The 57,533-nt window shown below is 74.0% G+C and carries 48 protein-coding genes and 1 riboswitch (1 of these 49 running past the window's edge); of the genes, 22 read left to right on the forward strand and 26 right to left on the reverse strand.

All coding sequences use genetic code 11. The annotated features are described in order from the left end of the window. From ACF07N_RS17875 to ACF07N_RS17900, 6 genes are all read right to left on the reverse strand, one after another. On the reverse strand, positions 1-6,500 hold a 6,500-nt coding region (locus tag ACF07N_RS17875), incomplete at its 3' end, for an amino acid adenylation domain-containing protein (RefSeq protein WP_392113686.1). A gap of 43 nt (positions 6,501-6,543) precedes the next feature. Beyond that, positions 6,544-7,731, reverse strand: coding sequence for an NAD(P)/FAD-dependent oxidoreductase (locus ACF07N_RS17880; RefSeq protein WP_383338613.1), 1,188 nt, complete (start codon positions 7,729-7,731; stop codon positions 6,544-6,546). Positions 7,732-7,744: 13 nt separating this feature from the next. After that, the gene (locus ACF07N_RS17885; RefSeq protein ID WP_392113688.1) at positions 7,745-7,960 is read right to left on the reverse strand and encodes a phosphopantetheine-binding protein; all 216 of its coding nucleotides are present in this window, start codon (positions 7,958-7,960) and stop codon (positions 7,745-7,747) included. Then, a complete protein-coding gene (locus ACF07N_RS17890) occupies positions 7,960-9,543 on the reverse strand; it encodes an amino acid adenylation domain-containing protein (protein WP_392113691.1) in 1,584 nt (527 codons plus the stop codon). The genes ACF07N_RS17885 and ACF07N_RS17890 overlap by 1 nt, the downstream gene beginning before the upstream one ends. Before the next feature lie 79 nt (positions 9,544-9,622). Further along, positions 9,623-10,312: an LmbU family transcriptional regulator gene (locus tag ACF07N_RS17895; RefSeq protein ID WP_392113694.1), complete on the reverse strand. Its 690-nt coding sequence runs from the start codon at positions 10,310-10,312 to the stop codon at positions 9,623-9,625. An 87-nt stretch (positions 10,313-10,399) separates the two neighbouring features. After that, positions 10,400-10,624 (reverse strand): MbtH family protein, encoded by a 225-nt coding sequence (locus ACF07N_RS17900; protein WP_383322162.1) that lies wholly within the window; start codon positions 10,622-10,624, stop codon positions 10,400-10,402. 410 nt (positions 10,625-11,034) lie between these two features. On the opposite strand from ACF07N_RS17900, the gene ccrA reads away from it, so the two are divergent. From ccrA to ACF07N_RS17925, 5 genes are all read left to right on the forward strand, one after another. Next, positions 11,035-12,417: a crotonyl-CoA carboxylase/reductase gene (ccrA, locus tag ACF07N_RS17905; protein ID WP_392113697.1), complete on the forward strand. Its 1,383-nt coding sequence runs from the start codon at positions 11,035-11,037 to the stop codon at positions 12,415-12,417. A gap of 160 nt (positions 12,418-12,577) precedes the next feature. After that, complete coding sequence (locus tag ACF07N_RS17910) at positions 12,578-13,459, forward strand: 3-hydroxybutyryl-CoA dehydrogenase (RefSeq protein WP_392113700.1); 882 nt, start codon at positions 12,578-12,580, stop codon at positions 13,457-13,459. A 192-nt stretch (positions 13,460-13,651) separates the two neighbouring features. Further along, entirely contained in the window at positions 13,652-14,419 is a 768-nt protein-coding gene (locus ACF07N_RS17915) for a thioesterase II family protein (protein WP_383322171.1), read from the forward strand. Then, a complete protein-coding gene (locus tag ACF07N_RS17920) occupies positions 14,406-15,230 on the forward strand; it encodes an SDR family oxidoreductase (protein WP_383338607.1) in 825 nt (274 codons plus the stop codon). The genes ACF07N_RS17915 and ACF07N_RS17920 overlap by 14 nt, the downstream gene beginning before the upstream one ends. 47 nt (positions 15,231-15,277) lie before the next feature. Next, positions 15,278-18,130 carry an amino acid adenylation domain-containing protein gene (locus tag ACF07N_RS17925; protein WP_392113704.1) on the forward strand — a complete coding sequence of 951 codons (2,853 nt, stop codon included), beginning with the start codon at positions 15,278-15,280 and terminating at the stop codon, positions 18,128-18,130. A 57-nt stretch (positions 18,131-18,187) separates the two neighbouring features. On the opposite strand, the gene ACF07N_RS17930 is transcribed toward ACF07N_RS17925, so the two are convergent. From ACF07N_RS17930 to ACF07N_RS17950, 5 genes are all read right to left on the reverse strand, one after another. After that, on the reverse strand, positions 18,188-20,161 hold the full coding sequence (locus ACF07N_RS17930; RefSeq protein WP_392114815.1) for an SWIM zinc finger family protein: 1,974 nt from the start codon (positions 20,159-20,161) through the stop codon (positions 18,188-18,190). Between the two features lie 529 nt (positions 20,162-20,690). Continuing rightward, positions 20,691-23,516, reverse strand: coding sequence for a DEAD/DEAH box helicase (locus ACF07N_RS17935; protein ID WP_392113707.1), 2,826 nt, complete (start codon positions 23,514-23,516; stop codon positions 20,691-20,693). 97 nt (positions 23,517-23,613) lie between these two features. After that, complete coding sequence (locus tag ACF07N_RS17940; protein WP_383338598.1) at positions 23,614-24,195, reverse strand: sugar kinase; 582 nt, start codon at positions 24,193-24,195, stop codon at positions 23,614-23,616. Next, positions 24,192-25,340: an ROK family glucokinase gene (locus ACF07N_RS17945; protein WP_309094958.1), complete on the reverse strand. Its 1,149-nt coding sequence runs from the start codon at positions 25,338-25,340 to the stop codon at positions 24,192-24,194. The genes ACF07N_RS17940 and ACF07N_RS17945 overlap by 4 nt, the downstream gene beginning before the upstream one ends. Positions 25,341-25,470: 130 nt before the next feature. After that, on the reverse strand, positions 25,471-26,208 hold the full coding sequence (locus ACF07N_RS17950) for a GntR family transcriptional regulator (protein ID WP_392114818.1): 738 nt from the start codon (positions 26,206-26,208) through the stop codon (positions 25,471-25,473). Between the two features lie 128 nt (positions 26,209-26,336). Here ACF07N_RS17950 and ACF07N_RS17955 point away from each other — a divergent pair, with 128 nt between their 5' ends. Continuing rightward, the gene (locus ACF07N_RS17955; protein ID WP_392114820.1) at positions 26,337-27,359 is read left to right on the forward strand and encodes a Gfo/Idh/MocA family oxidoreductase; all 1,023 of its coding nucleotides are present in this window, start codon (positions 26,337-26,339) and stop codon (positions 27,357-27,359) included. 105 nt (positions 27,360-27,464) lie between these two features. Here the strand turns inward: ACF07N_RS17955 and ACF07N_RS17960 are convergent, their stop codons facing one another. Both ACF07N_RS17960 and ACF07N_RS17965 read right to left on the reverse strand, forming a co-directional pair. Further along, positions 27,465-28,142: a response regulator gene (locus ACF07N_RS17960; RefSeq protein ID WP_383583429.1), complete on the reverse strand. Its 678-nt coding sequence runs from the start codon at positions 28,140-28,142 to the stop codon at positions 27,465-27,467. A 94-nt stretch (positions 28,143-28,236) separates the two neighbouring features. Then, on the reverse strand, positions 28,237-29,505 hold the full coding sequence (locus ACF07N_RS17965) for a histidine kinase (protein WP_392113711.1): 1,269 nt from the start codon (positions 29,503-29,505) through the stop codon (positions 28,237-28,239). Positions 29,506-29,685: 180 nt separating this feature from the next. Here ACF07N_RS17965 and ACF07N_RS17970 point away from each other — a divergent pair, with 180 nt between their 5' ends. Then, positions 29,686-29,886 carry a hypothetical protein gene (locus ACF07N_RS17970; protein ID WP_392113714.1) on the forward strand — a complete coding sequence of 67 codons (201 nt, stop codon included), beginning with the start codon at positions 29,686-29,688 and terminating at the stop codon, positions 29,884-29,886. A 66-nt stretch (positions 29,887-29,952) separates the two neighbouring features. Here ACF07N_RS17970 and ACF07N_RS17975 read toward each other — a convergent pair whose 3' ends face one another. Both ACF07N_RS17975 and ACF07N_RS17980 read right to left on the reverse strand, forming a co-directional pair. Next, on the reverse strand, positions 29,953-30,348 hold the full coding sequence (locus tag ACF07N_RS17975; protein WP_392113717.1) for a ribonuclease: 396 nt from the start codon (positions 30,346-30,348) through the stop codon (positions 29,953-29,955). Positions 30,349-30,473: 125 nt separating this feature from the next. Next, positions 30,474-31,100 (reverse strand): dihydrofolate reductase family protein, encoded by a 627-nt coding sequence (locus ACF07N_RS17980; RefSeq protein WP_392113720.1) that lies wholly within the window; start codon positions 31,098-31,100, stop codon positions 30,474-30,476. Between the two features lie 175 nt (positions 31,101-31,275). On the opposite strand from ACF07N_RS17980, the gene ACF07N_RS17985 reads away from it, so the two are divergent. Continuing rightward, positions 31,276-32,019, forward strand: coding sequence for an SDR family oxidoreductase (locus ACF07N_RS17985; RefSeq protein ID WP_392113723.1), 744 nt, complete (start codon positions 31,276-31,278; stop codon positions 32,017-32,019). 629 nt (positions 32,020-32,648) lie between these two features. On the opposite strand, the gene alc is transcribed toward ACF07N_RS17985, so the two are convergent. Further along, the gene (alc, locus tag ACF07N_RS17990) at positions 32,649-33,764 is read right to left on the reverse strand and encodes an allantoicase (protein WP_392113726.1); all 1,116 of its coding nucleotides are present in this window, start codon (positions 33,762-33,764) and stop codon (positions 32,649-32,651) included. Positions 33,765-33,802: 38 nt separating this feature from the next. Next, positions 33,803-35,143, reverse strand: a complete 1,341-nt coding sequence (allB, locus tag ACF07N_RS17995) for an allantoinase AllB (protein ID WP_392113729.1) — start codon at positions 35,141-35,143, stop codon at positions 33,803-33,805. 164 nt (positions 35,144-35,307) lie between these two features. Here allB and ACF07N_RS18000 point away from each other — a divergent pair, with 164 nt between their 5' ends. After that, positions 35,308-36,105: an IclR family transcriptional regulator gene (locus ACF07N_RS18000; protein WP_392113732.1), complete on the forward strand. Its 798-nt coding sequence runs from the start codon at positions 35,308-35,310 to the stop codon at positions 36,103-36,105. Next, the gene (locus ACF07N_RS18005) at positions 36,102-36,788 is read left to right on the forward strand and encodes a DUF6304 family protein (protein WP_392113735.1); all 687 of its coding nucleotides are present in this window, start codon (positions 36,102-36,104) and stop codon (positions 36,786-36,788) included. The genes ACF07N_RS18000 and ACF07N_RS18005 overlap by 4 nt, the downstream gene beginning before the upstream one ends. A gap of 15 nt (positions 36,789-36,803) precedes the next feature. Here the strand turns inward: ACF07N_RS18005 and ACF07N_RS18010 are convergent, their stop codons facing one another. Further along, positions 36,804-37,133, reverse strand: coding sequence for a DUF5955 family protein (locus ACF07N_RS18010; protein ID WP_392113738.1), 330 nt, complete (start codon positions 37,131-37,133; stop codon positions 36,804-36,806). Positions 37,134-37,328: 195 nt separating this feature from the next. Between ACF07N_RS18010 and ACF07N_RS18015 the strand changes: the two genes are divergently transcribed. Further along, complete coding sequence (locus ACF07N_RS18015; RefSeq protein ID WP_392113740.1) at positions 37,329-37,940, forward strand: NTP transferase domain-containing protein; 612 nt, start codon at positions 37,329-37,331, stop codon at positions 37,938-37,940. Positions 37,941-38,145: 205 nt separating this feature from the next. Next, positions 38,146-39,771, forward strand: coding sequence for a malate synthase A (gene aceB / locus ACF07N_RS18020; RefSeq protein WP_392113743.1), 1,626 nt, complete (start codon positions 38,146-38,148; stop codon positions 39,769-39,771). Between the two features lie 26 nt (positions 39,772-39,797). Here aceB and ACF07N_RS18025 read toward each other — a convergent pair whose 3' ends face one another. Next, a complete protein-coding gene (locus ACF07N_RS18025; RefSeq protein WP_383322226.1) occupies positions 39,798-40,067 on the reverse strand; it encodes a SelT/SelW/SelH family protein in 270 nt (89 codons plus the stop codon). Continuing rightward, positions 40,064-40,978 carry a HipA family kinase gene (locus ACF07N_RS18030; protein WP_392113746.1) on the reverse strand — a complete coding sequence of 305 codons (915 nt, stop codon included), beginning with the start codon at positions 40,976-40,978 and terminating at the stop codon, positions 40,064-40,066. Before ACF07N_RS18030 ends, ACF07N_RS18025 begins: the two co-directional genes overlap by 4 nt. 100 nt (positions 40,979-41,078) lie before the next feature. Between ACF07N_RS18030 and ACF07N_RS18035 the strand changes: the two genes are divergently transcribed. The 4 genes from ACF07N_RS18035 to ACF07N_RS18050 are packed head-to-tail and all read left to right on the forward strand — an operon-like array spanning position 41,079 to position 45,626. Then, the gene (locus ACF07N_RS18035; protein ID WP_392113749.1) at positions 41,079-41,645 is read left to right on the forward strand and encodes an MSMEG_1061 family FMN-dependent PPOX-type flavoprotein; all 567 of its coding nucleotides are present in this window, start codon (positions 41,079-41,081) and stop codon (positions 41,643-41,645) included. 50 nt (positions 41,646-41,695) lie between these two features. Then, positions 41,696-42,565, forward strand: coding sequence for an ABC transporter ATP-binding protein (locus ACF07N_RS18040; protein ID WP_392113752.1), 870 nt, complete (start codon positions 41,696-41,698; stop codon positions 42,563-42,565). Further along, on the forward strand, positions 42,562-43,545 hold the full coding sequence (locus ACF07N_RS18045; RefSeq protein WP_392113754.1) for an ABC transporter substrate-binding protein: 984 nt from the start codon (positions 42,562-42,564) through the stop codon (positions 43,543-43,545). The genes ACF07N_RS18040 and ACF07N_RS18045 overlap by 4 nt, the downstream gene beginning before the upstream one ends. An 8-nt stretch (positions 43,546-43,553) precedes the next feature. Beyond that, positions 43,554-45,626, forward strand: coding sequence for an iron ABC transporter permease (locus tag ACF07N_RS18050; protein WP_392113756.1), 2,073 nt, complete (start codon positions 43,554-43,556; stop codon positions 45,624-45,626). A gap of 7 nt (positions 45,627-45,633) precedes the next feature. Here the strand turns inward: ACF07N_RS18050 and ACF07N_RS18055 are convergent, their stop codons facing one another. Further along, positions 45,634-46,032 carry a (2Fe-2S) ferredoxin domain-containing protein gene (locus ACF07N_RS18055; RefSeq protein ID WP_383322244.1) on the reverse strand — a complete coding sequence of 133 codons (399 nt, stop codon included), beginning with the start codon at positions 46,030-46,032 and terminating at the stop codon, positions 45,634-45,636. Between the two features lie 62 nt (positions 46,033-46,094). Continuing rightward, a riboswitch (cobalamin riboswitch) is annotated at positions 46,095-46,220 on the reverse strand. A gap of 25 nt (positions 46,221-46,245) precedes the next feature. Beyond that, positions 46,246-47,802: an IucA/IucC family protein gene (locus ACF07N_RS18060; RefSeq protein ID WP_392113759.1), complete on the reverse strand. Its 1,557-nt coding sequence runs from the start codon at positions 47,800-47,802 to the stop codon at positions 46,246-46,248. Between the two features lie 101 nt (positions 47,803-47,903). Here ACF07N_RS18060 and ACF07N_RS18065 point away from each other — a divergent pair, with 101 nt between their 5' ends. Genes ACF07N_RS18065 through ACF07N_RS18075 form a run of 3 tightly spaced genes read left to right on the forward strand, consistent with a single transcriptional unit; the run spans position 47,904 to position 51,498 of the window. Further along, on the forward strand, positions 47,904-49,397 hold the full coding sequence (locus tag ACF07N_RS18065) for an IucA/IucC family protein (protein ID WP_392113762.1): 1,494 nt from the start codon (positions 47,904-47,906) through the stop codon (positions 49,395-49,397). Between the two features lie 44 nt (positions 49,398-49,441). Then, the gene (locus ACF07N_RS18070; protein ID WP_392113764.1) at positions 49,442-50,707 is read left to right on the forward strand and encodes a VWA domain-containing protein; all 1,266 of its coding nucleotides are present in this window, start codon (positions 49,442-49,444) and stop codon (positions 50,705-50,707) included. Continuing rightward, on the forward strand, positions 50,707-51,498 hold the full coding sequence (locus tag ACF07N_RS18075; protein ID WP_392113766.1) for a hypothetical protein: 792 nt from the start codon (positions 50,707-50,709) through the stop codon (positions 51,496-51,498). The genes ACF07N_RS18070 and ACF07N_RS18075 overlap by 1 nt, the downstream gene beginning before the upstream one ends. A gap of 49 nt (positions 51,499-51,547) precedes the next feature. On the opposite strand, the gene ACF07N_RS18080 is transcribed toward ACF07N_RS18075, so the two are convergent. Continuing rightward, the gene (locus ACF07N_RS18080) at positions 51,548-52,174 is read right to left on the reverse strand and encodes a winged helix-turn-helix transcriptional regulator (protein ID WP_392113769.1); all 627 of its coding nucleotides are present in this window, start codon (positions 52,172-52,174) and stop codon (positions 51,548-51,550) included. Between the two features lie 85 nt (positions 52,175-52,259). Between ACF07N_RS18080 and ACF07N_RS18085 the strand changes: the two genes are divergently transcribed. The 3 genes from ACF07N_RS18085 (at position 52,260) to ACF07N_RS18095 (ending at position 54,683) form a co-directional block, all read left to right on the forward strand. After that, positions 52,260-53,468 (forward strand): pyridoxal phosphate-dependent aminotransferase, encoded by a 1,209-nt coding sequence (locus tag ACF07N_RS18085; protein WP_392113772.1) that lies wholly within the window; start codon positions 52,260-52,262, stop codon positions 53,466-53,468. A gap of 75 nt (positions 53,469-53,543) precedes the next feature. Then, positions 53,544-54,179: a hypothetical protein gene (locus tag ACF07N_RS18090; RefSeq protein WP_392113775.1), complete on the forward strand. Its 636-nt coding sequence runs from the start codon at positions 53,544-53,546 to the stop codon at positions 54,177-54,179. A gap of 78 nt (positions 54,180-54,257) precedes the next feature. After that, positions 54,258-54,683 carry an acyl-CoA thioesterase gene (locus ACF07N_RS18095; protein ID WP_392113778.1) on the forward strand — a complete coding sequence of 142 codons (426 nt, stop codon included), beginning with the start codon at positions 54,258-54,260 and terminating at the stop codon, positions 54,681-54,683. A 53-nt stretch (positions 54,684-54,736) separates the two neighbouring features. Here the strand turns inward: ACF07N_RS18095 and ACF07N_RS18100 are convergent, their stop codons facing one another. The 3 genes from ACF07N_RS18100 to ACF07N_RS18110 form a co-directional block, all read right to left on the reverse strand. Beyond that, positions 54,737-55,282: a sigma-70 family RNA polymerase sigma factor gene (locus tag ACF07N_RS18100; RefSeq protein WP_392113781.1), complete on the reverse strand. Its 546-nt coding sequence runs from the start codon at positions 55,280-55,282 to the stop codon at positions 54,737-54,739. Positions 55,283-55,443: 161 nt separating this feature from the next. Continuing rightward, positions 55,444-56,802 carry a hypothetical protein gene (locus ACF07N_RS18105; RefSeq protein WP_392113784.1) on the reverse strand — a complete coding sequence of 453 codons (1,359 nt, stop codon included), beginning with the start codon at positions 56,800-56,802 and terminating at the stop codon, positions 55,444-55,446. A 21-nt stretch (positions 56,803-56,823) separates the two neighbouring features. Further along, positions 56,824-57,533 carry the 3' portion of a lytic transglycosylase domain-containing protein gene (locus ACF07N_RS18110; RefSeq protein ID WP_392113787.1) on the reverse strand. Its footprint extends 148 nt past the window's final position, so 710 of the gene's 858 nt are visible here — the last part of the coding sequence; its start codon lies off the right edge, out of view; its stop codon occupies positions 56,824-56,826.

Raw genomic sequence — 57,533 nt, forward strand, 5'->3', positions numbered from 1 at the left:
TCGAAGAACCCCAGACCCCACGCCAGCCGATTCATGATCGACCGGTGCGACACCTGCACACCCTTCGGACCACCCGTCGAACCCGACGTGTAGATGACGTAGGCGGCGTTGTCCGCAGACAGCTCACGCACCGGATCCGTCTCCGGGAATCCGGACACGTCCGGCAACACCCCGTCCAGCACCAACAACGGCCGCGCACTGTCCAGCACATGCCGCACCCGCTCCTGCGGCAACTCCGGATCGATCGGCACATACGCAGCACCCGACTTCACCACCGCATAGACCGCCACCAGCAGATCCACCGACCGCGGCACCCGCACCGCCACCAGCCGCTCCGGACCCGCACCCCGCTCCACCAGCCAATGCGCCAGCCGATTCGCCCGCCGGTTCAACTCCCCGTACGACAGCCGCTCATCCTCACCCACCACCGCCAACCGACCCGGATCACGCACCACCTGCGCCTCGAACGCACCCGGCAACGTCCCCACAGCCACCGCACGCGCCGTGTCATTGACCTGCTTCACCAGCCAGGCCCGCTCGTCCTCCGCGAGCACCTCGACGGCGGCGACCGGCGCCGCGGGGTCTTCGAGCACCTGGTCCAGGACCCGGACGAGCCGGGCGGCGATCTCCTCCGCCGCCTCGCGTTCGTAGAGGTTCTTGCGGTAGTCGAGGGAGAGGCGCAGATAGGGGTCCGAGGCGTTGAGCGTGAGGGCGTAGTGGGAGCCGGCGAACGGCCGGATGGCGTCGATGCTGAAGCCCGCTTCGAGGTTGGCGTCGACGATCCCCTCCCGGTCGACCGGGTAGTTCTCGAAGACGACGATCGTGTCGAACAGCGCGGGCAGTCCGACGCCGCGCTGGATGTCGGCCAGCCCGTAGTAGTGGTGGTCGAGCAGTGCGGTCTGCCGGTTCTGCAACTCGGTGATGACATGGGCGACGCGGTCGTCCGGCCGGCAGTGGGCCCGGGTCGGGAGGGTGTTGATGAACAGACCGACCATCTCCTCCGAGCCGAGGAGATCCGCCGGGCGCCCGTTGACGGCGGCGCCGAACACCACGTCCTGCTGCCCGGTCAGCTTGGAGAGCAGGATCGCCCACGCCCCCTGCAGCAGCGTGTTGAGCGTGACGCCGAGTTCCGCGGCGCGCCGGGCGAGTTCGCGGCCCTTGTCGACGGACAGGGGCACCTCCACGCGCCCGAGCGCGACGGCGTCCTCCTGGAGGGGGGCGTTGGGGACCACGAGCGTCGGCTGCTCGAACCCGGCGAGTTCGGCGGCCCACTTGGCGGCCGACTCCTCCCGGTTCCGTGTGGACAGCCAGGCCAGGTAGTCGCCGTAGCTGCGGACCGCTGGGAGGTCGCGGCCGGAGTAGAGCTGGACGAGGTTCTTGAACACCAGGGGCGAGGACCAGCCGTCGAACACGGTGTGGTGGGCGGTGATGAGGAGTTTCGCCCGCTGTGGTCCGCAGGTGAGCAGGGCCATGCGGAACAGGGGCGGCCGGGCCGGGTCGAGCCGGTCGGCCCGGTCGTCGGCGAGGGCCCGGTCGAGCGCCGCGTCCTGCTCGGCCTCGGCAAGGCCGGTCAGGTCGAGGTGCCGCCACGGCAGGGTCACGTGTTCCGCGACGACCTGCACGGGGTCGCCGCCGGCCGCGGTGAGGAACGCGGAGCGCAGATTGGGGTAGCGGTCCAGGAGCGCCTCGCCGGCGGCCCGCATCCGCTCCGGGTCCACGTGTCCGGTCAGGTGCAGGACGAACTGCATGTGGTAGACGTCGAAGGAACCGTCGGCCACCGCGGCCTGGAACTGGATCCCGGACTGGCCCGGCGCCTGGGGCCACACCTCGACCAGCCGGCCGTAGCGCTGCTCCCAGGTCTCGATCTCGTCCTGGCGCACCGAGACCAGCGGGGCGTCGGAGGGCGTCAGCCCGCCGATGTCCGGGCGGGCGGCGTGCGCGGCCATGCCGTGCAGCACCTCCACCCACAACTCGGCCAGTTCGGCGACTCGTTCGCGGGGCAGCACCCCGGTCGGGAACATGAAAGCGGTCTGCAGGCAGGTCCCGTCGGCGGTGTCCGTGGCGACCGAGTTGACCTCCAGCGCGGACAGGGCGGGCAGGTCCGGATCGGGTGCCGGGAGCAGTTCGGCCGACCAGGCCGCCGGTCCCCACCCGTGGGCGCGCAGGTGCTCGGGCACGTCGGTCCCGGAGATCCGGCCGAGGTAGTTGAAGCCGATCTGCGGCGCCGGGTACTCGGCGAGCAGCGGGGCGGTCTCCGGGTTCAGGTGGCGCAGCATGCCGTAGCCCACGCCCTTGTCGGGCACCCCGCGCAGCTGTTCCTTGACCCGTTTGATCGCCTCACCGGCCGCCGGGCCGCCGGTGAACACGTCGGCCAGGTCGATCCCGCTGACGTCGACCCGGGCCGGGTACATGCTGGTGAACCAGCCGATGGTGCGGGAGAGGTCGGCCCCGGGGGCGATGTCCTCCTCGCGGCCGTGTCCCTCCAGCCGGACGAGGGCCGGGCGGTCCGATCCGCGCCACCGGTTCACCGCCAGGGCGAGCGCGGTGAGCAGCACGTCGGTCCCGGTGCCGCGGAAGGCGGCGGGGAGCCTGGTCAGGACCGCCTCGGTGACCTCGGCGGGCAAGTGCACCCGCACGGTGTCGACCGTGGACATCGTGTCCACCGCGGGATCGAACGCCCGCGTGCCCAGCGGCGGGTTCGGCGCTTCGAGCAGATCGCGCCAGTAGGCCAGTTCCGCTTCCCGCTCCGGGGTGAGGGCATCGGCCGCCAGCGCCGCCGCCCAGCGGCGGGCCGAGGTTCCGACCGCGGGCAGCTCCGGGGTCCGGCCGGAGCGCACCTGCTGCCACGCCTCGGCGAGGTCCGACATCAGGATCCGCCAGGAGACGCCGTCGACCACCAGGTGGTGCAGGACGACGAGCAGCCGGCCGGCCCCCGATCCGGCGTCGAACCAGACGAAGTCCGCCATGATGCCGGCCTCGGGGGCGAGCCGCCCGGTCGCCTCGTCGAGTTCCCTCCTGGCCCGGTCGAGCAGGGGCGGATCCTCCCACCGGCCGTCGCAGGGGACGCGGTGGACGAGGTCCGCGGCCCGTACGGCGCCCGCCGGGCGCGCGACGAGGGTGGGCTCGTCCCCGGGGACGAGTTCCGCGCGCAGCAGGTCGTGCCGGTCGAGGACGGCGTCGAGCGTCGCGGCCAGTCCGTCCGCGTCGATGCCCGCGGGGAGTTCCAGGGCCATCGCCATGGCGAACCGGTCCGTGCCGCCGCCGTGCCCGAACACGTGCCGTGCGACCGGCGGCAACGGCATCGGGCCGACACCACCGCCCTCGTCCTCCGCGAGGGCGGGCACCCGGTCGCGGCGGGCGCCGGCCACCTCGGCCAGCCGGGCCGCGGTACGGCACTCGAAGACCTCCCGCGTGGTGAGTTCCAGGCCCTTGGCCCGGGCCCGGGCCACCACCTGCAGGGACCGCAGGCTGTCGCCGCCCACGGCGAAGAAGTCGTCGTCGGCACCGACCCGGTCGACACCGAGGACGTCCGCGTACGCCGCGGTGATGATCGCCTCGGCCTCGGTGCGCGGCTCGCGGTAGCTCTCCCCGGTGAACTCCGGTTCGGGCAGCGCCGAGCGGTCCAGCTTCCCGGTCGGCCCGAGCGGCAGTCCGCCGAGGGTGACGAAGGCCGCGGGCACCATGTAGTCGGGCAGCCGCGCGGCGACGAACCGGCGCAGGTCTCCGGCCGAGGCACCGGCCAGACCGGCCACGTCACCGATGCCGCCGGCGCCGTCGTCACCGACGGCTCCCCCGCCGGTGTGCACCACGTACGCGACGAGGCGCCGTCCGCCGGAGGGCACCTCCCGGCTGACCACGACCGCCTGGCTGATGCCGGGGTGCTGCAGGCACACCGCTTCGACCTCGGCCGTCTCGATGCGGAAGCCGCGCACCTTCACCTGGCCGTCGCTGCGGCCGAGGCATTCGAGGGCGCCGCGGTCGTTCCAGCGGGCCAGGTCGCCCGTGCGGTACATCCGCTCGCCGGCGGGGCCGAAGGGGTTCGCCACGAAGCGTTCGGAGGTCATGCCCGGCCGGCCGTGGTAGCCGCGGCCGAGGCAGGTCCCGGCCACGTACAGCTCGCCGATCACGCCCTGCGGCGCGGGAGCGAGTCCCGGGCCCAGGACGTAGGCGCGCATGTTGCCGAGCGGGGTGCCGATGGGGACGACGTCGCCGTCGGTCCACTCCTCGGACGGTGCGAGGGAGAAGGTGGTGGCGTAGAAGCTCTCGCTCTGCCCGTAGGAGTTCACGATGCGCACCCCGGGCAGGGCCTCGCGCACCTGCCGCACGAGCCGGGCGGGGAGGACGTCGCCCGCGAGGACGACCGTGCGCACGTCGGTGGCCTTGTCGAGGTGGCCGGCCAGCTCGGCGAGGACCGAGGGGACCGCGCTGATCACGTGGCCGTTCCAGGGGCCGCGTTCGGCCAGTGCCAGGGCGTTGGGCACCAGTTCGGCGGTGCCGCCGGTGGACAGGGCGGTCAGCAGCTCGAAGACCGAGACGTCGAAGTTCACCGAGGTGCCGGCCAGCATCCGCCACCCGGGCGGCGTGTCGAGGACACGCACCAGTTCCCGTATGCCGTTGACGACGGAGCGGTGGGTGATCGCCGCGCCCTTCGGCTTGCCCGTGGAGCCGGAGGTGTACATCACGTAGGCCAGGTTGTCCGGGTGCGGGGCCGGCCGCGGGGTTCCCGCGGGCGGTGTGGCCCACTGCGCGCGGTGGTCGAGGTCGACGACCGTGATCCCGTCCCGTGGCAGGTCCTGCCAGGTCCCGGTGTCGGTGACGGCGAACCGCGGGGCCGCTTCGGCGAGCACGGTCCGCGCGCGTCCGGCGAGGTACTGCGGGTCCATCGGCAGGTATCCGGCACCGGACTTGAGGATGCCGAGCAGGCCGGCCACCAGGTCCTCCGTGCGCGGCAGGGCCAGGACCACGAGGTCCTCCGGGCCGGCTCCGCGCCGGACCAGTTCCGCCGCGACGGCGTCCGCCCGCTCGTCGAGTTCCCGGTAGGTGAGGGTTTGGCCGGCGCACAGGAGAGCCGGGGCGTCCGGTGTCCTGGCCACCTGCCGCGTGAACAGCTCCGGCACCGTCAGCTCGGGCACCGGCGTGGCGGTGTCGTTGAACTCGGTGAGCAGCCGGTCCCGTTCGGCCGCGTCGAGGACGTCGATGCCGCCGATTCCCTGCCCGGGGCGGGCCGTGAGGCGGGCCAGCACGCGGACGAAGCGGTCCGCGACGCCCTGGATCGTCTCCCGGTCGAACAGGTCGGTGGCGTACTCCAGACGGCACCGCGCCCCGCCCGAGCCGTTGGGGATCAGGTCGAAGAAGAGGTCGAACTTGGCCGTCCTGGTCTCCAGCCTCTCGGCCCGTGCGTCGAGACCGGGGAACTGCATCTCCGGCACCGGCGGCTGCCAGGCGAGCATCACCTGGAAGAACGGGTTGTAGGCGGTGGACCGGTCGGGGTTCAGCAGCTCCACCAGCCGCTCGAACGGGATGTCCTGGTTGTCGTACGCGGCGAGGGCCCGGTCCCGTACCCGCTGCAGGACCTGGTGGAAGGTCGGGTTGCCGGACAGGTCGACGCGCAGCACCCAGGTGTTGACGAAGAACCCCACGAGGTCGCGCAGTTCCTCGTCGGTGCGGCCGGCGATCGGCGCGCCGATGGGCACGTCGTCACCGCAGCCGAGGTGGTGCAGAAGGACCGCAAGGGCGGAGTGCATGACCATCGACACCGTGGTGTCCGCCTGCGCGGCCAGCTTCTCCACGGACCGCAGCAGCTCGGGGTCGATCGAGAACGGGACCATGTCACCGCGGCGGCTCATGGTCTTCGGGCGCGGGCGGTCGGTGGGGAGCGCGAGCGGCTGCGGCAGGTCCGCCAGGGTGGTGCGCCAGTAGTCGAGTTGGCGGGCCGCCAGGCTGTGCGGGTCGGATTCGTCGCCGAGCACGTCCCGCTGCCACAGCGTGTAGTCCGCGTACTGCACGGGCAGCGGCTCCCAGGCCGGGGCCCGGCCCTCCCGGCGGGCCACGTAGGCCGTGATGAGGTCGCGGAACAGCGGCCCGAAGGACTCGCCGTCCACGGCGATGTGGTGCATCACCAGGACGAGGGTGTGCCGGAGCGGTCCGCACCGCACGAGCGTGGCCCGGATCGGTACGTCGACGGCCAGGTCGAAGGCCGCGGTGGCCACCTCGTCGACCGCCGCGCGCTCCTCCTCCTGGGCGGCCTCGACGACCGGCAGCTCGAAGGGCCGCTCGCCGGAGGGCAGCACCCGCTGGTGCGGGACGCCGTCGTCGTCCTCGCCGATCACCGTGCGGAGGATCTCGTGCCGGTCGATGACATCGCGGAGCGCGGACCGCAGCGCCTCCACGCTCAGTTCACCGGTCAGCCGCAGGGCGAAGGCGCCGTTGTAGGTCGCCGAAGGCCCTTCGAACCGGTCCACGAACCACAGCCGGCGCTGCGCAAACGACAACGGGATCATTGTTTCTCCAAATCGGCAGGACCACCGGGGAGTGAGCCGTCGCTCAGCTCTGGTCGAGCAGCGTCAAGAGTTCGGTGTTGTAGAAGTCGTCGATGGAGCAGGCGCCCGACAGCGTCGAGAAGTACCGGTCGATCAGGTCCTGGTGCCCGACCAGGTGGCGCAGCAGCTCGGCCCGTCCCCCGGGCTTGAGCTCGGCCACGTTCAGCGCGCCCTGGTAGACGTCGGAGAACGTCTCCTGCAGGTCGTCCTCGTAGCCGTTCAGCGCCGCGTCGAGTCGCGCGTCGTCGTGCAGCCCGGCCCCGATGTGCTCGGTCAGCGACTGGGCCTGGAGGAAGGCGTCGGTGATCCCGCGGGCGGTGATGGAGTCCTTGTGGTGGACCGCGTCGCCGAGGAGCACCCACCCGGGCCCGAAGGCCTGGCGGAAGTAGTTGTCCTGGTGCCCCGTGCCGTAGAGCTGCTCCACGCGGCTGCCCGCCGACATCCGCTCGTACAGCTCGGGCGCCGTCGTGCGGACCGCGTCGAGGTAGGAGGACTCCACCGAGGTGCGGACCGTGGCGAACTCGTCCTGCGGGAAGTACGTCATGATCAGCGTCAGGTCGTCGTTGGTGGGGATGACCCCGACCCAGCGCCCCTGCCGCTCGTACAGCTCGAAGTGGGCGGGCACGTCGGCCCAGTAGCTGTAGTACGTGCAGGTCATGCGGGGGTGCTCGATGACGTTGCGGGCACCGGTCCTGCGGGCCACCAGCGACCTCATGCCGTCGGCGCCGACCACCAGCCGCGCCCGGTCCGTCGCCTCGGTGCCGCCGGGTGTCGTGTACCGCACCCCGGCCACCCGGCCGTCCTCGAGGACCAGGTCGTTGACCGCGCAGCCCTCCCGGAACTCCACGCCCGCGGCCACGGCCCCGCCCGCCAGGATCGGGTCGAGCACGTACCGCCTCGGCGCGTACGTGGTGCGGTGGCCGTCGACGGGCAGGGAGAAGCCGTCCAGCCGGACACCGGGTGCCTCGTAGCTCTGGTGGTCGATCGGGCGGCAGCCCGCGCCGCGCAGTTCGTCGAGCAGCCCCCACCGGCCGAGCAGTGCCACACCCGGCTGGTGGATGTAGTGCGAGGACAGCGTGTCCTGCGGGAAGCGCGCTTTCTCAAGGAGCAGGACCCGATATCCCTGCTGGGCGAACAACATGGCCGCCGGCGAACCCGCGCAGCGGGCGCCTATGACAATGACGTCGTACATGACGCCTCTCTGGTCAGGTGGATTCGATGTATTCGGAAATCGACGCCACCGTGGGACGGAGGAACATCTGGTCCACCGGAACCTCGACGCCCATCTCCTCGATGTAGGCCATCTGAATTCTGGCCATGATGACGGACTGGCCACCCAGGGCGAAGAAATTGTCGTCGACCGAAATGTCGTCACGCTGGAGTTCCCGGCACCAGATGGCGCGCACCCTGTCGGCAATCATCACACAACCCCGCTGTCCGCGTATTGGCGTTTGTATTCGTCGACCAGGGCCGCGCGGTCCACTTTCCCGTGCGGGCTCAGCGGAAGTCGCGGAATGGTGAGGAACCTGGCGGGGATCATGTTCCGCGGCAGCGTTTCCAGGAGGCGGACGCGCACGTCGTTCTCGGCGAGTGCGTCTCCCGCCGGGACGATGAACGCGATCAGCTCGGCCTCGCCCGGGCCGGTGTACGCGACCACCACGGAAGCTTCCCGGACCCCGGCCAGCCTGCCGAGCGCGCGCTCGATGTCGGCGGGGTCGATGCGCATGCCCCGCACCTTCACCTGTGCGTCCAGCCGGCCGGCGACGACGAGTTCCCCGGCCTCGTTCACCCGGCCGCGGTCTCCCGTGCGGTACAGCGCGCGGGGCGCGCCGTCGACCTCGACCGTCGTGAACCGCTCGGACTCGGGCCCCGTGCCGCCCAGGTAGCCCGCGCCGACACCGGCCCCGGAGATGCAGATCTCGCCGTACTCCCCCGCCCCGGCCTCGCGCATCCGCTCGTCGAGGATGTGGATGTCGGTGTTGTAGGCGGGAGTTCCGACGGGTGCGATGTCGTGCACGCCGGGCCGGTAGCCGGCGAGGTCGTAGGAGGTCGCCACGTCCGTGCACTCGGCCACGCCGTACTGATGCAGCAGGGTGCAGGTGTTGCCCTCGCGCCGGGCCCAGTCCGCGATCCGCTCGACGCGCAGCGGCTCCCCGCCGAAGAGCACGTAGTCGAGCCGGGTGAGCGCGTCACCGCCGCGCGCGGTCTCCCAGTCGACCAGCAGGTACAGCGTGCTGGAAGCGCAGTGCACCACGCGTACGCCGTGCCGGTCCAGCAGGCGGTAGGCCATGGCGGTGTCGAAGTTCCGGCTGGCCAGCAGGTGCTGCGTGGCGCCGCAGAACAGCGGCGTCAGCAGGGCCCGCTGGGAGAGGTCGAACCCGAAGGCGCTGACGACCAGGTTGCTGGAGCGGCGGTCCAGGCCGTATTCGAGCACCAGCCAGTTCAGCAGGTTGAACCAGCCCTCGTGCCGCACCGCGGTGACCTTCGGCGTGCCGGTCGATCCGGAGGTGAAGACCGCGTAGCACAGGTCGTCCCCGGTGACGGTGATGCCGGGATCGGTCTCCGGGAGACCCGCCAACTGCGCGGAGAGCTGCTCCAGGCCGACGGTCTCGACGGCCCCGGGCCGTACCAGGCCGGCCGTCGCCGGGGAGGTCACCACGAGGGAGAGACCGGGGACCTGCCCGAGCAGCAGTTCCAGCCTCGCCGCCGGGTAGGACGGGTCGAACGGCACGTAGGCCGCGCCCGCCTTGAGCGTGCCGAGGAGGGCGACGAGCAGGTCGATCGAGTAGTCGAGGCAGATCCCGACGCGTGCGCCCCGGCCGAGTCCGCGCCCGGTCAGATAGTGCGCGAACCGGTTGGCGCGCGCGTTGAGTTCGCCGTAGGTCACCTCCTGCTCGGCGCAGCGGACGGCCACGGCGCCGGGAGTGGCCGCCGCGTGTGCCTCGAACTGCCGGTGGACGACGGGCGCCGAGGGCAGGGCGACCCGCTTTCCCTGAAGGATCATCAACTGTCTCCATCGCGGAGGTGTGTCCGGTCGGGCGGGCCGCCGGGCGCGCCACGGGGAACGGGGACTGGTGCGGCGCTCAGGCGGTACGGCGTTCGGCCGCTTCGAGCACCCGGGCCACCCACTTGTCGACGGGGAGGCCCTGTGCGGCGGCCACTTTGGAGTAGTGGTCCAGCTGGCCGGCGGACAGCTCGATGGTGAGCGTGGTGGCTTCCCGCCGGGGCTCGTCGCCGACCGCCGCCCCGGCGGGAGCGGCCACCTCGCGCCGCTCGCCGCCGCCGTCGGTCTGCTCGGCCAGGCCGGCGCGGACCGCCTTGCGCAGTTCGTTGCGCGACCACTTCCGCTGCTCGGCCTTGAGCAGCCAGAAGTCCTGCTCCGCCGGCGACAGGCGCGTCACCTCGGCGTGGTGGGCGAAGCTGAGGCTGTCCCGTCTGCGGTGGTGCTCGAACCGCCGGGCCACCCACGCGTAGTTGCGCAGGGTCTGGTAGTCGAGCCCCGTCCGCTCGATGGCCTCCCGGTACCGCCGCCACCCGTAGGCGGCCTCCCCGAAGATCAGCCAGTCACCGAGCCACCAGGCCGAGGAGTTGGTGAGTTCGCGCAGGTTGGTCCCGATGCGCTCCCAGGACCGTTCCGACAGATTCTGCGAGAAGACCATCCCGGTCTTGCGCACCTGCGCCTGTTTCCCGACGAAGGACAACACCACGTCGCGTTGCGCGAGTTCCCCGCCGGCGCCCACCGGCGCCGGTCGGTGACTGTTCGCGGTTCTCACTGGAGGCACCCCCACGGCCTTCCTCTCCCACCGATGTGTCGATCCGGACGCGCGCCGATCGCCCGGCGATCCGCCGCGCGCCGGGGCTCAGTCCGCCGCCATGGCCTCCCGCAGGCTCCTCGGGCGCAGGTCGGTCCAGTTGCTCTCGACGTACTCCAGGCACTCCGTCCTGGCCGCCTCGCCGAAGACCACCCGCCAGCCCGCGGGCACCTCGGCGAACACCGGCCACAGGGAGTGCTGGTCCTCGTCGTTGGCCAGGACAAAGAAGCGGCCGTCCTCGTCATCGAAAGGGTTAGTGCTCACTGCCACCATCCTCAGGCGTCGTGGGAGTGCTCGGAAAAGGGGAAATCACCAGGGCCGGGGCCCGGTTCACAGATCGGCGTCGTCCTGTCGACAGGACACCCGGCATCCGGAGCCGCCCTGGAATGCTGACGCCACGCTAGGACCCGACCGCCGACGCCCGCAAGGACGGCTGAATTACCGGCCGCCCGGCCCGCTGCCCGGGCCTGTATCCCACCGGGGTTCTGTGCCACGATGGCCGGGCAGCGGCCCGCGAACGGGCTTCCTCGTATTCCGGATTCGCCCCCCTTCCCCTCCCGGCCGGGGCGTTCGCGAGAGCGCGGCCGATCACCGCCCGCGCGGCCGAAAAGCCTCATTCCAGCGAAACTCCGTCGCGCGGCGGTGGACCGCGCCTGCCCCGCACCGAGGTCAAAGGATTCCTGATGGACGCATTAGCCGAAGCCGTGCTCGCGGGTGCTTCGCCTGACGAACTGATCCGGGAGGACGTGCCGGGCGAATACCGTGCCGCATATCTGCACGCGGAGGACGTCCGTTTGTTCGGCGACGTCCCGGACAAGGATGTACGCCGCTCCCTGCGGGTCGGCCGGGTGCCCATGCCGGAACTGGCGCCGGACGAGGCTCTGGTCGCGGTCATGGCCAGTTCCGTCAACTACAACACCGTCTGGTCGGCGACCTTCGAGCCGCTGCCCACTTTCGATTTCCTGCGCCGGTTCGCCCGTCAGGGCGGATACGCCGCCCGGCACGACCGGCCGCACCACGTGCTCGGATCGGACGGCGCCGGTGTCATCGTGCGTGTCGGCACGGGCGTACGGCACTGGCGCGTCGGCGACCACGTGGTCGTCTCGCCGTCCTACGTCGACGACCAGGAGCCCGCCACCCACTCCGACGGGATGCTCGGCGCGCAGCAGCGGGTGTGGGGCTTCGAGACGAACTTCGGCGGTCTGGCCCACTACGCGGTGGTGCGCGTCAACCAGCTCGTGCCCAAGCCCACGCACCTGACCTGGGAGGAGGCCGCGTCCGTGCCGCTGTGCGGCAGCACCGCCTACCGGATGCTGGTCAGTGACCGCGGGGCGCGCATCAAGCAGGGCGACATCGTGCTCGTCTGGGGGGCGACCGGCGGCCTGGGCGCCTACGCGGTGCAACTGGTGAAGGCGGGCGGCGGCATCCCGATCGGGGTGGTCGGCTCGGAGGACAAGGCCCGCGCGCTGCGCCGGCTGGGCTGCGACGTCGTCATCAACCGCCACGACATCGGCCTGGGCGACCGCGTCCCCGGCCCCGACGAGGCCATCGCGCTGGGCAAGCGGCTCGGCAGGCGGATCCGGGCCGAGGTGGGCGAGGACCCGCATGTGGTGTTCGACTACGTCGGCGCCGCCACGTTCGGTGTGTCGGTGTTCGTGGTGCGCAAGGGCGGCACCGTCATCACCTGCGGATCCAGCACCGGTTACCAGCACCAGTACGACAACCGCTACCTGTGGATGAACCTCAAGCGGATCATCGGCAGCCACGCGGCCAACTGGCAGGAGCTGCAGGAGTGCAACCGGCTGGTGCAGCGGGGGATGCTCATGCCCGCGCTGTCGGCGGCGTACCCGCTCGACGAGATCGGCGAGGCCACGCGGCTGGTGCAGCAGAACCGGCACACCGGCAAGGTCGGTGTGCTGTGCCTGGCCCCGGCCGCCGGGCTCGGGGTCACCGACCCCGAGCTGCGCGCCCGGATCGGCACGGACCGGCTCACCCCGCTGTGGGACCCGGCCCGGTCCGCCCCGGCCTCCCACCCGGCCCCGGTCGTCACCGGGCCCACCCGCTGACCAGGAAGGACCCGGCCGTGAGCCAGAAGACCTCCGATCCGGTGCCCCGTGGCCCGTCCGCGGCCGGTGCGGCACCCGCACCCGGCGTGCCCGCGCCCGCTCCGGCCGACCGGGGCGCCACGCCGTCCGGCGGCGGCCCGACGCGGCGGGGGGTGCCCGCATGACCGGGGCCCCCGGCTCGCCCGGGGAGATCCGCCGCGTGGGTGTCGTCGGCAGCGGCACGATGGGCACCGGCATCGCCGACCTGTGCGGCCGGGCCGGACTGGACGTCGTGGTCGTGGTGTCCGGGCCGGCCGCCCTGCCCGTCGCCCGCGAGCGGCTGGCCGCCTCGCTGGACCGGGCCGTGTCCCGCGGCAAGGTGTCCGCGGCCGACCGGGACGCCACACTGGCGCGCGTCACGTTCACCGCCGACCTCGACGACCTGGCCGACCGTGACCTCGTGGTGGAGTCGATCCGGGAGGACGAGGAGCAGAAGTCCGAGCTGTTCGTGGCGCTGGACAAGGTCGTGACGTCCCCACGGGCCGTCCTCGCGTCGAACACCTCCTCCATCCCGATCACCCGCCTGGCCTCGGTCACCGGCAGACCCCAGCAGGTCGTCGGCACGCACTTCTTCAACCCGGTGTCCGCGCTGCCGCTGGTGGAGCTGACCGGCTCGCTGCTCACCGAGGAAGACACCCTGCGCCGCATGGCGGAGTTCATCGAGGTCACCCTCGGCAAGACGCCGATCCGCACGCCGGACCGGTCCGGCTTCGTGGTCAACGCCCTGCTCATCCCCTACCTGTTGAGCGCCGTCAGGATGGTCGAGTCCGGCGTCGCCACGGCCGAGGTGATCGATCAGGGCATGACGCTGGGCTGTTCCCATCCCCTGGGGCCGCTGCGGCTGGCCGACCTGATCGGCCTGGACGTCGTGGCCGCGATAGCCGAGTCGCTGCACCGGGAGTTCCGCGAAGCGCAGTACGCCCCGCCCACCCGGCTGTTGCGCATGGTGGAGGCCGGACTGCTGGGCAGGAAGTCCGGCCACGGCTTCTACGCCTACTCCTGAGCGCGGTGCCGCCCGTCGGGTGGTGTCTCGCCGGCGGGACACCACCCGACGGGCGGCACCACGGGGGCGGCAGCCGGGGCACCCACCCCGCACCCCCGCCGTGGCTAGCATGCGGCCACGGCTCGACATCCCCATCCATCTGCCCCGGACGGCACATCCAGCCCTCCGGGAGTCCCGCCTGGAGGCAATGCCGTGACCAAGCCGACGACCTCGGACCGCGACGGGGTGCCGTTGCTGTGTCTTCCGTTCGCCGGGGGCGGAGCGAACTTCTTCCGCCCGTGGAACAGGATGGGCCTGCGCGGTGTGGTGGCCACGCCGCTCCAGCTTCCGGGCCGTGAACGCCTGCTGGACGAGGAGCCGTACCGGGACGTCCACGCCGCCGCGGACGGGCTGCTCCCGGCCGCCCTCGACGCGGCGGGCGAGGGCCCCGTCGCCCTGTTCGGCCACTGCTTCCTCGGCGCGGTCCTCGCCTACGAACTGACCCGCCGCCTCAGCGAGAGCGGACGCGTCGAGGTGGCGCACCTGTTCGTCAGCGCGGCACGCCCGCCGTCCGCCGGCCCGGTCAGCGAGGTGTCGGCGCTGACCGACGACGAGTTCTTCGAGCACGTCGAGAAGACCACCGGGCGGCGGTACGACGCCTTCGACGTACCGGAGATCCGCGAGCTGCTGGTACCGACACTGCGGGCCGACTACGCGATGGACGAGGGGTACCGGCCGAGCGGCACGGGCCCGCTCGACGTCCCGATGACCGGCGTGTACGCCACGGACGACACGTTCGTCTCCCGTGACGAGGTGGCGCAGTGGCAGACCGTGACCACCGCCCGCTTCACCCTGGCCGAGCTGCCGGGAGAGCACATGTATCCGGCGGACGACCCGGAGCCGTTGCTCGCACTCATCTCCGAGACCATCGCCGCCGGCCGCATCGGGGCCGGGAGGAGGCTCACTCATGGGACTGCGTGACAAGACCGTCCTGATCACCGGCGCCGCCAGGGGGATCGGCCGGGCCTGCGCCGTGCGGGCCGCCGAGGAGGGCGCCGACGTCGTGCTCACCGACATCGGTGAGGACCTGCCGGAGATCCCCTACGCCCTGGGCTCGGCGGACCAGTTGGAGGAGACGGCGCGGCTGTGCCGCAAGAACGGCGCGGCGGTGTTCGTCACCACGGCGGACGTGCGCTCGGGCTCCGCCGTGGCGGCGGCCGTCACGGCCGCGGTCGAGCGGTTCGGGCGGATCGACGTCCTGATCAACAACGCGGGGGTGGGGGCACCCTCGGGCAAGGCCACGCACGAGTTCACCGAGGAGGAGTGGCGGACCGTGCTGGACGTGAACCTCTCCGGGCCGTGGCACCTGATCAGCGCGGTCGCGCCGGTCATGGTCGCCCAGAGGTCGGGCAGCATCGTCAACGTCGCGTCGACGGCCGGCCTCGTCGGCTACCGCCACTTCGCCGGATACGTCGCCTCCAAGCACGGACTGGTCGGTCTGACGAAGGCCGCCGCACTGGACTACGCGCCGATGAACATCCGGGTCAACGCGCTGTGTCCGGGCCCGGTGCGGGACGATCCGGCGATGGACGGCCAGATGACCGCGGTCGTCGCCGACGCCCTCGGCATCAGCTACGAGGAACAGGAAGCCGTCTACCTGGAGTCGGTGGCGACCGACTCACTGGTCGACCCGGCCGACGTCGCCGGTGCCGCGATCTGGCTCGCCGGCGACGACTCCCGCAAGGTCACCGGTTCGGTGGTCCGCGTGGACGCCGGCTTCACCGCCCGCTGACCCCTCTCACGGCCTCACCTCTTACGGCCTCACCACAAGGAGTACGTGTGTCCGTCACCAGCGAAGCGGCCGCGGAGGTCCCCGCGGCCGGCCACCCGGGCGGCCGGCTCTTCGCCCGCGCCGAGTTCGGCGCCGACCCCTCCCGTGCCTGCCACAGCCTCGTCAGACGGCTGCCCGCCGGGACCGACGCGGTGACGGTGCGCGCGAACCTGGCCGTGCTGACGGAGCGTCACCCGGCCTTGCGGGACATGCAGATGTTCGACGAGACGCTGGACGTCACCGCCGGGGACACCGTCGCGCACCGGCGCCGCGCCCGGGAGGCCGGCCGCGCGGTCAACGGCGCCCCGGTCGTCGCGCGGGCCGTCGTACTGGACTACGCCGACGGCGCCGCCGACCTCGTGCTGGTGGCACACCGTCGCGCCGTGGACCGGTGTGCCCTGGACGCACTGGCGGCGGCGCTGGCCGACCCGGCGCTCCCCGTCGACCTGCCCGAACCGGCCGCCGACGCCGGTCCCCCGCAGGACGGCCCCCCGCCCGAGCTGCCGTGGGGCCTCGGCGACCCGGCCGCGGCGGGCCGGACCGGCACCGTCGTCCTGACCGCCACGACGGTCGCACGGGACGCGGCGGCGCTGCCGGTGGCGGCCACCGCGGCCGTGCTGGCCGGTTACGGCGGGACGGAGCACGCCGAGTTCGCGCTGATCACCGGAGGACCCCGGACGCCGGACACGCAGCGGCCGGTCTCGCTCCGGGCCGGGGCGGCGACGTCCGTGGGCGAACTGCTCGACGCCGCGGCACGCGCCGCTGCCCCGGGCGGTGAGCCGCTGTCCGGCGTACCGGCGGTCGGGGTGGTGCTGAGCGAGGACAGCACCGGTGACGTCTACCGTCCCGTGCTCGCACCGCTCTTCCCGGTGACCCTGGCATGGCAGTACGACACGGACGGCACCCTGAACGGGGTCCTGCACTACGACGAGGGCGTGCTCGACCCGGTGATCGCCAGGCAGTTCGCCGGGCACGTCGACCGCCTCGTGGGCGCGCTGGCCCAGGCACCGGCCGGGACCCCGGTCGGTGACATCGAGCTGGTGGACACCGGGGAGGCGGCGGCGATCGTCGATGCCGGCCGCACTCCCGCCCGCGGTGACACGGTGGCCGCGCCCGTCCACGAACTGTTCCGCCAGGTGGCCGCCGCCCGGCCGGACGCCCCCGCGCTGACCGACGAGAACCGCACACTGAGCTACGCCGAACTGGACGCCCGGTCCGACACGGTGGCCGGCGCACTGCGCGCGCACGGGGTGGCGCCGGGCGACCGGGTCGGCGTGTGCCTCGACCGTGACGCCGACCTGGTGGTCGCGCTCCTCGGGGTGCTCAAGGCCGGTGCCGCCTACGTCCCGATGGACGCCACGTATCCCGCGGAGCGGCTCGTCCACACGGTGACCGACTCCGGCGCCCGGACGGTGCTCTCCTCGGCACCCGGCTTCCCCGCGGTCGACGGGGTGACCGTGCTGCACCCGGGCGAGCTGTCCCGGACCGATGGTGAGCCGGTACCGGACCCGGGAGCCGGCCCGGACGACATCGCCTACGTCATCTACACCTCCGGCTCCACCGGCCGGCCCAAGGGCGTCGCGGTCCCCCACCGCAACGTCGGCGCGCTGCTCGCGGCGACCGCCAGGGACTTCCGGCTCGGCCCCGCGGACACCTGGACGCTGTTCCACTCCAGCGCGTTCGACTTCTCGGTGTGGGAGATCTGGGGCGCGCTGCTGACCGGCGGCCACCTGGTGGTGGTGCCGTACTTCGTCTCCCGCAGCCCCGAGGACTTCCACGACCTCCTGGTGCGGCACCGGGTCACCGTCCTGAACCAGACGCCGTCCGCGTTCGCCACACTCAAGGAGGTCGATCTGCGCGGCTCCGCCGAGCTCGCGGTGCGTCTGGTCATCTTCGGGGGTGAGCCGCTGGACGTGCGGATGCTGCAGGACTGGTTCGGCCGGCATCCGCACACCCGGTGCCGGGTGGTCAACATGTTCGGCATCACCGAGACCACCGTGCACGTCACCAGCCAGACGCTCACCCCGCAGAACACCGGTGCCGTGTCCCGTTCGGTGGGCCGGGCGCTGCCCGGCTGGTCGGTGTCCGTACGGGATGCCGCCGGCCGCGTCCAGCCGTTCGGCGTGCCCGGCGAGATCTGGGTCGGCGGCGCGGGTGTGGCCAGTCACTACCTCAACCAGGAGGAGCTGACCGCCGCCCGGTTCGTGTCCGACCCGGTCACCGGGGAGCGCCTCTACCGCAGCGGTGACCTGGGCCGGCTGCGTCCGGACGGGCGCCTGGACCACCTCGGCCGGATCGACGGCCAGGTCAAGGTGCGCGGTTTCCGCATCGAGCTCGGCGAGATCCGCTCGGTCCTGCTGGAGGACCCGAACGTCACCGCCGCGGCGGTCGTGCTGGGCGGCGACACCGATGACGCGGCCGACGTCCGTCTGGACGCGTACGTGGTGGCCAGGCACGACGCCGTGTCCGTGGCGGACCTCCGGCGCCGGGCGGCCCGCTATCTGCCGGACTACATGGTGCCGGCCACGTTCACGCTGCTGTCCGAACTGCCGCTCACCGTCAACGGCAAGGTGGACGTGAGCAGGCTGGAACCGGCCGCCGAGGTGGCCGCGGACACGCCGGGCACCGCGGCCGGAGAGCCGGCGGACGACCCGGTGCTGCGGGTGTGGCGCGAGGTCCTCGGCAAGCAGGTCGGCCCGGACGACGACTTCTTCGCCTTCGGCGGCAACTCGCTGCTCGCGGTGCGGCTGTCCGGTGCGCTGCGCAGGGCGGGGCTGCCCCCGGTGTCCCTGCGCGAGCTGTACGTGCACCCCACCGCGGCCGAGGTGAGCGCGCTCATCAGCGGCCGCGAGACCGCCTAGGCGCGTCGCGGCTTCTGCCCCGGCACCCGCCCCTGGCCCGTACGTCGCCGGGCGCCCTCAGAGGTCGTGCGAGAGACCGAGGCCGGTCAGCGCGCCGACCGGGTCCAGGTCGGGGGTGCCGCGCGGCCACCAGTCGTCGCGGCCCGGCTCGGACTCGTAGGCGTACCACAGCCCGTCGCGGCCGAGGCGGAGCTGGACATGGCCCTGAGGGTGCGTGAGGTGGTTGCGCCAGGGCCGGAAGGCGGGAAGGTCGGCGGCGAGGAGCAAGGGCCGGGCCCGGTCGAACCGGCCGGCCGGCGGGTCCCACGGCTCCTCCAGCACGGCGAGGCCCTCCAGCCCGCCCTGCCGCCAGGCGGCGACCGCGCGGGCGAGATCGGCGGGCGTGCGGCCGGCCGCGGCGGCGAGGGAGGAGTAGAGCGCCCGGGTGCCGGCGGTGAGACCCGAGCCGGGGCGGGCCGCGGCCAGGCGGACCGCGTCCTGCCAGAAGGTCAGCTGCCCGACCGGGTCACGGCCGGTGGTGAGCAGGGCGTGGGCGCGGGCGGCCGCGTCCGTGGCCAGCTGGTCCAGGGCGAAGGGGTCCGGGCCACCGGGCGAGGCCGGATACGCCGGGGGCTGCTCCGGGTGCGGCGGCGGGGGCAGGGGCGCGGGAAGCGGCGGGAGGGTGCGCGGCTTCAGCGCCTCGGTCGCCCGCACGCCCGGGAGCGGCTGCGGTTCCTTGTCCTGCGCGGCGCGCGCCGCACGGGTGGCGCTCAGCCGGGACAGCGCGTCGAGCAGTTCCCGCTCGCCCCGGCCGCGCAGCAGGAGCAGCACGAACGGATCGGCGTCGAGCAGCCGGGCCGCCTGGTAGCAGAGGGCCGCGGCGTGCTTGCAGGGGTGACCGCGGTCGGGGCAGCTGCACCGGGGCTCCAGGTCGCCGGGGCCGGGCAGCAGAGGGACGCCGCCGTGCGCGAGTGACTGGGGCATCTCCTTGTCGAGCAGCGCCGCGATGTGTCCGGGCCGGTCGGCGGCGGCGTCCAGGAAGCGGTCCCAGTCGGAGTCGCCGAGGGTGCGCAGGCGCACCTGGACGCGGTAGGGCCGGGGGCGGCTGCCGTGGACGTATGCCAGCAGGAGGCCGGGCGTCACCGTGATGGCGTCCACGTGCCCCTGCTCGGCGTAGCCCCGCCCGCGTTCCAGCCGCTTGGCGTCCAGCGCGCCCTGCTCCAGCGCGGAGATCCAGGCGTTCCCCCACCAGCTCTCGGCGAACCGGTCCCCCTCCCGGGGCGGAAAGGCCGGAAACGTACGGCGCAGGTCGCTGTCGCGGCCGGGGGCGGCCATGGAGCGGGGGGTGGGGTGGCTCGTACGGGGGGTGGTACGGGACGGGGCTCGGGCGGGTGCGGGCGCCCCGGTGCCCGGAGGCGTGCGGTCGGACGCGCCCGGCGCCGGGCCGGGGGTCGGGTCGCCGGACGCGTGCGCACCCGCGCCAGGGGCCGGACCAGCGGAAGCCGCGTCCGCGTCAGCGGAAGCACCGGCCGGGTCGACGGGAGTGGTTGCCGGATCAGCGGAAACACCAGCCCGGCCGGCCGGAGGACCAGCCGGATCAGCGGCAATGCTGGTCTCGGGAGCAGGTGCCGGAGACTCCCCCGGTGTCGCGGAGTGCTCCGACTGCGGAACCAGGTGCCGGGGCGCCGTGGTCCCGGCGGGAGCAGCCGAGGGCGCCGTGTCCTCGGTCTCCGGTTCGGGCCCCGGCTCCGTCAGGGCACGCCCGCGCAGCAACCCGGACACATGCGAGGGCTCGGCGCTCCGCCCGGTCCTCTCCTCCCGCCCGGGGGGCACCGCATCCGGCTCGTCCGGCGGCAGGTCCGGCATCCGGAACGCGTCCGACAGCAGCCGCCGCACATCAGGGGTTCCCCCGCCCGCGCCGAGGTCGCGTGCCCGCCGGGCTGCCGCCGCCCTGTCGTCCACGGCCGCTTGCCGGGCCCGCCGCCTGCGCCGGGCGCCCTCCCGCTCGGTCTCCTCACGCGCCCGCCGCGCGTCGTCCCGCGCCGCACGCAACGCCTCGCGCGCGACGTCCGCGGAACGCGCTCGCGATCCGGACCGGCCCTGAGCGCCCTCGCCCTCCCCCGTCCCGGTGGGGACCTCGGCTGGAACCGCCCCGGCGGAATCCTGCTCCCCGGCGGGAGCATCGGCCGAGGCGGTCCCGGCGAGGTCCTGCCGGTGATCGAGATCCTGCCGGTGATCGAGGTCCTGCCGGGGATCGAGGTCCTGCTGCGCATCGCGGGACGCCGAAGGCTCGGTCGGCTTACCGGGGGCCCGGGTGGCCTCCGCCGCTCCCTGCTCCGGTCCTTGCCCTTGCCCTTGCCCTTGCTCCGGCTTCCGCTCGTGCGCCTTGCGCAGCGCCTCGCGGGCGGCGTCTCCGGGGCGGGGGGCCTGCCGGGCCGGGGGCTCCCCGCCCTGGGGCGGTGCCGGGTGCGGGTCCCGGCCCGCCCGGGACCTGGCCTCGCGCAGGGCCCGGCGCGCCTCGTCGGCCGGGCGGCCGGTCACGGCCTGCTCCCCGGGAGTGCGCAGGACGTCCGGCGGGGCGTCATGACGACCTCCGCAGGGACACGAGGTCCGACAGCTCCCGGTCGGTCAGCTCCGTGAGGGCCGACTCGCCGGAGCCGAGGATCGCGTCGGCCAGGGCTCGCTTGGCGTGCAGCATCTCGGCGATGCGGTCCTCGACCGTGCCCTCGGTGATGAGGCGGTGCACCTGGACCGGCTGGGTCTGGCCGATGCGGTAGGCGCGGTCGGTGGCCTGCTCCTCGACGGCCGGGTTCCACCAGCGGTCGAAGTGCACGACGTGGCCCGCGCGGGTGAGGTTCAGGCCCGTGCCCGCCGCCTTCAGGGACAGCACCAGGACCGGGGTCGAGCCGGCCTGGAAGCGGTCCACCATGCGTTCCCGCTCCGGGACCGGCGTACCGCCGTGCAGGAGGTCGACCGGGACGGCGCGGCCGGCCAGGTGGGAGGTGATCAGGCGGGCCATCCCGACGTACTGCGTGAAGACCAGGGCGGAGCCGTCCTCGGCGAGGAGCGTGTCGAGCAGCTCGTCCAGCAGGGTCAGCTTGCCGGAGCGGGCGGCGAACCGGTCGCCGGCCGGGGTGTGCTCCTCCTTCAGATACAGCGCGGGATGGTTGCAGATCTGCTTCAGCGACGTCAGCAGCTTCAGCACCAGGCCGCGGCGCGCCATGCCCTCGGCCGTCTCGATGGCGAGCATCGACTCGCGCACCACCGCCTCGTACAGGGCTGCCTGTTCGCGTGTGAGCGGGACCGGGTGGTCGGTCTCCGTCTTGGGCGGCAGCTCCGGGACGATGCCCGGGTCGGACTTCTTGCGGCGCAGCAGGAAGGGGCGGACCAGGCGGGCGAGGCGCTCCACCGCCTCTTCGTCCTCGCCGGTCTCCACGGCCCGGGCGTGCCGGGCGCGGAAGGACTTCAGCGGGCCGAGCAGGCCCGGGGTGGTCCAGTCGAGCAGGGCCCACAGCTCCGAGAGGTTGTTCTCCACGGGTGTGCCCGTGAGGGCGACCCGCGCGGGGGCGGGGAGGGTGCGCAGCGCCTTGGCCGTGGCCGAGTAGGGGTTCTTGACGTGCTGCGCCTCGTCGGCGACGACCATGCCCCAGGACTGTTCGGCCAGGGCGGGGGCCGCCGAGCGCATCGTGCCGTACGTGGTGAGGACGAAGCCGCCGTCCAGGCCGGTCAGGCTGCGGTCGGGGCCGTGGAAGCGGCGGACGGGGACACCGGGGGCGAAGCGGGTGATCTCCCGCTGCCAGTTGCCGAGCAGCGAGGCCGGGCAGACGACCAGGGTCGGCTCGCGACGGGCCCGCTTCAGGTGCAGGGCGATGAGCGTGACGGTCTTGCCGAGGCCCATGTCGTCGGCGAGGCAGCCGCCGAGGCCGAGGGAGGTCATGAGGTCGAGCCAGGCCAGGCCGCGCAGCTGGTAGTCCCGGAGGGTGGCGTGCAGGCCGGGCGGCGGGTCGGCCGGGCGGATCCCGGCGGTGAGGCGGTCGCGCAGGGCGGCCAGGGCGCCGACGGGGACGGCCTCCACCGTCTCGCCGTCCACCTCGGCCGTGCCGGTGAGGGCGACGGACAGCGCGTCGACCGGGTCGAGCAGCCCGAGGTCCCGTTTGCGTGCCTTGCGGACGAGGGCCGGGTCGACCAGCACCCAGCGGTCCCGCAGCCGCACGACCGGCCGGTGCGCCTCGGCCAGGGCGTCCATCTCGGCGTCGGTGAGCGGGTCGCCGCCGAGCGCGAGCTGCCAGCGGAAGCCGAGCAGGTCCTCGCTCTCGAAGAAGCCGGTGCCGTCGGTGGCCGAGCCGGGCGCGGGGCGGACCACGGCCGTGGCGGACAGGTCCTGCGCGAGGTCCCTCGGCCAGTGCACGGCGACCCCGGCCGCGGCGAGGCGGGTGGCGGCGACCCCGAGGAGGTCGCTCAGCTCCTCCTCGGTCAGGGCCAGCACATCGGGCACGTCCTGCTCGGAGAGCCGGTCCAGCGGCGGCCAGACCCGGGCGGCGCGGCGCACGGCGAGGGCCGCGTCGACGCGCGCGCGGGGGCCGAAGGCGTCGTCGGACTCGCCCGCCCACAGGGCCGCCGCGTCGGCCACGAGGGTGGGGTCGGCGAGGCTGTGCACCTGCACCACGGCCGCGCCGGCGCTGCGCGCGCCGCCGCCGGAGGCGTCGTCGAACAGGTCGTACGCGGACAGGTCCAGGCGGAGGGAGATGCGCACACCGGCGTCCATGCCGGCGGCGACCTCGGCGGCCCAGTCGTGGGCGCCGGGCAGGTGCGTGGCCTCGCGGGCGGCGAAGGGGCGGCCGGTGGCGCGGTGGGCGGCCGGGGTGCGGGGCAGCGTGTCGGCGACCGCGTCGAGGAAGGCGCGCACCAGTGCTTCCGGCTCGGGCAGGCGGACCCGGCCCGGGCCGGGCAGCGGGACCGCGTGCCCCTCGTACGGCAGGGCGGCGGCCACCGCGCGCAGGTGGGCGATGTCGTCCGGGTCGAGAGGGCCGGCGCGCCAGGCGTCGTGTCCGGTGGCGGTGAGGCCGGGCAGCAGCCGGCCGCGCGCGGTCAGCCGCAGGGCGTGCAGGGCGGCCGCGCCCCAGCAGGCGGTGGCCGGATGGGCCGCCGGGTCGTGCCGGGCGCGCACGAGGAGGGGCAGGGCCGTCTCCAGCGGGAGGGACAGCGCCGGGGCGGTGCGCCGGCGGACGCCCGGTCCGTGGCGCCGTACGACGGTCAGGTCCGTGGCGCCGGGCAGCGGCTCGCCGTCGGGGTCCCAGAAGGCGACGCGTCCCTCGCGCGGCAGAGGCGCGGGCAGGAAGACGGCCGGGAGCCGTACCGGGACCGCCGCGTCCTGCGTCCGCTCGTCCACCGCCGCCGTGCCACTCATACGTCCTGTCACCTCCCGCCCGCCTGCCGGACCAGTCGTCTCCGACTCTACGGGCGGGGTCTGACAACCGGCTCCGGCGGCCGCCCCGGCGGCGGGGTCAGGGCACGGTCCGGGCCACGACGTACACCCAGGGGTACGCCGGGTTGGACAGGTCGACGACGACGTCGTGCGTGGGGGCGGGGTTCTTCTGCTTGTGGACGAAGCCGTACCACCCGTCGCCCTCGGGGAACTTCCACCCGGTGATCTTGCGGTCGCGGGCGCCGATGGTGATGTCGCCCTTCTCCAGGTCCGCGCGGGTCATGCCGAGGCCCGTCAGGTAGGCGTCCAGGCCGGCCGTGTTCGTCTCGAACTGGGCGTAGAGACGGCTGGTCTTCCAGTTGTTGGTCTCGTAGTACGCCACGTGCCAGGCCGGGTGCGGGACGGGCACCTGGTAGATGCGGCGCTGGAGCTTGGAGGGCCAGCCCTCGGTGAGGCCGGTCGCCGAGTACTTGGCTTCCTTGTCCTTGCCGCTGTCGCGGCTCTGGGCGGCGGAGATGACCAGGTACCCGGCCGGGATGCCGATGAGCAGCACGATGATCAGCAGGGTGAGCGCCCTGCGGCGGATCATGTGGCGGCGGTCCTCGACCGGACGGAGCGGCTCGCCGGGCCAGGGGCCCTGGTGGGGCAGGGACGCGGTCACAGCGTCTCCTGGCTGCTGCGCAGGGACTGCGTGTACCGCTCGTAGCGCTCGAAGCGCTCCACGCGGCGGCGCTTGGCGCGCCGGAAGCGGCGGGCGACCAGCCGGGCCAGGTCGGCGGCGCCGACCATGCCGGCCTCCGGGCCGAGCTGGGCGCGCACGATGCGGGCCTCGGGGCGGTAGCCGCGGCCGGTGAGGTGCCGTTTGAAGGCGTCGCGGGCCGGGCCGATCAGCAGGTCGTCGGCGGCCGAGACACCACCGCCGATCACGAAGCAGGAAGGGTCGAGGGCGGCGGCGAGGTTGGCGATGCCGACGCCGAGCCACTGGCCGATGTCCTGGAGCAGCTCGATGCACATGGCGTCGCCGTCGCGGGCCAGCTCGGTGATCATGGGGCCGGTGATGTCGCCGATGCTGCCCTTGACGTGCTCGATGATCCCGTAGGCGACGGGCGAGTCGGCGGCGGCCAGCTCGCGCGCCTCGCGGACCAGGGCGTTGCCCGAGCTGTACTGCTCCCAGCAGCCGCGGTTGCCGCAGGGGCAGCGGTGGCCGCCGGGCACGACCTGCATGTGGCCGAACTCGCCGGCGACACCGTACTTGCCGCGCTTGACCTGCCCGTCCTCCAGGATCGCGCCGCCGATGCCGGTGCCCAGGGTGATCATGACCAGGTGGTCCTCGCCCCGGCCCGCGCCGAAACGCCACTCGGCCCAGGCGGCGGTGTTGGCGTCGTTGTCGACCAGGACGGGCACGGACAGACGGCTGGCGAGGCGGTCCCTGAGGGGTTCGTTGCGCCAGGACAGGTGGGGCGCGAACAGCACGCGGTTGCGGTCGGCGTCGACCCAGCCGGCCGCGCCGATGCCGACGGCGTGCACGTCGTGCCGGTCGGAGAGGTCCAGGACCAGCTCGGCGATCGTGTCCTCGACGACCTTGGGGCTCTTGGACTTGTCCGGGGTCTCCGTGCGGAGTTTCTCCAGGATGTTGCCGTCGGCGTCGACGACGCCCGCCATCACCTTCGTACCGCCGATGTCGATGCCGACCGTGGGCACCCGGGGGGCCGTCAGGTGCGAGCGGCGCTCCCGGGTGCCGACCGTGCGGAGCACGGTGGCACGGCGGGAGCCGATGGGGGCGGTGAAGTCGCGGTAGGTGCTCATCGCGCCCGATTCTGCCTCACACGACGGCGCGGTGCGGTGCACAGGGGTGCCCCGGATCGTCGCCGGGTGCCCGTGTGCGGGGGCTCGCCGCGCCCGCGCGGCGGAGCCGTGCGGAACGGGACCGCGCCCCTCAGGAGCGCACGAGCAACTGGAATTCGAAGGAGTAGCGGGTCGGGCGGTAGGTGTGGGTGCCGTACTCGACCGCGCGGCCCGTGTCGTCGAACGTGACGCGTTGCATGGTGAGCAGCGGCGCGCCCGGGTCCTCGCCCAGGCGCTCGGCCTCCGCCTGGCCGGCCGCGCGGGCGCCGATGGACTGGCGCGCGCTGTGCAGGGTGATGCCCGCCGCGCGCATCAGGCGGTACAGGCCGGTCGTCTCCAGCTGGGCGGTGTCCAGCTCGATGAGGCCGGGGGGCAGGAAGTTGCAGAGGTGGGCCATGGGCTCGCCGTGGGCGAGGCGGAGGCGCTCCACGCGGTGGACGTCGCTGTCCTCGGCGACCCCGAGGGCGGCGGCGACCTCGGCGGAGGCGGGCACGACCGTGTTGACGAGGACGGTGGTGGCCGGGCGCTGGCCCGCGGCCTCCAGGTCGTCGTAGAGGCTGCTGAGCTCCAGGGGCCGCTTGACCTGGCTGTGCACGACCTGGGTGCCGACGCCCCGGCGGCGCACGAGGAGGCCCTTGTCGACGAGCGACTGGATGGCCTGGCGGACGGTCGGCCGGGACAGTCCGAGCCGGGCGGCGAACTCGATCTCGTTGCCCAGCAGGCTGCCGGGCGTCAGCGTGCCGTGCTCGATCGCGGCCTCCAGCTGCTGGGACAGCTGGAAGTACAACGGCACGGGGGAACTGCGGTCCACGCTGAGGTCGAGCTGCACGGTCGGGTCCACTTCTGGTTTCGGCACGCGCTGAGCGTAGCTCCGTGCGTTGTTGACGGGAAGTTGTGTAGTCAGATTGTCCGGACATGCAGATTGACAGGGGCGGGCTGTGGCCGCACTTTGTTCCCATGCGCATCGGCGTCATCGGTACGGGCCGCATCGGAACGATCCACGCGAACACCCTCAGCAGGCACCGCGACGTGGGCTCCTTGATCCTCACGGACGCCGACCCGGCGCGGGCTCAGGACCTGGCGCACCGCCTGGGCGAGACGGCCGCGCCCGGTGTCGAGGAGATCTTCCGCTGGGGCGTCGACGCCGTGGTGATCACGACGGCCACGTCGGCCCACGCCGAACTGATCGGTCGGGCAGCACGCGCGGGCCTGCCGGTGTTCTGCGAGAAGCCCATCGCGCTGGACCTGCCGGGGACGCTGAGTGCGATCGCCGAGGTGGAGACGGCCGGGACGGTGCTGCAGATGGGGTTCCAGCGCCGCTTCGACCCGGGGTACGCGGGTGCGCGCGAGGCCGTGCGTTCGGGCCGGCTGGGGCGGCTGCACACCGTGCGGGCGCTGACCAGTGACCAGGCGCCGCCGCCGGCCGCGTGGCTGCCGGTGTCGGGCGGGCTGTACCGGGACACGCTGATCCACGACTTCGACGTGCTGCGCTGGGTGACGGGCCGCGAGGTGGTGGACGTGTACGCGACCGGGTCGGACGCCGGGCCGGCGATGTTCCGCGAGGCCGGGGACGTCGACACCGGCGCCGCGCTGCTCACCCTGGACGACGGCACGCTCGCCACGGTCACCGGGGCCCGGCTGAACGGGGCCGGGTACGACGTGCGCATGGAGCTGGCCGGGGAGCGCGACCAGATCGTGGTCGGCCTGGACGACCGCACGCCGATCGCGTCCACGGAGCCGACCGGGCCGCCGGCCGCGGACAAGCCCTGGGCGGGCTTCCTGGAGCGTTTCGGGCCGGCCTACGAGGCCGAACTGAACGCGTTCGTGGAGGTGGTCCGGGGCGAGCGGGCCAACCCGTGCGACGGGCGGGAGGCCCTGCAGGCGCTGCGGGTGGCCGAGGCGTGCGAGGTGTCGCGCCGGGAGCGCAGGCCGGTGCGGCTCACGGAGATCCCCGGCGGGACCGCCACCGCCCTGCCCTGACGGGACCGGCCGCGCTGTACGGCGCATCTCGATGCAGGGCGACGGTGGTGGGACCGCTGCGGAGCACACCGGTCCGGCGGAGGCGCTCGTGGCGGGGTCCCCCGCTCAGCTCCCCTCCGGCTCCGTGTCGAGCAGTCCCGCGTCATAGGCGAGCAGCGCGATCTGCACGCGGTTGTTGAGGCCGAGCCTGGCCAGGATGCGGGAGACGTGCGTCTTGACCGTGGCGACGCTCATGTAGAGGCCGGTGGCGATCTCGGCGTTGGACAGGCCCCGGCCGACCCCGACCGCGACCTCCCGCTCGCGGTCGTTGAGGGCGGCCATGCGCTCCCGCGCGCGGGAGCGGCGCGTGTCGGCGGCGGTGCCGGCGGCGTGCCGCATCAGCTGGCGGGTGACGGTGGGCGACAGGACCGGGTCGCCGGCCGCGACGCGGCGCACCGCCGCGAGGATCTCGGCGGGCGGGGTGTCCTTCAGGACGAACCCGGCGGCGCCCGCGCGCAGCGCCCGCAGTACCTGCTCGTCGGCGTGGAAGGTGGTCAGCACGACCACCTGCGGGGCCTCCTCGCGCGCCCGCAGCAACTCGGTAGCGGTGAGGCCGTCCACCGTCGGCATCCGGATGTCCATGAGCACGATGTCGGGCCGGGTGCGGTCGACGAGGGACTCCACCTCGCCGCCGTCGGCGGCCTCGCCGACGATCTCGATGTCCCCGGCCCCGCCCAGCATCAGAGACAGCCCGGCCCGCACCAGCGGATCGTCGTCGACGAGGAGCAGTCTGATCGCAGTCATGGCCCCTACGTAATCACGGCCCCGGTGGGGGCCGGGGACGAACGGCGGCCGGAACCTCACGGCGCGGGCGCACGCGCCGGGCGGCCCCTGCCCCTCACCCCCACGGCAGCCAGGCCCGCACCTCGAACCCGCCCCGCGGGGTGGGGCCGTGGTCGAGCCGGCCACCCGCGAGGGTCGCCCGTTCCGTCAGGCCGATCAGCCCCTGCCCCGAACCGGGGACGGGGGGCACCTCCCCTTCGGGGGCAGGGTTGCGTACCCGCACGGTGAGGCCGTCGCCCGGCCCGCCGGTGACGGACACCGTGACCTTCGTGCCGGGGGCGTGCTTGCGGGCGTTGGTCAGGCCTTCCTGGGCGATCCGGTAGGCGGTGCGGCCGACGGAGGACGGGACGGCGGCCGGGTCGTCGACGCGGAGGTCGAGGGAGACCTTCATGCCCGCCTCCCGGGACTCGGCGACCAGCGTGTCCAGCGCGCCGAGCGTGGGCTGGGGCCGGCCGGTGTCGTCCGGCTCGGCCGCCCGGAGCACGCCGATGATCTCGCGCAGGTCCTGGAGCGCCTCGTGCGCGCTCTCCCGGATCACGCCCGCCGCGCGGGCCGTCTCCGCCGCAGGCGCGTCCGGCCGGAACTCCAGGGCGCCCGCGTGGACGCTGAGCAGCGTCAGCCGGTGCGCGAGGACGTCGTGCATCTCGCGCGCGATGGCCTCGCGGGCCAGCCGCTGCGCCTGCTCGGCCCGCAGTCGCGCCTCCGTCTCGGCCCGGCGGGCGCGGTCCCTGAGACTGACCATGAGCTGCCGCTTGGCCCGTACGAACATGCCCCAGCCGATGATCGCCACGGTGAGCAGCATGGCGAACGGCACGCTCACCAGGTAGGGGATGTCCATGTCCGGGCGCAGCCAGTAGTAGAGGGGGATCAGCGCCGTGTTGACGGCGCCCACCCAGGCCGCGTAGCGGAAGGGGCGGTGCACGGCCAGGGTGAACAGGGCGATGATGCCGGCGCCGCCGGAGATGTCCGAGACGAAGGTGACGGGGATCATCGCCACCGCCAGCCCCAGCGGCCAGCGGCGCCGCAGCCAGACCGACGCGCAGGCCAGCGCGCCCACCACCTGGTCGACGACGGCGAGCCCGGGAGGGACGTGCGGGTTCTGCCGGAGCGCGTCGAGGGCCGTCGCGCCCACGACGACGGCGAAGAGGAAGCAGGAGAAGTCCACGACCCAGTCGCGGGCGGTGCGCCGGGGCCGCCGCCCGGCCCGTGCGGCGTCGGGGTCCAGCTCGTGGAGCAGGGCGGAGGGGATGAACCACCGGGGTCCCGTGAAGAGCGCCGGTGTCTCCTCCGTCGGTGCCGGGGAGGTCCCCGCGTTCTCGTTCACGGTCGGCAAATCTACGCAGCCCGGGCCCGTGCCACGCCCTCCGCGGGCGGATCGTCGACCGAAGTCGTGACGCCGCAGACTTTCGGCGCGACCGGGGGCCCGGATCGAAGACGTCCGTCGGGGGGTGCTCGCCCCGCGGCCGATGCGCGTGCGGGGCCCGCGGGGCGAGGGTCGGGAGACATGAAGCAGGTACTGGAGATTCTCGGCTTCCTCGCCCTGGTGCAGGGGGTGGCGGGCCTGGTGACCGAGTTCGCCGGCTGGAACTGGGGCCTCGTGCGGCGTCTGGGATTCCTGGACGGTTACGAGGTCTACGCGAGCGCCGCCCTGCTGGTGCTGGGCGTCGCCCTGTTCGCGGCGGCCGGAAGCCGGAAGTCCGTGTGAGGCCCGCCGGACGCGACGGGAGGCGACGGACTTCCGGCCGGTGCCCGCCGGGGGGCGCGTCCCGGCTCAGCAGCCGTGGTCGACCAGGTCGAACGACGCGTAGTGGTCGGCCGTGTAGTAGTCCTCCTGGCTCCGCTCGCCGGTGACGATGCGCCGGGCGCCGCGGGTGGAGGAGCCCGGGGTGATGACCGTGTACTCGTGGTAGTAGCCGGACGACTGGCTGGGCAGGATGCCTTCCCGGTTCCGGAAGACGGTGCCGTCCTGGTCGAACGGGTAGGGACCGCCCTGCTCGATCAGGTCGAGGGTGTCGTGGGCCTGGGACGGAAGGGCGCTGTAGCAGATGTCACCGACGGCTGTGGGGGCCGCTTCGGCGAGGGGGGCGGTGAGGGCACCGCCGACGAGGAGTGCGGACAGAAGGGCGGCTGCTGCGCCGAGCCGCGAGGCGCGTGGGGGGAACGTCATGCGCTCATGATGACGCGCGTAGACAGTGGCATGTCAATGACAAGCCGAGAGATTCTCCCGTCAAGTCCGATGAGTTCGCGGGAAGTCAACCTGCCGCCGTGCGCGCCGAGGCCCGCCGTGCACGCCTAGGCACGGTCCGGCGGCCCGAACTCGCCGTACTGCGGGCGCCCCGCCACGTCGTACGTCTGCACCGAGACGCCCGCGCCGGTGACGGCGCCCCCGGTGCGCTCGAAGGCGGTCGGCGCGGCGCCCTCCGGGAACAGCCGGAAGCCGGAGCCGAGCACGACCGGGAAGGTCAGCAGGTGCAGCGTGTCGACGAGGCCGAGCCCCAGCAGGGAGCGGACGAGGGCGCCGCTGCCGTGCACCTGGACCTCGCCGTCCGTGCGCTCCTTCAGGGCCGTGACCTCCTCGGCGAGGTCCCCGGACAGCACGGTGGTGCCGGACCAGCCGGGGTCCGTCAGGGTCGAGGAAGGGACGTACTTCGGCAGGGAGTTGAGCTTGGAGGCGACCGGGTCGGCGGGGTCGGTCACCTTCGGCCAGTACGTGGCGAAGATGTCGTACGTGCGGCGGCCCAGCAGGAAGGCGCGCGGGCGGGCGAAGACCTCGTTGACGAACCGGCCGAAGTCGTCGTCGGCGTAGGGGAAACACCAGCCGCCGTGGGCGAAACCGCCGCGGGTGTCCTCCTGCGGGCCGCCGGGGGCCTGGTAGACGCCGTCGAGGGTGACGAAGAGGGTGGAGACGAGCTTGCCCATGGCGGGTGCCTTCCTTCCGGGTCGCGAGGGGAACGCTCGGGCTCTGGTGCCATGGGTTCAGACCCCGCCCGCCCCCGCAACTCATCGCTGGTCCGTCCGGCACGCCGGGGCCGCCCGTGAGTTCGACGTCCGTACGCCGCCAGCACGGCAGCGGTCCGGCGACTGGTATGGAGGCATGACTTCTCTTGGAACACTCGACGGAAAGGTGGCTCTCGTGACCGGCGGGAGCCGTGGCATCGGCGCGGCGACGGCCCTGCGGCTGGCTCAGGAGGGCGCGGACGTGGCGGTCGGCTACGTGCACGGCAAGGAGGCGGCCGAGGAGGTCGTCCGGGCCGTGGAGGCACGCGGCCGGCGGGCGGTGGCGCTGCGCGCGGACGCGGCGGACCCGGCCGAGGCCACCGGTGTGGTGCACGCGGCGGCCGAGGCGCTCGGCGGCCTCGACGTGCTGGTGAACAACGCGGGCGTAGGGGTGCTCGGACCGCTGGAGACGCTGTCCCTGGCGGAGGTGGACCGGGTCCTCGCGGTGAACGTCCGCGCCGTCTTCCTGGCCTCCCAGGCCGCTGCCGCGCTGATGGGCGAGGGCGGGCGGATCATCACGATCGGCAGCTGCATGGCCCAGCGGGTGCCGGGGCCGGGCGGGACGCTGTACACGATGAGCAAGGCCGCGCTGACCGGCCTCACGAAGGCACTGGCCAGAGAGCTGGGCGGGCGGGGCATCACGGCGAACGTCGTCCATCCCGGCCCCGTCGACACGGACATGAACCCGGCGGACGGCCCCTACGCGGCCGGCCAGGCGGCCCTGACGGCACTGGGCCGCTTCGGCACGGCCGGGGAGGTGGCGTCCACGGTCGCGTATCTGGCGGGGGCGACGTTCGTGACGGGAGCGGAGTTCGCGGTGGACGGGGGCCACGCGGCGTAAGGCGGTCGCGGCGGATCACGCCCGGCGGCGAGTCCCGCCCGGCGGCGCATCACGCCTCGCGAAGGGATCCGCCCCGCGGAAGGTCCCGCCCCGTGAAGGGGCGCGCACGTCCGCTACATCGGGCACGCCCAGGCCCCGGGAACGGTGGACACGCGGCGTTGGGCACGCCACGGCGTGACGCGATCGCGGCGGGTCCCGCCTTCTGCGCAGCACGCCACGCGAATGGTCCCCCTGTGGCGGGGCGCGCGCCTGCGCCGCATCGGGCACGCCGAGTCCCCCCGGGAACGGTGGACACGCCGCGTGACGCGCCCCGCGGAAGGTCGCACCCCGTGGCGGGGCGCACGCCCGCGCCGCATCGGGCACGCCGAGTCCATCGTGGGCGGAGCAGACGCAGCGGTCCCCCCGCCCCACGAAGGGTCCGCCCTGCGGCGTATCCCGAGCCGGGCGCGGATGGGACGCGGCGTGGGGTCTGACGGCCGGGCGGGCAGGCCCGGCGCGGAGGGCGGGTGGGATGCCCGGCCCTCCCAGGCCGCCCGGACGCCCGACTGCCCGTCAGGGCGCGTGCGCCCCGGGACCGTGGGCGCACCGGTGCTGTCCGGCCGGTGCGCCCACGGGGTGGTGCGGGCGGTTCAGCCGCCCAGCTCCTGGTGGCGCGCCGACAGGCGGCTCGTGCCCTCCTCGGTGAGCGAGCCGAACAGGCGCAGGCGGGAGATGCCGCCGTCCGGGAAGATGTCCACGCGCGCGTGCGTGCCCACGGCCGGGTCCGGGAGGACGAAGCGGTGGTTGGTGTCGGGCTGGAGGCGGGTGCGGGGCAGGATCTCCCGCCAGTCGCCGTCCTCGCCGTCGCGCACCGACACCGACGCCCAGCCGGCACTGTTGCCCTTGAGGTAGGCGGTGTCGATCTCCAGGGCCCGGATCTGCGCCTGGGCGGCGAGCCGGTAGCGGATCCAGTCATGGCCCTGGTCGCGGCGGCGGCGCGTCTCCCAGCCGTCGTCCATCTTGCGGGAGCGGCCCGGCTGGATGGTGTTGGTGGCGGGCGAGTAGAACCGGTCGGACGCGTCCTCCACCCCGCCGCCGTTCTCCAGGGCGACGACGTCGAAGGTGCCGAGCGCCGCCAGCCACGCCGGGTCGGGGACGACCTCGCCGTGGACGCGCAGGCGGGCGATGCCGCCGTCGGGGTGCTGGTTGACCCGCAGGTGGGTGAAGCGCTGCTCGACGGCGACGGCGAAACCGTTCGCCGCGTGGCCGCCGACCGGGGTGCGCGGCACCAGGGCCGTCCACTTCACGTCGTCACCGAGGAGCTCCTCGGGCGACGGGGAACCCGGCACGCAGGTGCCCTCGACGGACACGGCCTGCGGGTAGTTGCCCCGGAAGTGGGCGGTGTCGACGACGATCCCGCGGACGACACCGGGGGCGCCGAGGCGGACCAAGGCCCAGTCGTGGTCCTCGGCGGCCGGCCAGGGGTGCCCGGCCGACGCGCCCCGGCGGCGGCGGGTCTCCCAGCCGTCCATGATCTTGCCCTTGTGCCCGAAGTGCTCCGGGTCGAACTCGGCCCGCTCGGGCACCAGCAGGTTCTCGCGCTGGGCGAAGAACTCGTCGTTGGCGGCGATGACCCCGGCCCCGAGGCGCCGGTCGGCGAGGTTGGCGTACTGGGTGAAGGGGAAGTCGGCGGTGCGGTAGTCCGCGTAGGGGTCGCCGCCTCCGTAGGGATTCGCGTCGCCGGTGAAGCTGGGGATCGCCGTCACGATGATCAGGTCTTCCTTTCGGGTGTCCGGGATGGTCTTCAGTGGGTCCGGGTGAGGAGCCGCCCCTTCGGTTCGGTGAACTCGCCGTCCGCGACGATGCGCTGCCCGCGCAGCCAGGTGGACTTCACGACGCCGTGGAGGGTCTTGCCGGCGTAGGCCGTGACGCGGTTGCGGTGCTGCAGGGAGGCCGGGTCGACGGTGAAGGTCTCGTCGGGGGCGAGGACGGCGAAGTCGGCGTCGTGTCCGGCGGCGATGGCGCCCTTGCAGCCGTCGAGGCCGACGAGTGCGGCGGTACGCTCCGACATCCAGCGGACGACGTCCTCCAGGCCGTGCCCGCGCCTGCGGGCCTCGGTCCACACCGCCGCGAGGCTCAGCTGGAGCCCGGAGATGCCGCCCCAGGCCGTCGCGAAGTCGTCGGTCTTCAGGTCGGCGGTGGACGGGGAGTGGTCCGTGACGACGCAGTCGACGGTGCCGTCGGCCAGCGCCTGCCAGAGCAGGTCCTGGTTGGCGGCCTCGCGGATCGGCGGGCAGCACTTGAACTCGCTGGCCCCGTCGGGGACTTCCTCGGCGGTGAGGGTCAGGTAGTGGGGGCAGGTCTCGACGGTGATGCGCACGCCCTCGGCCCGGGCGTCGGCGATCATCGGCAGGGCGTCGCTGGACGACAGGTGCAGCACGTGCACGCGCGCGTCGAGGGCCCTGGCCTCGCGGATGAGCTGGGCGATGGCGGTGTCCTCGGCGTCCCGGGGGCGCGAGGCGAGGAAGTCGGCGTACTTGGGGCCGGGTTGCTGCGGGGCGGAGGCGAGCAGGCGGGGGTCCTCGGCGTGCACGATGAGCAGGCCGCCGAACGCGGCGATCTCGGCCATGGCACGGGAGAGTGCCTCCCGGTCCAGGTGCGGGAACTCCTCCACGCCGGACGGCGACAGGAACGCCTTGAACCCGAAGACACCGGCGTCGTGCAGCGGGCGCAGGTCCTCGGTGTTGCCGGGCAGGGCGCCGCCCCAGAAGCCGACGTCGACATGGGCCTTGTCGGCCGCGACGCGCTGCTTGGTGCGCAGGTGGGCGACGGTGGTGGTGGGGGGCAGGGAGTTGAGGGGCATGTCGACGAGGGTCGTGATGCCGCCGGCCGCCGCGGCGCGGGTGGCGGTCCAGAAGCCCTCCCACTCGGTGCGGCCGGGGTCGTTGACGTGCACGTGGGTGTCGACCAGGCCGGGCAGCAGGACGTGGTCGCCCAGGTCCTCGAGGCGGGCGCCGGGCGGCACCGGGGCGTCGTGCGGGAGGACGGCCGTGATCGTCCCGCCGGAGACCGCGACCGACGCGGCGCGGGTCCCCTCGGGAGTGATGACACGCGTCGAGCGGAGCACCAGTTCAGCGTCGGACACCCGAACCCCTTTCTTCAACAATCTGTTGAAAGAGTCTTCACTACCGCCCCGGCCCCGTCAAGGGCACACTGCTACAGGACGGCACCAGCGGCCACCCCCTGGACTTTTCCACGAAGCGGAATTAAGATACCGGGAAGCGAAATGCTACCCGAAAGGAACGCCCCGTGCCGACGTCCAGCGCCAGCTCCACCGACTCCGCCCGGTCCTCCTCCAACGGTGGGGTCCAGTCCCTGGAGCGCGCCTTCGACCTGCTCGAACGGATGGCGGACGCGGGCGGCGAGGTCGGTCTGAGCGAGCTGTCCGCGAGCAGCGGGCTGCCCCTGCCGACCATCCACCGCCTGATGCGCACCCTGGTGGCCTGCGGATACGTACGCCAGCAGCCCAACCGGCGGTACGCGCTCGGCCCGCGCCTGATCCGCCTCGGCGAGTCGGCCTCCCGGCTGCTGGGGACCTGGGCACGGCCGTATCTCGCGCGGCTGGTCGAGGAGACCGGCGAGACGGCGAACATGGCGCTGCTGGACGGCGACGAGATCGTCTACGTGGCGCAGGTGCCCTCGAAGCACTCGATGCGGATGTTCACGGAGGTCGGCCGGCGCGTGCTGCCGCACTCCACGGGCGTGGGCAAGGCGCTGCTGGCCGGCTTCCCGCCGGAGGAGGTACGCGCGCTGCTGGCCCGTACGGGCATGCCCGCCGCGACGGACAAGACGATCACGACGGCCGACGGATTCCTCGCGGCGCTGGAGGACGTGCGCCGCCAGGGCTACGCCGTCGACGACAACGAGCAGGAGATCGGGGTGCGTTGCCTCGCGGTCCCGGTGCCGGACTCCCCCACCGCGGCGGCCATCTCCATCTCCGGTCCGGCGGGCCGGGTCACGGAGGCGGCGACGGAGAGGATCGTGCCGGTGCTCCAGCAGGTCGCCGGCGACCTGTCGCGGGCGCTCGCCAGCCAGAACCCCGCGTGAACGGCTTACAGCGCCTGCCCGGCCGCTACACCGACCGGCACGGAGCACAGGATGTCGTCTTCGAGTCCGACGGCCGGGAGCTGATCCGGACGACGATCAGGGGCGTCCGCTTCGAGGGCGAATCGATGGACGCGCTGGGCGCACTCAGCGGTGAGCCGCCCGCGGAGATGTTCCGCTTCCTCGACGGTGACCTCTGCTCGTGCCTGCTGGAGTGGGAGGTGCCGCTGCGGGTGGACGTCGCCGGGCGGGACACCCGGGCGGGCGTGCTGCGCTGCGCCCTGCGGCTGGGCGACCCCGGCCCGGCCCCGCACCGGGGGCTGGACGAGCAGAGCCTGACCGTCGCCCTGCGCCTGGACGGGCACACGTACGGCGGACCGGCGGGCCACGACGACTTCGAGGCGGCCCTGTACGACATCCAGCACCGGCTCCCGCCGGGGGCCCGGCTCCGGGCGTGCGTCGCGTGCGCCTGGTCCGACTACAGCCCGGCGGGCCACGGACTGATGGCCGGTCTGGCCTGCTTCCGGGACGCTAAGGACCGCTACCGCCGGGTCGACGGGAAGCACGGCCCGCACGGCATCTTCGCGCTCTGGCCGGAGCGCACGGAACAGGTGCAGGAGACCCATCTGTGCGGGGAGTTCGAGCCCCGCGGCGCGCACGGCGGCTACCGGGGCCCCTTCCCGTAGCGGCTCCGGACCGCCCTATCCCTGCCCGCGCGCCGGTCCCCCGAACAGGTCCACCGCCCGGCGCACCTCCGCCAGACCGGGGGCCAGCGCGCTCACCGAGCCGATCGCACCGGCGATCAGCAGCAGGGAGCGGCGCAGCCGCGGGACCTCCGGGGCGCCGCCGGCGGCCATGGCCGCGAGGGCGGCCAGTTCCTCCTCGGCGATGGTCCGGTCGGCGAACTCGCCGGGATGGGCGGCGAGACGACGCCGCAGCCGGGCCACGGCGGAGCGCAGCTCCGTCACCCGCGGATCCTCGTCGCTGCCGGTCACAGGCCCCTGCCGCCGCTGCTCCACGCTCCGCAACACAGTCCTCCCCCTCGCACCTCGTCGTGCGCGTGCCGAGCCGGCACGAAGCCTCCCGGACCGGGGCGTGCCCGCGCGCCCGGCCGGTCGGTGCGGGCGACAGTAAACGACACGGGCCACCGGGCGCCAGTCCGCTGCGTCATCGACTTGTTCCGCTGCGTGACGACCGGGTGCGCGGCCGTGCGGTATGCAGGATCCATGACGACAAGGAAGACGACCGGGGGTGCGGGTGTGGTTGCCCTGCTGCTCGCCGCGGGCGGCGGGCGGCGGCTGGGCGGACGCCCCAAGGCGCTGCTCCCGCACCGCGGGCGCCCGCTGGTGGAACACGCCGTGCGGGTGCTGCGCGAGGGCGGCTGCGCCGGCGTGCACGTGGTGCTGGGGGCACGGTCGGAGGAGGTGCGCGCCCGGGCCGAGCTGACGGGCTGCGTCCTCGTCGACAACCCCGCATGGGAGCAGGGCATGGGGACCTCCCTGCGGGCCGGACTGGCGTCCCTCGCCGGTACGGACGCCCGGGCGGCGCTGGTCTCGCTCGTCGACCAGCCCGGCATCGGCCCGCAGGCGGTGGCGCGGGTCCTCGGCGCCTGCGCGGACGAACAGTCGCTGGTGTCGGCGGCGTACGACGGGGTGCGGGGCCATCCGGTGCTGTTCGGCGCCGCGCACTGGGCGGGCGTCGCCGCGACCGCCACCGGGGACCAAGGGGCACGCGCCTACCTGAAGGAGCACGGGCCGTCGCTCACCCTCGTGGAGTGCGCGGACGTGGCCCGGCCCTTCGACATCGACACCGAGGCCGACCTGGTGCACCTGGAGTGAACGGGGTGGCACGCAGCGCCACCTTGCCTCGATGCAGAGAATCTCGACATCAACAGACGATTGAACTTCCACCATGAGGAAACTACTATCCACTGTTCAGAAGCGCCCGATGGCTCCCCGGGCGCCGAACGCCGTATCCGGGAAGACTGGCACCGGGTGCCACCGCCGGCTCGTCTTCACAGCTCGCTGAAGGAAGTGACCGTTCATGTCCGCTCCAGCGCCGTCCCCGCTGGCCATCGTCGACGCCGAGCCCCTGCCCCGGCAGGAGGAGGTCCTCACCGAAGCGGCGCTCGCCTTCGTGGCCGAGCTGCACCGGCGGTTCACGCCCCGGCGTGACGAACTCCTCGCCCGCCGCGCCGAGCGCCGCGCCGAGATCGCCCGCACCGCCACCCTCGGTTTCCTCCCGGAGACGGCCGCGATCCGCGCCGACGACTCCTGGAAGGTCGCCCCCGCCCCGGACGCCCTGAACGACCGCCGGGTCGAGATCACCGGCCCCACCGACCGCAAGATGACCATCAACGCCCTCAACTCGGGCGCGAGGGTGTGGCTCGCGGACTTCGAGGACGCCTCCGCGCCCACCTGGGAGAACGTCGTCACGGGCCAGCTCAACCTGATCGACGCCTACACCCGGAACATCGACTTCACGGACCCGAGGTCGGGCAAGGCCTACGCCCTGAAGGCGAACGAGGAGCTCGCCACGGTCGTCATGCGTCCGCGCGGCTGGCACCTGAACGAGCGTCACCTCACCGACACCGACGGCACCCCCGTGCCGGGCGCCCTGGTCGACTTCGGCCTGTACTTCTTCCACAACGCCCAGCGCCTGCTCGACCTCGGCAAGGGCCCGTACTTCTACCTGCCCAAGACGGAGTCCCACCTGGAGGCCCGCCTCTGGAACGACGTCTTCGTCTTCGCGCAGGACTACTGCGGCATCCCGCAGGGCACCGTCCGCGCCACCGTCCTCATCGAGACGATCACGGCCGCGTACGAGATGGAGGAGATCCTCTACGAGCTGCGCGACCACGCCTCGGGCCTGAACGCGGGCCGCTGGGACTACCTGTTCTCGATCATCAAGAACTTCCGTGACGGCGGGGCGAAGTTCGTGCTGCCGGACCGCAACGCGGTCACGATGACGGCCCCGTTCATGCGGGCCTACACCGAACTCCTCGTCCGCACCTGCCACAAGCGCGGCGCGCACGCCATCGGCGGCATGGCGGCCTTCATCCCCTCCCGCCGGGACGCCGAGGTCAACAAGGTCGCCTTCGAGAAGGTCCGCGCCGACAAGGACCGCGAGGCGAACGACGGCTTCGACGGCTCCTGGGTCGCCCACCCCGACCTGGTGCCGATCGCCATGGAGTCCTTCGACAAGGTCCTCGGCGACAGGCCCCACCAGAAGGACCGGCTGCGCGAGGACGTCGACGTCGAGGCGGCCGACCTCATCGCCGTCGACTCGCTCGACGCCAAGCCGACGTACGCGGGCCTGGTCAACGCCGTGCAGGTCGGCATCCGTTACATCGAGGCCTGGCTGCGCGGCCTGGGCGCCGTCGCCATCTTCAACCTGATGGAGGACGCGGCGACCGCCGAGATCTCCCGCTCGCAGATCTGGCAGTGGATCAACGCGGGCGTCGTCCTGGACAACGGCGAGCGGGTCACCGCCGAACTGGCCCGCAAGGTCGCCGCCGAGGAACTGGCCAACATCAGGGCCGAGATCGGCGAGGAGGCCTTCGCGGCCGGCACCTGGCAGCAGGCGCACGACCTGCTGCTGAAGGTCGCCCTCGACGAGGACTACGCCGACTTCCTCACGCTGCCGGCGTACGAGCAGCTCAAGGGCTGAGCAGCCGGCACCGTGCGAAGGAACACCTACCGCTCCGAGTGGCCCAGGGTCTTGCCCGGGGCCACTCGGTCGCGCACGGCCTTCTTCACGGCCGTCGGCTCGGGGAAGCCCTGCGCGCGGCGGTCCCAGACGACCTCGTCGCCGACGCGGACCACGAACACGCCGCCCGTGCCGGGCTTCAGGGCCAGTTCCGTCAGTTCGGCCTCGAAGGTGGTCAGCAGCTCCTGCGCCAGCCAGGCAGCACGCGGCAGCCAGCGGCACTGGGTGCAGTACTCGATCTCGACACGGCCACTCATCCCAGGTGCACCGACCAATCCTGCTGGGCCGCGGGCTTGCCGTGCAGGTCGGGGACCTGCTTGAGCCACGCGGGGCGTCCTTGCTGGTTCCGCGCCGCCCGCAGGGCCTCCTCGGCGGCGAGTTCCTCCCGGCTGGGGAAGTCGGTGGGCAGCCAGGCCGCGGAGGCCCGTACGCGCGCGTGCAGATACGCCACGTACGCCTCACGGGCGGCGTCCGGGGTGCCGAAGGCCGGGTCGTCGGCGAGCCAGACGTCCGGGACCTCCGCGAGGATCCGGCGCAGCAGCTCCTCGGTGACCCGGGGAGCGAGTTCGGCGTCGGCGGCCCGGACGTCGGGCGCGTAGTGGCCGAGGGCGTGGTGGCGGAAGTCGTAGGACTTGGCGGGGTCGGCACCGTCCCAGCGGTGGTGGAAGACGAGGGCGGCGCCGTGGTCGATCAGCCACAGGCGCGGGGGCGCCACGCCCAGGGTGGGCCAGACCATGAGGTTGGAGCTGTGGACCGTGCGGTCGACGTTCACGGTCAGGGCGTCCAGCCAGACGACCCGCCCGGCCTCCAGCGGGTCGACGGGGAAGACGCGGGCGACCTCGGGGGTGAAGTCCCGGGCGCCCGGCAGGTAGTCCATGCCGAGGTTGACGCCGGCGCTGGCCGCGTGCAGGCCGCGCACCTCCTGGTGCGGCTCCGCGTCGGCGATCGCCGGGTCGAAGTGCACCAGGACCAGCTCGGGGAACCGCAGCCCGAGCGCCCGGGCCAGTTCTCCCACGATCACCTCGGCGACCAGCGCCTTGCGGCCCTGCGCGGACCCGGTGAACTTCACGACGTAGGTGCCCAGGTCGTCCGCCTCGACGATCCCGGGGACGGAACCGCCGGAGCGCAGGGGCTCGATGTAGCGGGTGGCGGTGACCTCGGACAGCATTCCCCCACCGTACCGGGCGGCGGGACCGGCGCAGCGGGCACGCGTCCCCGGTCGGATAAGGTCCCCTGACTTCGCACAGTTCCGAGCACGGGAGCCGGCCTTGCCGCACATCACCCACACCGCCGGGAGCGCCCCGCACTCCGCGTCCGAGGAGGGCTGGGCCGAGCTGTCCTCCCGCGCCGAGCTGCGGGAACTGCTGGGCGAGCCCTGGCCCGTGGTGATCGAGAAGGTGCACGACCGGCTCACCGAGGAAGACCTCGGCATCCTCGCCCGCTCCCCGTTCTGCCTGCTGGCCACCTCGGACGCGGCAGGCGACTGCGACGTCTCGCCCCGCGGGGACGCCCCCGGCTTCACGCACGTCGTCGACTCCGGCACGATCGCCCTGCCCGAGCGGCCGGGCAACCGGCGCGGCGACAGCCTGTTCAACATCCTCGGCAACCCGCGCGCCGGACTGCTGTACCTCATACCCGGCGGCAAGGAGGTCCTGCGCGTCAACGGACGGGCCCGCATCCTCACCGATGCCCCGTTCTTCGACGCCATGAGCGACGGCGGCCGGCGCCCCGCGCTCGCCCTGCTCCTGGAGATCGACGAGATCTACCTGCACTGCCCCGCGTCCCTGCGCCGCTCGGGCCTGTGGGACCCCGCGTCCTGGCCGGCCGCCGGCTGAGCGGGCACCCCCCTGCCGACCTGCGGTTAGGTTAGGCTAACCTCCCCTTCGTGAGATCTGGTGAAGCACCCGAGGGCGGACGGCGCCTGCGCGGGCATGAACTGTCGGCCACGGACGTGACCGTGTCCTACGACGGGGTGGACGTCGTGCGTGACGCCGCGATCGCCCTGCGGCCCGGGGAGGTCACCGTCCTGGTCGGGCCCAACGGCAGCGGGAAGTCGACGCTGCTGCGGACGATCGCCCGGCTGCAGCGGGCCCGCCGCGCCGGGCTGCGGATCGACGGCGACATCGACGGCCTGGCCCTGTCCGCCCGTGAGTTCGCCCGGCACGTGGCCCTGCTCACCCAGGGCCGGCCCACGCCCAGCGGGCTGACCGTGCGGGACCTCGTGGAGTTCGGCCGCTACCCCTACCGGGGCCGCTTCGGCCGCCCCGACGCCGACGCCGCGGCCGCCGTGGAGCGGGCGCTGGCGCTGACCGGCGTCACGGACCTCGCCGGGCGCGGCGCCGACCACCTCTCCGGCGGTCAGTTGCAGCGCGTGTGGCTCGCGAGCTGCCTCGCGCAGGAGACCGGCGTGCTGCTGCTGGACGAGCCCACGACCTATCTCGACCTGCGGTACCAGATCGAACTCCTCGACCTCGTCCGCGACCTGGCCGACGACCACGGGATCGCCGTGGGCGTCGTGCTGCACGACCTCGACCAGGCGGCGGCGATCGCCGACCGGATCACGCTGCTCGAAGCGGGCCGGATCGTCGCCGACGGGCTGCCCGAGGACGTCCTGACGCCGGAGCGCCTCACCGCCGTCTACGGCATCCGGATCGACGTCGACACCGACCCCCTCACCGGCCGGCTGCGGACCCGTCCCATCGGCCGCCACCACACCCGCACCACCCGTAGCGAAAGGCTCGGCACCACCTCATGAGACGTCTCCTGCTCACCGCGGCCACCACCACCGCCGCGGCGCTCACCCTCGCCGCCTGCGGCACCACCGAGCCGGCCGCCGACACCTCCGGGGCCAAGGCCTCCAAGGGCATCACCCTCACCGACGCCACCGGCGCGAAGGTGAAGCTGGACGGCCCCGCGAAGAAGGTCGTCGCCACCGAGTGGAACGAGGTCGAGAGCCTCATCACCCTCGGCGTCGACCCGGTGGGCGTCGCCGACGTCAAGGGCTACAAGACCTGGGACACCGCCGTCCCGCTGAAGAACGAGCCCAAGGACATCGGCACCCGCGGCGAGCCCAGCATGGACACCATCGCCTCGCTCTCCCCCGACCTGATCGTGGCCAGTTCCGACCTGCCCGAGGCGGCCGTGAAGCAGCTGCGCAAGATCGCCCCGGTGCTGGGGATCAAGTCGGCCGACGCCGCCGACCAGATCGGGCAGATGTTCAAGAACCTCGACCTGATCGCGCAGGCCACCGGCACCACCGACAAGGCCGAGGCCGCCCGCGAGAGCTTCGACGCCAAGCTCGCCGAGGGCCGCAAGACCCTCGCCGACGCGAAGCTCGACGGCACCGGCATAGCCTTCGCCGACGGGTACGTGACGTCCAACCAGGTCTCCGTCCGCCCGTACACCAGCGGCTCCCTCATCGGCTCCGTCAACGAGGAACTGGGCCTGAAGAACGCCTGGAAGGTCAAGGGCGACCCGGCCTACGGCCTCGGCACCACCGACGTCGAGGGCCTGACCGCCCTGCCGAAGGACACCGCGTTCGCCTACATCGGCAACGACGGCGACAAGGCCAGCAACCCGTTCGCCGGGCAGCTGAAGAAGAACGCCGTGTGGACCTCCCTGCCGTTCGTGAAGGCGGGCGACGTGCACCGGCTGCCCGACGGCATCTGGATGTTCGGCGGTCCCGGCTCGATGGAGGCGTACATCGACGCCCTCGTCGAAGCGCTGACGAAGTAACGCCCGTCATGGCCGTCACCGAAGCGCCCCCCGCCGTCCGTCCCCCGGCGGCCGCGTCCCGGACGGGTGCGGCCGCGGTGACGGCCGGGCTCGTCCTCCTCGTCGCCGCCCTCGCGGTCGTCGACATCACCCAGGGCACCGCCGCCGTCGGGCCGGCGCAGGTTTTCAAGGCCCTGACCGGGCAGGCCGATCCGGCCGACGCGTCCGTGGTGATCGCCTCACGGCTGCCGCGGATGACCGCGGGCGTCCTGGTCGGCGTCGTCCTCGGCATCGCGGGCGCCGTGCTCCAGGCCGTCAGCCGCAACGTGCTCGCCTCGCCCGACACCCTCGCGGTGAACGCCGGCTCGTACCTGGCGCTCGGGCTGGCCGGCGCGACCGGCGTCTCCCTGCCGCTGCTCGCCTCCTCGGGCGTGGCCTTCGCGGGCGGGCTGCTGGCCGCGGCCGTGGTGCTCGCCCTGTCCGGCCTCGGCACGGGCACCGTACGGCTGGTCCTGGCCGGCACCGCGCTCGCGCTGGGCCTGAACTCCCTGACGGAAGGGCTCCTGCTGCTGTTCCCGCAGCAGACGGAGGGCCTCTACCAGTGGAACCAGGGCAGCATCGGCCAGAACGGCTTCGACGGCGTCCTGCAGATGCTGCCCGTCGCCCTCGTGGGGCTCGCCGGGCTGCTGCTGGTCGCCCGGCGGGTCGACGCGCTCGCCCTCGGCGACGACGCGGCGCGCGGCCTCGGCGTCCCGGTGCACGCCACCCGGGTCACGGTGGTGGTGCTCGCGGCGCTGCTGTCCGCGGCGGCCGTCACGCTCGCCGGGCCGCTCGGCTACGTCGGGCTCTGCGCGCCCGCCCTGGTCCGGCCGCTCGCCCGCCGGTTCCGCGGCTTCACCCGCGCGCGGGCGGCGCTGCCCGCGGCCGGGCTGGCCGGGGCCGCGTTGGTGCTCGGCTCCGACGTGCTGCTGCGGGCCCTGATCCCCGCCGACACCGCCGTCGGCGTGCCCACCGGCATCGTCACCAGCCTGGTCGGCGCCGTGTTCCTGGTGGCGACGGCGCTGCGGCTGCGGGACACGGCCGGGGTGGAGCCACCGGACCGGCTGCGCATCCCCGGCCGCACGGCGTACCTGGCCACGGCGGCCGCCCTGGCCGCCGTCGTCGTCGGCGCCGCCCTCGCCGGTGTGCTGCTGGGCGACAGCAAGCTCCTGCTCGGGGACGTCGCCAACTGGGCGCAGGGGCGGGCCGGCCGGACCGTCTCCTTCGTCCTGGACACCCGGGTGCCGCGGGTGCTCGCCGCGCTGTGCGCGGGCGCCGCCCTCGCGCTGGCCGGCACGCTGGTGCAGGCCGTGACCCGCAATCCGCTGGCGGAACCCGGGGTGCTGGGGGTCTCGGGCGGCGCCGCGCTGGGTGCCGTGCTGCTCGTGACCACCGTGCCCGCCGCCGGCTCCTGGGGCGTCGCCTCGGCGGCGTTCGCCGGAGCGGCGCTGGCCTCCGCCCTCGTGTTCGGGCTCGCCGCCCGGGGCGGCTACCAGCAGAGCCGGCTGGTCCTCGTCGGCATCGGCGTGGCGGCCGGATCGACGGCCCTGATCAGCCTGCTCATCGTGCTCACCGACCCGTTCAACGCCACGAAGGCGCTGACCTGGCTGTCCGGTTCGACGTACGGGCGGACCACGGCGGACGTCGTGCCCGTCGCGCTCGTGCTGGCCCTGGGCCTGGCCGTCGCGGTCGCCCGGCGCACCGAGCTGGACCTCGTCTCGCTGGACGGGGACACCCCGCGCCTGCTCGGACTGGGGCTGCCCCGGGCCCGGCTCGGCTTCCTGGTGGTGGGCGTGCTGCTGGCGGCGACCGCCGTGGCCTCGGCCGGCACCATCGGCTTCGTCGGTCTCGTCGCGCCGCACGCGGCCCGGGCCCTGGTGGGCCGGCGGCACGTGCGGGTGGTGCCGGTCGCCGTGCTGCTCGGCGCCGCGCTCGTCTGCACGGCCGATCTCGTCGGCCGTACGGTGATCGCCCCGGCCCAGCTGGGCGCCGGTCTGATGACGGCCGTGATCGGCACCCCGTACTTCCTGTGGCTGCTGATCCGCGGCCGCCGGGCGGCCTGAGCCGGTGTCAGGGGCGGTCCCCGTCCCGCCGCGCCCGGGGGCTGAAGACGTACAGTCCGAGGATGTCCGGCAGCGGGGCCACGCCCGGGCCGCCGGCCCGGACCCAGGAGACGACGTCCTCGGTGGCGGCCGGGTCGTTGAGCAGACCGAGCCAGACGGGCCGGGCTCCCGCGGCCCGGCCCGCGGCCGAGGGCTGCACGACGACCACGTTGGCCTGGTCGCAGACGTCCAGGCAGTCGGAGATCCGCACGGGTGCCGCCGCGCGCAGGCGCTCGGTCTGGGCCGCGTGGTCGACGCCGGTCACCTTGGGGCTGCCGCAGCAGCAGTCCCGGCAGACGACGACACGGCACGGCGGGGATCCGCCCGGGGTCTCGTCCAGGGGGTCGCCGGCCGGCGTCGCGGGCATGCCGCACCTGCCCTCTCTCCGGGGAGATCCGCCCCGGTGGTCCGTGGAGGAGGCGACCGCGTGAGTCTCCTGGCTCTCGGGTCGCCGCAGGTCCCGGCCTTCCCACCCGCGCGCGGGCAGTGGCCTGTCGGGACCGGCTCGCCGATCACAGTGGCGGGACCGCGCCGGATTCACACCGGCTTCCTCGTCCGCCGTCGCCTTCGTCGCCGGTCATCATTCCACGGGGCCGTGACCCGGCCGGGACCGCCTGAGCGGGTTCGGCAGCGGCAGGTAGCGGGCGTCGGCGCCGTCCGCTCCCGTCCAGCGCAGCAGCAGGTTCGTCTTGGCGGGCAGCGTCGGGGAGGCGAGCAGGGCCGGGATCTCCGGCAGGTCGTGCCGGGCGAGTTCGCGGCGGGCGGCGGGCCAGGGGTCGAACCCGGGCCGGCGCTCGGCGAGGGCCCCGGCGATCTCGGTGAGGTGGTTGACGACCAGGCAGTACACCAGCCGCTCCCAGCCGGCGGCGCGCCCCACGTCCGGCAGCAGTTTCACGCCCTCGGCGTCCCGGTACAGCACCTGCACCGGCATGCCGTCGGCGTCCACGGCGACGAGCGTGTTCTGCAGATGGGCCTCGACGACCACGCCGTGCCCCGCGAAGGCCGCCAGGACCGGGGGCACGGCGTGCGCGAGGTACGCCTCCCACCAGGCCTCCGGGTCGGTGACGCGGTCGAGCGGGTTGCCGTCGAAGCCCTCGACGAGCCCCGCGGCGAGCAGCGGGGTCGCCCCGGGCACGAGGCGGCCGGCGAAGCCGTCGCGGACCAGGACGGCCAGGGCCTCGAAGGCGAAGTCCGCGGTGCGGTACCCGCGGTCGGCGAGCCAGCCGGGCGGGCCGTCGCAGGCGGCGAGGGCCGCGCCCGTGGCCGTGTCGGTCCGGCGCAGGGCGAGCAGGTCGTGGCGCCACAGCCGGCGGATGTCGTTGGTGATGCGCACGTCCAGGCTGAACTTCAGGAACAGGTCCCGCCCGGGGGCGTAGACGGTGCGGATCGCGGCCGTCGGCCAGGTGTCGAAGGCCGTGGTGCCGAGCCGGAGCAGTCTGCCGTCCGCGAAGGCGGGGGCCAGCTCACGGGCGGCCAGGCCGAGCTGCCAGGGGTGGGCCGGGAGCAGCCGGTAGCCGGGCGGGGCTGTGCCGAGGGCGTCGAGGGCGGAGGTGTCGCCGTCCTCGGCGACGGTGTCCTCGCGCACCCCGAGCAGCACCAGCGGGAAGCGGGCGTACGCCTCGGGCGCGTACGGCAGCCAGGACGCGGCGGGGCCGCCGCCGCGGGCCTTGGGGGCCGGGTGGTGGGTGTGGCCGGTGAGCAGGCACTGCTCGGACCGCTGGTAGAGGTCCGCGGGCGGCGCCGCCCCGGCCCGGGCGGCCAGGAGCGCGGCCACGACGTCCCGGCTGTCCCTCATCTCGGCGGGCAGGTCGGGGTTGGCCAGCCCGGTGCGCCGGCGCAGTTCCCCGGCGACCAGGTCGACGAGTGCGGTGTGGCCGAGGCGCTGCCAGGCGCCCGCCACCTCGACCTCGGGCTCGGCGGGCCGCCGGGTTCCGCGCACGCGCAGCAGGCGGTCGCCGCCGGGCAGGTGGTGGACGCGGTGGGCGCCCTCCTCGCGCACCGGCCGGGCGACCTCGCGCAGCAGGCAGTTGAGCAGGGGCACGGCGGCGTACGCGTCGGCGAGAGCGGCGATGGCCGGGTCGTCACCGTGGGCCGAGTCGTCGTCGGCGGGCGGGGGCATGAGGTCCACGCGTTCCACTCGTCCCTACGGTCCTTCCAGCGTTCCCGGGCGGGGATGATCAGTATGCAGGTCGTCGCCGTTCCGCTGTGACGCCCTATTCGTACCCGAGGAGTCCGCCCGTGCACCGTCCCTCCAGCGCCGAGACCGAGGTCGCCGACGAGCTGTCCGTCGTACGGCCCGGGCTCCTGCCGCGGTACGAGGCCGAACTGCCCGGCGCCCGGGCGGCCGTGCTGTCCCGCCTGTGGCGCGGCCTCACGCATGATCCGCTGCCCTGGGTGACAGGCGTGGAGCGGGGCCGGGACGGTGTGACCCTGCTGCTGGCCGACGGGCGCCGGCTGCACGGTCCGCTGCCGGATCCGTACGCGACCGGGGCGTACGTCAGGGCCGTGCGGCTCGACGGGACGGAGTACGGCGATCCGGCGCTGCTGGTGAGCGTCCTCGGCGTCCCGCACTCCGCCTCCTTCGCGGCCGAACTCGGGCACAGCGTCGCCTCGCTGGCGCTGTCGCGGGCCGGGCGGGAGAGCGCTCGGGGGGCGTGGCCGGAGCGGGACTGGGAGTGGGAGCAGCGGATCGTCGACGGGCACCCGTTCCACCCGGCCTGCCGCTCCCGGCCCGGTTTCTCGGTCGCCGAGCAGCTCGCCTACGGGCCCGAGCACCGGCCGGTGGTGCAGCTGGAGCTGGTACCGGTGCCGGCGGCGGAGTGCCTGGTCACCGGCGTGTGGCCGGACGAGCTGCGGGAGGGCGGGCGTCTGGTGCTGCCCGTACACCCCTGGCAGGCGGCGCACGTGCTGAAGCGGGCCGGCGAGGAACGCCGCCCCGGGCATCCGCTGATGAGCCTGCGCACGCTCGCCCTGCCCGGCGGGCCGCACGTCAAGACCTCGCTGAGCGCCCGCCTGACCTCCTCGGTGCGGGACATCTCGCTGCCGTCGGTGGCCGCCTCCGCGCTGCTGTCGGACTTCGCCGAGGTCACGGCGGCGCGCACGGACGGGTTGCTGCACGTCACCCGCACCCTGGGCGCGGCGGCGGCCGGCTCCCCCGACTTCGCCGCCGTGCTGCGGGAGTCACCGCAGGCGTACGCGGGCGGTGGTGAGCGGGTGCTGCCGGTGGCGGCCCTCGCCACCACCGGACTGCCCCGATCCGCCGCCTGGCTGGCCGCCTTCGCCCGGCTCGCCCTCACCGCCGGTCTGCGGCTGCTGGAGCTGGGCGTGGCCCTGGAGGCGCACGGCCAGAACCTTCTGGTCGTGCTCTCGGCGACCGGTGAGCCGCTGCGGCTGGTCTACCGCGACCTGGCCGACATCCGCGTCAGCCCGGCCCGCCTGGCCCGGCACGGCATCACGGTGCCACGGCTGCCCGCCCGCATGGTCACGGACGACGAACGCGCCTTGCGCCGCAAGCTGTTCGGCTCCCTGGTGGCGGGCGCGCTGGCCGGGACGGCCGGGTCGGGCGAGGCGCTCGCGGCGGCGCTGGAGACGGCCGTACGGGACCTTCCGGACGGCCCGGACCTCGCGGCCCTGCGGGCGGAGCCCGTGCCCGCCAAGGCGCTGACGCTGATGCGGCTCTCGCCGCGGACGCCCGGGGACCAGTGGGCGGAACTGCCCAATCCGCTGCGCTGAACGCCGTTTTGGCCAATGGCCCGGGTGATCAATAGGATCCGCCGATGATCACACGTACACGGCTGGCGGCGGGCGCCTGTGCCCTGCTCGCCGCCCTGACCGCCGGGATCGCCGTCCCGGCCGGGGCGGCCGCCGGTGAACCCACGGGCCGGGACGCCCCCAAGGTCGACCTCGTGCTCGACGTGAGCGGCTCGATGCGGGCCCGCGACATCGACGGGCAGTCGCGGATGGCCGCCGCGAAGCAGGCGTTCAACGAGGTGCTGGACGCGACGCCCGAGGAGGTCGAGCTCGGCATCCGCACCCTCGGCGCGAACTACCCGGGCGACGACCGCAAGACGGGCTGCAAGGACACCGCGCAGCTGTACCCGGTCGGGCCGCTCGACCGCACCGAGGCGAAGGCGGCCGTCGCCACGCTCGCCCCGACCGGCTGGACGCCGATCGGCCCGGCCCTGCTGAAGGCGGCCGACGACCTGGACGGCGGCGACGGCGCCAAGCGGATCGTGCTGATCAGCGACGGCGAGGACACCTGCGCCCCGCTCGACCCGTGCGAGGTCGCCCGCGAGATCGCCGCCAAGGGCATCGGGCTGACCATCGACACGCTCGGCCTGGTGCCGACCGCGAAGCTGAGCCGGCAGCTGAGCTGCATCGCCGATGCCACCGGCGGCACCTACACCTCGGTGGAGCACCAGGACGAACTCACCGACCGGGTGAACGAGTTGGTGGACCGGGCGGCCGAGCCGGTGGTCACGCCGGTGCCGGCCGAGGGCGCGGACCGGTGCGCCGGGGCACCGGCACTGAAGTCGGGCCTGTACACGGACCGGGCGGCGTTCGGGCAGCAGCGCTGGTACCGCGTGGACGTCCCGCCGGGCAAGGAGCTGCGCGCCTCCGTGAGCGTGGCGGCGGACCGGGCCGTGAACCCGGGCTACGGCGTGCTGTTGCGGGCCGTCACATTCAAAGGCCGCGAGATCGTGCGCGGCGAGGCGGCGGGCACCGGCCGTACGGACGTCATCTCGACGGGCCTGCGCCACCCGAAGCCCGGCGGCGACGAGGAGGACGCGCCCGCCGAGGCCGTCTGCCTGGCCGTGTCGCACTCCTTCTCGGCGGCCCCCGGTGTGAAGGCCACGCCCGGTCTGCCGCTGGAGCTGACCGTCGACGTCGTGGACGGCCCCGACGAGGCGGCCGACGTGGCCGCCTTCGGCCTGGGCCGAGGCTGGTGGCTGCTGGGCGTGCTGATCCTGGCCGGCTTCCTCGCCGGTCTCGTCTGGGGCTGGCTGTCGCGCTGGCGGGTCGCGGTCTGGAGGACCAACTGATGCGAATGGTACGAGCGTTCAGCGCGGCGCTGCTGGGCCTGGGTCTGGCGGCCGCCCCGGCGGCGGCGGACACGTCCCCGAGCCCGTCACAGGACGGCACGCCGGCCCCGACACGGGCCGGCACCTCCTTCCGCACGGCGACGGAGATCGAGCAGGGGCAGCGGGCCACCGCGAGCGGCTCCACCGGCGACTATCTGTACTGGTCGTTCCCCGCGGACACCGGGCAGCGGCCGACGGTCCGGGCCATGGTGAAGCTGCCGGACGCCCACGCGTCCCAGACCTGGCAGATCGACGTCTACGACGGCCTGCGCCGCCGCCAGGCCTGCCGGTTCGGGGCGCAGACGCGCACCGCTGCGGCGGACGCGGCCTCGGTGGAGCTGGCCTGCGCACTGCGCACGGTCCGCGCCTGGTCGGAGCCGTGGGCGAACGACCCGCTGCCGGGCACGTACTACGTGCGGCTGACGGCCACCGGCGTCGCCCCCGCCGACCTCGGTCTCCCGGTGGACGCCGAGGTCCGGGCCGGGTCGCAGGACGTCGGCGGCCCGGCCGCGGTGGACGGGTCGCTGGCCGAACCGCTGGTGCCGGGGATCGCCACGAAGCCGGAGGAGGAACAGCGGGACGCCGCGGTGCTGGCCGGGCTCGAACCCGAGGACGGCTGGACGTCCGGCTGGTGGTCGGACCGGTGGGTGTGGACCGCGGTGGGCGGCGTGCTGGCCGCGCTGGCGGGGGTCGCCGGGTACGCGCTGACCCGCGGCGCGGGCCGTCCGGCCCGGGTGCCGCCGGGCGCCTGACCCGACGCCCGAGACCCTCCCGGAAGGCCCGCCTCGTGCGGGCCTTCGCTCATCCCTCGCGCAGGGCCTTCGCCAGGGCCCCCTCACCGGTGACCTCGACCCGGCCCTCACGCACCGCCCGTACCAGGTCCAGCTCCCCCCGGCCGAGCGCCGTGCACGTGGCCGTGTCCAGGACCAGCAGGGCGTCCGGCTCCATGGGGGCGGGTCCGTCGCCGTACACCGGCCCCTCCCCGGCACCGGCGTGCACATGGAACCGGCCTTCCTCCAGGCGCACTTCGACGAGCCCTTCGCCGTCCAGCAGGCGCAGCAGAGGAAGGGCGAACCAGTGCGCCCGCACGGCGTCCGTGGGCCTGCGCTCGCCGAGTTCGCCCTGCCCCCACTCCCCCAGGGCCTGCAGCACCGGCAGCAACGAGCGTCCCCGCGGCGTGAGTTCGTAGACGGTCGCCGCACCGGGCGGCGGGAGCCGGCGCCGGGTCGCCAGGCCGTCGCGCTCCATGTCCCTCAGCCGCGAGGCGAGTACGTCCGTGCTGACGCCGGGCAGGTCCGCGTGGAGGTCGGTGTAGCGGCGGGGACCGGCGAGCAGCTCCCGGACGATCAGCAGGGTCCAGCGGTCGCCGACGACGTCGAGCGCGCGGGCGGCGGGGCAGTACTGGTCGTAGCTTCGGCGAGGTGGCATGCGACGCAGTCTAGACAAGTTGTTGGACTTTCCAAGCGCCCACTTGGTAAAACCAAGCGACACAGTCGGCAGAGGAGAGCGGCGCATGGAGTTCCGGCAGTCGAACAAGCTCAGCGAGGTCTGCTACGAGATCCGCGGACCGGTGATAGAGCACGCCAACGCGCTGGAGGAGGCCGGCCACAGCGTGCTGCGCCTGAACACCGGCAACCCCGCCCTCTTCGGGTTCGAGGCGCCGGAGGAGATCCTCCAGGACGTGATCCGGATGCTGCCGCAGGCCCACGGCTACACCGACTCGCGCGGCATCCTCTCCGCCCGCCGCGCGGTCGCCCAGCGCTACCAGACGCTGGGCCTGGAGGTCGGCGTCGACGACGTCTTCCTCGGCAACGGCGTGTCCGAGCTGGTGTCGATGGCCGTCCAGGCCCTCGTCGAGGACGGCGACGAGGTCCTGATCCCCGCCCCCGACTTCCCCCTCTGGACGGCGGTGACGACCCTCGCCGGCGGCACGGCGGTCCACTACCTCTGCGACGAGCAGGCCGACTGGTATCCGGACCTGGACGACATGGCCGCGAAGATCACCGACCGCACGAAGGCGGTCGTGATCATCAACCCGAACAACCCGACCGGCGCGGTCTACCCCCGGGAGATCGTCGAGGGCATCCTCGACCTCGCCCGCCGGCACGGCCTGATGGTCTTCGCCGACGAGATCTACGACCGGATCCTCTACGACGGCGCCGTGCACCACCCGGCCGCCGCGCTCGCCCCTGACCTGGTGGTCCTCACCTTCTGCGGCCTGTCCAAGACCTACCGCGTGGCCGGTTTCCGCTCCGGCTGGCTCGTGGTGACCGGCCCGAAGCAGCACGCCAAGGACTACCTGGAGGGCCTCACCATGCTGGCCTCCATGCGGCTGTGCGCCAACGCGCCCGCCCAGTACGCCATCCAGGCCGCGCTCGGCGGGCGGCAGTCCATCGGTGAGCTGACCGCGCCGGGCGGGCGGCTGCGGGAACAGCGGGACGTGGCCTGGCGGATGCTCAACGAGATCCCGGGCGTGAGCTGCGTGAAGCCCAAGGGCGCGCTGTACGCGTTCCCCCGGCTCGACCCCCGGGTGTACCCGATCCACGACGACGAGAAGTTCGTCCTGGACCTGCTGCTGCGGGAGAAGATCCAGGTGGTGCAGGGCACGGGCTTCAACTGGCCCGCGCCCGACCACTTCCGGATCCTGACCCTGCCGCACGCCGACGACCTGGAAGCGGCGATCGGGCGGATCGGGCGGTTCCTGGGCGGCTACCGCCAGTAGGGCGGTTGTCGGTGGCGGGTCGTAGCCTTCGAGCAGGCGGGCCTGTGCCCCAGACCGGCCGGAGAGGAGCACGCCGTGACCCGACCGCCCACCGCCGCGCAGCGGCGTGTCATCGACGCCGCCGACCCCGTGACCGGGCGGCTGCGGGGGACCCGGGCGCAGCTCGACGCGCTGGTGCAGCGGGGCCTCGCGTTCCGCCACCCCCGCCCGCCGCACGACCACTTCCTCACGCCGGAGGGGCACCGGGTACGGCAGGGCATCACCCAGGCGCCCGGACCCGCCGGGGCCCCGGACGCCCCCGCCTCGACCGGGGTGTTCGCGGCCCGCACCGGCGGCGAGCCGGATCCGCCGCCGTCCGGTCCCGCCCGCCGCCGCGAGGTGCACAGCGCCTGGCAGGGGCTGCTGGAGCTGCGCCGGATGACCAACCCGGACGGATCGGTGGACCGGCCGTGCGGCTGGGAGCGCACGCACCTGGTGCGAGCCGCCGCGCTCGCGCTGGAGGCGGCGGGCCACCGCCCGGCCGGGCCGGACGAGGCGGGCTACCGGGTGCGGGAGACCCCGCAGCCGGAGGCCGTCGCCGTGTACGAGCCGGACGGCGAGGCGCTGCGGACCTGCGCGGCCACGCTGGAGGCGGCAGGCTGGCAGGTGAGCGAGCACCGCGAGCCGCGCACCGGGACCCGGTATCTGCTGGCTTCGCCGCGCCGGGCGTGATGAACATGCCAAGATCGACGGATCGTTGCGTGGTGCACGAGAGTTGCGCGCGCAGAGCCGGCGTGAGAAGGGGAAGCCGTGAGCGAGCCGTTTTCCGTCCCTGTGACCGTCCGTGGATACGAGACGGACGTCCAGGGCCACCTCAACCAGGCGGTCTACCTGAACTACGCGGAGCACGCCCGCTGGTCGCTGCTGCGGGCCGGGGGGATCAGTCAGTCCGCCCTCATCGGCAGCGGCGTCGGCCCGGTCGCCCTGGAGACGACCATCCGCTACCGGCGGGAGCTCCTCGCGGGCGACGAGGTGGAGGTCACGTGCGCCTTCGCGTGGGGCGGCGGCAAGACGTTCCGGATCGAGCAGACCGTGCTGAAGTCCGACGGCACGGTGGCCGCCGAGATCTCCGCGGTGGGCGGGATCCTGGACCTTGAGCGGCGCAAGCTCGTCGCCGATCCCGCTGCGGTCTTCCGGGAGCTGGCGTCGGACCCGGGCCTGTTCGGACTGCCGTAGGGCCGTGCGCCGGGCCGCACGAGCGGCACGGGCCGCACGGGCGGGCGCCCGGGTCAGCGCACGCCGCGCTCCTCCAGGGCCGTCCTGAGACTGCGCAGCGCGTAGTAGACGCGGGACTTCACCGTGCCCTGGGGGACGCCCAGGGCGGTCGCCGCCTGCTGGGTGGTGCGGTCGGCGAAGAAGGTCGCCTCCAGGGCCTCGCGGTGGGCGGGGGTCAGCGCCCGGAGGGCCTCGTGCAGGACGATGGACGACAGCATGCGTTCGATGTCGTCGGCGTCGCCGCCCAGTTCGGTCAGCCAGCTCGCGCCGCCTATCTCCTGCGGGCGCGCCGTCTTCGTACGGTGCGCGTCGATCACGATGTTGCGGGCGATGCGGAACATCCAGGGCCGGACGGCCATGCCCTCGCCGTCGGCCAGCGTCTGCTTGTTCCAGCAGCGCAACAGGGTCTCCTGGAGGACGTCCTCGGCGCGGTGGGTGTCCCCGCCCAGCATGCGCAGCACGTACGCGTAGAGGGCCGGGCCGTGCTCCAGGTAGAGGTTCCTCAGTGCCCGTTCCTCGGGCGACACCGCGCTCGCCGACCCGATCACCGTCACGTTCATGGTCTGCTCCTGCTCCTGCTCCTTGGGTGGCCCGGCCGGCCGCGCAGACCGGAACCGGGGCCTTCGGTGCAACGGAGTGTGGTCAGGGCGGTTCCACGTTCGTTTGACGCTCGGTCCACGGCTCGTACATCGCCCGTCCGCCCGTACGGCGCCCGCCCCGGTCACACGCAGGACGACAGCGCCTCCACGTGGGCGCGCACCCGGCGGGCCAGCCGTTCGTCGACCGGCGTCAGGCGGCCGCCGGTGCGCAGCCTGCCCCACATGTGGAGCAGTTCCCTGCCGTGGATCTCCGCCGCCCGGTCGTCCTCCAGCCGCTGCCACGCGGCCGCCGCGCGCGCCACCGCCGCCGGTGCCTGCGGGTCGCCCGCGCCGCACAGGACGCGGGCCACCGACAGCGCGAGCACCGTGGCCTCCCGGTGGTCCCCGCGCAGGTAGGCCAGGTACGCCTCCATGGCACGGGCCTCCAGCGCGTCCGGGTCCTCCGTGCCCGCCGTGCGCGTCAGCTCCTCGCGCAGGGCGGTCACCTCACCGGACGCCTCCCGCAGACGCCCAGCCGCCACGAGCCCGTTGACGCGCGCCACCCGCTGAGCGAGGTGCCGCGGGAGGGGGCGGGAGGGGGGCGGCGGGGGTGCGGGGTGGGCGGCGTGGGATGCGGCCGGGGTGGCGGCCGCGGCCGGGGCCGCGGCGGAGAAGGAGGTCGCGGCCCGGGCCGAAGACGGGGACGGGACCGGGGTGGGGGCGGGCGCGGGGGGTGCCGTCGCCGCGGCCCGGGCTCGGGCGATCGCCGTGGTCAGGGCCGACGCGGGGGCGGTGACGGGGGCGGCGGCGGGTGTCGGCGCGACGGGATGGGCAGCGCTGAAGGGGGCGGAGGGCCCCGGGGCGGCGGGCCGAAGGGTAGTCGGGGCGGCAGCGGCTTCCGGCACAGCCGCCGTCGGGGCGACGGGCGCGGCGGGCCCCGGTACGGCCGGACCGGCAGCGGCCACCGGCACAACCGCCTCCGTGGCAGCCGCCGCCGGAGCACCCGGCCCGGGAACGCCGAGGGGCGCGGAGGCCCCGGAGGCGGAGGCGGCAGGCCCCGGGACAGCCGGTGCGGCGGCGACAACGGGCGCGGCGGGCCCGGGCACGGCCGGACCGGCAGCGACCACCGGCACAGCCACCCCCGAGGCACCCGGCCCAGGAACGGCGACCGGCGCGGCCGGCCCCGACGCCGCCGGTCCCGGGGGGAGCTCCGGCCTCGCGGACCCCGGAGCAGCCCGCTCGGAGGGGTGGTCCGTGGGGGTCGCCCGCTCCGTCGGGTCGAGGAGGCGGCTGGAGCCGTCGGGGGCCACCTGGAGGACGAAGTGGGCTCCTCCGGGGCCGTCGTTGACCGTGGCCTCGACCGCGGCGCCGCGCTCCTGCGCGTGCTGCTGCAAGCGGTCAAGCACGGCCTCGTGCACGGACCGGCCCGGCTCGACGGCCAGCAGCTCCCCGTTGATCTCGGCGAGTCCCTCACCCGGGATGCGCACTGCGAAGTGGGCCATGACTGCGAGTCCTTCTGATGCTCAGGCGCCCGAAACGGCGGACGCGGACGCGGACGGGGACGGCGAAGGGGACGCGGACGGGGACCCCGTGGGGCCGGGTGCCGCTCCCGGCGTGACGCCCGGGGTGGAGCCGGGCGGCGGCGCGGCCACGCCCGCGTACTTGGCGAACTGGGCGCGGATGGCGAGGACGTAGCCCTGCGCCTCGTTCGTCTGCGGCACCCCCTTGGCCGCGCGCACGGCGTCCATCCCCACGTGGTAGCCGGCCAGCGTGAGGTCCAGGACGCTGCCGGTGGCCTCGTTCGCGTCGATCATCCGCCGGGCCTCGTCGGCGAGGTCGCACAGGTAGCGGCCCTGCGCCATGATCGAGTCCTCGGCGTCGAGCGCCGACGTCTCGTCGTTGTCGTCGTCGTCCTCGCCGTACTTCTCGAAGACCGCGGGCGGCAGCTGGGAGATGCCCTTCTCCCCGTTCTCACCGACCAGTTCCGCGTTGAAGCCGGACTCCCGCTCGATCTGCGCGGCGATGACGACCGGGCCGATCTCCTCGCACAGGTCACCGGCCTCCTCGATCGGGTCCGCCAGGTCCTCCGGCACGGTCGAGCGGTCCAGCTCGCCCCCGCCGTCACCGTTGAAGACGGCGATCACCTCGTCCGCGTCGTCCGCACCGGCGGAACCGCCTCCGCCGCCGCCCGAGAACAGCAGGATCAGCGCGATGAGCGGGGCCAGCAGGACCC

The sequence above is a fragment of the Streptomyces sp. NPDC015242 genome (assembly GCF_043079125.1).
Taxonomy (GTDB): Bacteria; Actinomycetota; Actinomycetes; order Streptomycetales; family Streptomycetaceae; genus Streptomyces.

Bases quoted from the DNA above. Each gene is read 5' to 3' on its own strand.
- ACF07N_RS17955 (WP_392114820.1), top strand. From the start codon at position 26,337: ATGCGCATCGGCGTCATCGGTACGGGCCGCATCGGAACGATCCACGCG.
- ACF07N_RS17910 (WP_392113700.1), top strand. From the start codon at position 12,578: ATGACCGGGGCCCCCGGCTCGCCCGGGGAGATCCGCCGCGTGGGTGTC.
- ACF07N_RS18070 (WP_392113764.1), top strand. From the start codon at position 49,442: ATGATCACACGTACACGGCTGGCGGCGGGCGCCTGTGCCCTGCTCGCC.
- aceB (WP_392113743.1), top strand. From the start codon at position 38,146: ATGTCCGCTCCAGCGCCGTCCCCGCTGGCCATCGTCGACGCCGAGCCC.
- ACF07N_RS18075 (WP_392113766.1), top strand. From the start codon at position 50,707: ATGCGAATGGTACGAGCGTTCAGCGCGGCGCTGCTGGGCCTGGGTCTG.
- ACF07N_RS17880 (WP_383338613.1), bottom strand. From the start codon at position 7,731: ATGTACGACGTCATTGTCATAGGCGCCCGCTGCGCGGGTTCGCCGGCG.
- ACF07N_RS18045 (WP_392113754.1), top strand. From the start codon at position 42,562: ATGAGACGTCTCCTGCTCACCGCGGCCACCACCACCGCCGCGGCGCTC.
- ACF07N_RS17945 (WP_309094958.1), bottom strand. From the start codon at position 25,340: ATGAGCACCTACCGCGACTTCACCGCCCCCATCGGCTCCCGCCGTGCC.
- ACF07N_RS18055 (WP_383322244.1), bottom strand. From the start codon at position 46,032: ATGCCCGCGACGCCGGCCGGCGACCCCCTGGACGAGACCCCGGGCGGA.
- ACF07N_RS18085 (WP_392113772.1), top strand. From the start codon at position 52,260: ATGGAGTTCCGGCAGTCGAACAAGCTCAGCGAGGTCTGCTACGAGATC.
- ACF07N_RS17920 (WP_383338607.1), top strand. From the start codon at position 14,406: ATGGGACTGCGTGACAAGACCGTCCTGATCACCGGCGCCGCCAGGGGG.
- ACF07N_RS18105 (WP_392113784.1), bottom strand. From the start codon at position 56,802: ATGGCCCACTTCGCAGTGCGCATCCCGGGTGAGGGACTCGCCGAGATC.
- ACF07N_RS17900 (WP_383322162.1), bottom strand. From the start codon at position 10,624: ATGGTGGCAGTGAGCACTAACCCTTTCGATGACGAGGACGGCCGCTTC.
- ACF07N_RS17985 (WP_392113723.1), top strand. From the start codon at position 31,276: ATGACTTCTCTTGGAACACTCGACGGAAAGGTGGCTCTCGTGACCGGC.
- ACF07N_RS17980 (WP_392113720.1), bottom strand. From the start codon at position 31,100: ATGGGCAAGCTCGTCTCCACCCTCTTCGTCACCCTCGACGGCGTCTAC.
- ACF07N_RS18030 (WP_392113746.1), bottom strand. From the start codon at position 40,978: ATGCTGTCCGAGGTCACCGCCACCCGCTACATCGAGCCCCTGCGCTCC.
- ACF07N_RS18025 (WP_383322226.1), bottom strand. From the start codon at position 40,067: ATGAGTGGCCGTGTCGAGATCGAGTACTGCACCCAGTGCCGCTGGCTG.
- ACF07N_RS17935 (WP_392113707.1), bottom strand. From the start codon at position 23,516: ATGAGTGGCACGGCGGCGGTGGACGAGCGGACGCAGGACGCGGCGGTC.
- ccrA (WP_392113697.1), top strand. From the start codon at position 11,035: ATGGACGCATTAGCCGAAGCCGTGCTCGCGGGTGCTTCGCCTGACGAA.
- ACF07N_RS17885 (WP_392113688.1), bottom strand. From the start codon at position 7,960: ATGATTGCCGACAGGGTGCGCGCCATCTGGTGCCGGGAACTCCAGCGT.
- ACF07N_RS17960 (WP_383583429.1), bottom strand. From the start codon at position 28,142: ATGACTGCGATCAGACTGCTCCTCGTCGACGACGATCCGCTGGTGCGG.
- ACF07N_RS17890 (WP_392113691.1), bottom strand. From the start codon at position 9,543: ATGATCCTTCAGGGAAAGCGGGTCGCCCTGCCCTCGGCGCCCGTCGTC.
- ACF07N_RS17970 (WP_392113714.1), top strand. From the start codon at position 29,686: ATGAAGCAGGTACTGGAGATTCTCGGCTTCCTCGCCCTGGTGCAGGGG.
- ACF07N_RS18050 (WP_392113756.1), top strand. From the start codon at position 43,554: ATGGCCGTCACCGAAGCGCCCCCCGCCGTCCGTCCCCCGGCGGCCGCG.
- ACF07N_RS18100 (WP_392113781.1), bottom strand. From the start codon at position 55,282: ATGAACGTGACGGTGATCGGGTCGGCGAGCGCGGTGTCGCCCGAGGAA.
- ACF07N_RS17975 (WP_392113717.1), bottom strand. From the start codon at position 30,348: ATGACGTTCCCCCCACGCGCCTCGCGGCTCGGCGCAGCAGCCGCCCTT.
- ACF07N_RS18080 (WP_392113769.1), bottom strand. From the start codon at position 52,174: ATGCCACCTCGCCGAAGCTACGACCAGTACTGCCCCGCCGCCCGCGCG.
- ACF07N_RS18015 (WP_392113740.1), top strand. From the start codon at position 37,329: ATGACGACAAGGAAGACGACCGGGGGTGCGGGTGTGGTTGCCCTGCTG.